The organism is Siculibacillus lacustris, assembly GCF_004328075.1.
GTDB lineage: Bacteria > Pseudomonadota > Alphaproteobacteria > Rhizobiales > Ancalomicrobiaceae > Siculibacillus > Siculibacillus lacustris.
This window is the reverse complement of sequence record NZ_SJFN01000002.1, coordinates 57,187-114,736: the sequence shown is the minus strand read 5'-3', so window position 1 is coordinate 114,736 and position 57,550 is coordinate 57,187. Positions and strand designations below refer to the sequence as shown.

Annotated in this window: 49 protein-coding genes and 1 riboswitch (2 of these 50 running past the window's edge); of the genes, 31 read left to right on the top strand and 18 right to left on the bottom strand. The window is 69.5% G+C overall.

The genetic code is table 11. The features are described 5' to 3' along the window. On the top strand, window positions 1-107 hold the final stretch of the coding sequence (locus EYW49_RS01905) for an Lrp/AsnC family transcriptional regulator (protein WP_206365363.1). 388 nt of this gene lie to the left of the window's left edge; the window shows 107 of its 495 coding nt (coding positions 389-495); its start codon lies off the left edge, out of view; the stop codon is at window positions 105-107. Window positions 108-193: 86 nt separating this feature from the next. Beyond that, window positions 194-1,459: an alpha/beta hydrolase gene (locus tag EYW49_RS01900; RefSeq protein WP_131305392.1), complete on the top strand. Its 1,266-nt coding sequence runs from the start codon at window positions 194-196 to the stop codon at window positions 1,457-1,459. Window positions 1,460-1,976: 517 nt separating this feature from the next. Here EYW49_RS01900 and EYW49_RS01895 read toward each other — a convergent pair. Next, a complete protein-coding gene (locus tag EYW49_RS01895; RefSeq protein ID WP_131305390.1) occupies window positions 1,977-2,567 on the bottom strand; it encodes a ParB-like protein in 591 nt (196 codons plus the stop codon). A 159-nt stretch (window positions 2,568-2,726) separates the two neighbouring features. Here EYW49_RS01895 and EYW49_RS01890 point away from each other — a divergent pair, with 159 nt between their 5' ends. The 5 genes from EYW49_RS01890 (at window position 2,727) to EYW49_RS01870 (ending at window position 7,556) form a co-directional block, all read left to right on the top strand. After that, a complete protein-coding gene (locus EYW49_RS01890) occupies window positions 2,727-3,515 on the top strand; it encodes a transporter substrate-binding domain-containing protein (RefSeq protein WP_131305388.1) in 789 nt (262 codons plus the stop codon). A 4-nt stretch (window positions 3,516-3,519) separates the two neighbouring features. Further along, window positions 3,520-4,419, top strand: a complete 900-nt coding sequence (locus EYW49_RS01885; protein WP_228259426.1) for an NAD(P)-dependent oxidoreductase — start codon at window positions 3,520-3,522, stop codon at window positions 4,417-4,419. Further along, window positions 4,416-5,159: a molybdenum cofactor guanylyltransferase MobA gene (gene mobA, locus EYW49_RS01880; RefSeq protein WP_228259386.1), complete on the top strand. Its 744-nt coding sequence runs from the start codon at window positions 4,416-4,418 to the stop codon at window positions 5,157-5,159. Before EYW49_RS01885 ends, mobA begins: the two co-directional genes overlap by 4 nt. A gap of 77 nt (window positions 5,160-5,236) precedes the next feature. After that, window positions 5,237-6,337 carry a TRAP transporter substrate-binding protein gene (locus EYW49_RS01875; RefSeq protein ID WP_131305384.1) on the top strand — a complete coding sequence of 367 codons (1,101 nt, stop codon included), beginning with the start codon at window positions 5,237-5,239 and terminating at the stop codon, window positions 6,335-6,337. Window positions 6,338-6,458: 121 nt separating this feature from the next. Next, window positions 6,459-7,556, top strand: a complete 1,098-nt coding sequence (locus EYW49_RS01870) for a TRAP transporter substrate-binding protein (RefSeq protein ID WP_131305382.1) — start codon at window positions 6,459-6,461, stop codon at window positions 7,554-7,556. A gap of 100 nt (window positions 7,557-7,656) precedes the next feature. Here EYW49_RS01870 and EYW49_RS01865 read toward each other — a convergent pair whose 3' ends face one another. Continuing rightward, entirely contained in the window at window positions 7,657-9,660 is a 2,004-nt protein-coding gene (locus EYW49_RS01865) for a TRAP transporter large permease (protein WP_131305380.1), read from the bottom strand. Between the two features lie 57 nt (window positions 9,661-9,717). Continuing rightward, entirely contained in the window at window positions 9,718-10,335 is a 618-nt protein-coding gene (locus EYW49_RS01860; RefSeq protein WP_131305378.1) for a TRAP transporter small permease subunit, read from the bottom strand. Window positions 10,336-10,664: 329 nt separating this feature from the next. On the opposite strand from EYW49_RS01860, the gene EYW49_RS01855 reads away from it, so the two are divergent. After that, complete coding sequence (locus tag EYW49_RS01855) at window positions 10,665-11,366, top strand: TerC family protein (protein ID WP_131305376.1); 702 nt, start codon at window positions 10,665-10,667, stop codon at window positions 11,364-11,366. 5 nt (window positions 11,367-11,371) lie between these two features. Here the strand turns inward: EYW49_RS01855 and EYW49_RS01850 are convergent, their stop codons facing one another. Beyond that, the gene (locus EYW49_RS01850) at window positions 11,372-12,271 is read right to left on the bottom strand and encodes a DMT family transporter (RefSeq protein WP_131305374.1); all 900 of its coding nucleotides are present in this window, start codon (window positions 12,269-12,271) and stop codon (window positions 11,372-11,374) included. A 124-nt stretch (window positions 12,272-12,395) separates the two neighbouring features. After that, entirely contained in the window at window positions 12,396-13,454 is a 1,059-nt protein-coding gene (gene moaA, locus EYW49_RS01845; RefSeq protein WP_131305372.1) for a GTP 3',8-cyclase MoaA, read from the bottom strand. Between the two features lie 207 nt (window positions 13,455-13,661). Between moaA and EYW49_RS01840 the strand changes: the two genes are divergently transcribed. Next, window positions 13,662-14,024 (top strand): gamma-butyrobetaine hydroxylase-like domain-containing protein, encoded by a 363-nt coding sequence (locus EYW49_RS01840; RefSeq protein WP_131305369.1) that lies wholly within the window; start codon window positions 13,662-13,664, stop codon window positions 14,022-14,024. Window positions 14,025-14,091: 67 nt separating this feature from the next. On the opposite strand, the gene EYW49_RS01835 is transcribed toward EYW49_RS01840, so the two are convergent. Further along, a complete protein-coding gene (locus EYW49_RS01835; RefSeq protein WP_131305367.1) occupies window positions 14,092-14,703 on the bottom strand; it encodes a L,D-transpeptidase in 612 nt (203 codons plus the stop codon). Window positions 14,704-15,020: 317 nt separating this feature from the next. Between EYW49_RS01835 and EYW49_RS01830 the strand changes: the two genes are divergently transcribed. Continuing rightward, entirely contained in the window at window positions 15,021-16,094 is a 1,074-nt protein-coding gene (locus tag EYW49_RS01830; RefSeq protein WP_165498100.1) for a DUF2336 domain-containing protein, read from the top strand. Window positions 16,095-16,205: 111 nt separating this feature from the next. Here the strand turns inward: EYW49_RS01830 and EYW49_RS01825 are convergent, their stop codons facing one another. The 3 genes from EYW49_RS01825 to EYW49_RS01815 all read right to left on the bottom strand — a co-directional run bounded on the left by EYW49_RS01825 (window position 16,206) and on the right by EYW49_RS01815 (window position 20,753). After that, a complete protein-coding gene (locus tag EYW49_RS01825) occupies window positions 16,206-17,837 on the bottom strand; it encodes a fumarate hydratase (protein ID WP_131305363.1) in 1,632 nt (543 codons plus the stop codon). Between the two features lie 152 nt (window positions 17,838-17,989). Next, entirely contained in the window at window positions 17,990-19,831 is a 1,842-nt protein-coding gene (locus tag EYW49_RS01820; protein ID WP_206365355.1) for a PHA/PHB synthase family protein, read from the bottom strand. A 265-nt stretch (window positions 19,832-20,096) separates the two neighbouring features. Next, window positions 20,097-20,753: an LbetaH domain-containing protein gene (locus EYW49_RS01815; protein WP_228259425.1), complete on the bottom strand. Its 657-nt coding sequence runs from the start codon at window positions 20,751-20,753 to the stop codon at window positions 20,097-20,099. A gap of 467 nt (window positions 20,754-21,220) precedes the next feature. Between EYW49_RS01815 and tkt the strand changes: the two genes are divergently transcribed. Further along, a complete protein-coding gene (gene tkt / locus EYW49_RS01810; protein ID WP_131305359.1) occupies window positions 21,221-23,230 on the top strand; it encodes a transketolase in 2,010 nt (669 codons plus the stop codon). Between the two features lie 195 nt (window positions 23,231-23,425). Further along, window positions 23,426-24,490 (top strand): class II fructose-bisphosphate aldolase, encoded by a 1,065-nt coding sequence (gene fba / locus EYW49_RS01805; RefSeq protein WP_131305357.1) that lies wholly within the window; start codon window positions 23,426-23,428, stop codon window positions 24,488-24,490. A 269-nt stretch (window positions 24,491-24,759) separates the two neighbouring features. Here fba and EYW49_RS01800 read toward each other — a convergent pair whose 3' ends face one another. After that, the gene (locus EYW49_RS01800; protein ID WP_131305354.1) at window positions 24,760-25,536 is read right to left on the bottom strand and encodes a MerR family transcriptional regulator; all 777 of its coding nucleotides are present in this window, start codon (window positions 25,534-25,536) and stop codon (window positions 24,760-24,762) included. A 1,163-nt stretch (window positions 25,537-26,699) separates the two neighbouring features. Then, window positions 26,700-26,892, top strand: a riboswitch (cobalamin riboswitch). A 163-nt stretch (window positions 26,893-27,055) separates the two neighbouring features. On the opposite strand from EYW49_RS01800, the gene EYW49_RS01795 reads away from it, so the two are divergent. Then, window positions 27,056-28,363: a purine-cytosine permease family protein gene (locus EYW49_RS01795; protein WP_206365354.1), complete on the top strand. Its 1,308-nt coding sequence runs from the start codon at window positions 27,056-27,058 to the stop codon at window positions 28,361-28,363. Window positions 28,364-28,536: 173 nt separating this feature from the next. Here the strand turns inward: EYW49_RS01795 and fghA are convergent, their stop codons facing one another. The 4 genes from fghA to EYW49_RS01775 form a co-directional block, all read right to left on the bottom strand. Continuing rightward, window positions 28,537-29,379: an S-formylglutathione hydrolase gene (gene fghA / locus EYW49_RS01790; protein WP_131305352.1), complete on the bottom strand. Its 843-nt coding sequence runs from the start codon at window positions 29,377-29,379 to the stop codon at window positions 28,537-28,539. Continuing rightward, window positions 29,379-30,506, bottom strand: a complete 1,128-nt coding sequence (locus tag EYW49_RS01785; RefSeq protein WP_131305349.1) for an S-(hydroxymethyl)glutathione dehydrogenase/class III alcohol dehydrogenase — start codon at window positions 30,504-30,506, stop codon at window positions 29,379-29,381. Before EYW49_RS01785 ends, fghA begins: the two co-directional genes overlap by 1 nt. Before the next feature lie 204 nt (window positions 30,507-30,710). Continuing rightward, window positions 30,711-31,499: a VOC family protein gene (locus EYW49_RS01780; RefSeq protein WP_131305347.1), complete on the bottom strand. Its 789-nt coding sequence runs from the start codon at window positions 31,497-31,499 to the stop codon at window positions 30,711-30,713. Next, window positions 31,480-32,142, bottom strand: coding sequence for a TetR/AcrR family transcriptional regulator (locus EYW49_RS01775; protein WP_131305345.1), 663 nt, complete (start codon window positions 32,140-32,142; stop codon window positions 31,480-31,482). Before EYW49_RS01775 ends, EYW49_RS01780 begins: the two co-directional genes overlap by 20 nt. 191 nt (window positions 32,143-32,333) lie before the next feature. Here EYW49_RS01775 and rpe point away from each other — a divergent pair, with 191 nt between their 5' ends. Further along, entirely contained in the window at window positions 32,334-33,020 is a 687-nt protein-coding gene (gene rpe / locus EYW49_RS01770) for a ribulose-phosphate 3-epimerase (protein ID WP_131305343.1), read from the top strand. 58 nt (window positions 33,021-33,078) lie between these two features. Here rpe and EYW49_RS01765 read toward each other — a convergent pair whose 3' ends face one another. Both EYW49_RS01765 and gph read right to left on the bottom strand, forming a co-directional pair. Next, window positions 33,079-33,246 (bottom strand): Flp family type IVb pilin, encoded by a 168-nt coding sequence (locus tag EYW49_RS01765; RefSeq protein ID WP_131305341.1) that lies wholly within the window; start codon window positions 33,244-33,246, stop codon window positions 33,079-33,081. Window positions 33,247-33,371: 125 nt separating this feature from the next. Further along, window positions 33,372-34,061, bottom strand: coding sequence for a phosphoglycolate phosphatase (gph, locus tag EYW49_RS01760; RefSeq protein ID WP_131305338.1), 690 nt, complete (start codon window positions 34,059-34,061; stop codon window positions 33,372-33,374). Between the two features lie 222 nt (window positions 34,062-34,283). On the opposite strand from gph, the gene rpiA reads away from it, so the two are divergent. From rpiA to EYW49_RS01740, 4 genes are all read left to right on the top strand, one after another. Next, complete coding sequence (rpiA, locus tag EYW49_RS01755; protein WP_131305336.1) at window positions 34,284-34,976, top strand: ribose-5-phosphate isomerase RpiA; 693 nt, start codon at window positions 34,284-34,286, stop codon at window positions 34,974-34,976. Between the two features lie 79 nt (window positions 34,977-35,055). Continuing rightward, on the top strand, window positions 35,056-35,556 hold the full coding sequence (locus EYW49_RS01750) for a DUF2059 domain-containing protein (RefSeq protein ID WP_131305334.1): 501 nt from the start codon (window positions 35,056-35,058) through the stop codon (window positions 35,554-35,556). Window positions 35,557-35,627: 71 nt separating this feature from the next. Continuing rightward, complete coding sequence (gene gorA, locus EYW49_RS01745) at window positions 35,628-37,040, top strand: glutathione-disulfide reductase (RefSeq protein WP_131305332.1); 1,413 nt, start codon at window positions 35,628-35,630, stop codon at window positions 37,038-37,040. Window positions 37,041-37,240: 200 nt separating this feature from the next. Next, a complete protein-coding gene (locus EYW49_RS01740; RefSeq protein WP_131305330.1) occupies window positions 37,241-39,229 on the top strand; it encodes a potassium transporter Kup in 1,989 nt (662 codons plus the stop codon). An 88-nt stretch (window positions 39,230-39,317) separates the two neighbouring features. Here EYW49_RS01740 and EYW49_RS01735 read toward each other — a convergent pair whose 3' ends face one another. Continuing rightward, window positions 39,318-40,025: a GntR family transcriptional regulator gene (locus EYW49_RS01735; RefSeq protein ID WP_165498099.1), complete on the bottom strand. Its 708-nt coding sequence runs from the start codon at window positions 40,023-40,025 to the stop codon at window positions 39,318-39,320. Between the two features lie 430 nt (window positions 40,026-40,455). Between EYW49_RS01735 and EYW49_RS01730 the strand changes: the two genes are divergently transcribed. From EYW49_RS01730 to EYW49_RS01710, 5 genes are all read left to right on the top strand, one after another. Further along, the gene (locus EYW49_RS01730) at window positions 40,456-41,856 is read left to right on the top strand and encodes a class II 3-deoxy-7-phosphoheptulonate synthase (protein WP_131305326.1); all 1,401 of its coding nucleotides are present in this window, start codon (window positions 40,456-40,458) and stop codon (window positions 41,854-41,856) included. A 222-nt stretch (window positions 41,857-42,078) separates the two neighbouring features. Then, window positions 42,079-42,888 (top strand): DODA-type extradiol aromatic ring-opening family dioxygenase, encoded by an 810-nt coding sequence (locus EYW49_RS01725; RefSeq protein WP_131305324.1) that lies wholly within the window; start codon window positions 42,079-42,081, stop codon window positions 42,886-42,888. A 186-nt stretch (window positions 42,889-43,074) separates the two neighbouring features. After that, window positions 43,075-44,289 (top strand): PAS domain-containing protein, encoded by a 1,215-nt coding sequence (locus tag EYW49_RS01720; protein ID WP_131305322.1) that lies wholly within the window; start codon window positions 43,075-43,077, stop codon window positions 44,287-44,289. A gap of 9 nt (window positions 44,290-44,298) precedes the next feature. After that, window positions 44,299-46,017 carry an NAD+ synthase gene (locus EYW49_RS01715; protein WP_131305320.1) on the top strand — a complete coding sequence of 573 codons (1,719 nt, stop codon included), beginning with the start codon at window positions 44,299-44,301 and terminating at the stop codon, window positions 46,015-46,017. 23 nt (window positions 46,018-46,040) lie between these two features. Continuing rightward, the gene (locus EYW49_RS01710; protein ID WP_131305318.1) at window positions 46,041-47,375 is read left to right on the top strand and encodes a glutamate--tRNA ligase; all 1,335 of its coding nucleotides are present in this window, start codon (window positions 46,041-46,043) and stop codon (window positions 47,373-47,375) included. Here the strand turns inward: EYW49_RS01710 and EYW49_RS01705 are convergent. Then, entirely contained in the window at window positions 47,338-48,522 is a 1,185-nt protein-coding gene (locus tag EYW49_RS01705) for a DUF2865 domain-containing protein (protein ID WP_165498098.1), read from the bottom strand. The two genes, EYW49_RS01710 and EYW49_RS01705, sit on opposite strands and share 38 nt — an antisense overlap. Before the next feature lie 226 nt (window positions 48,523-48,748). On the opposite strand from EYW49_RS01705, the gene EYW49_RS01700 reads away from it, so the two are divergent. The 8 genes from EYW49_RS01700 to cimA form a co-directional block, all read left to right on the top strand. Beyond that, window positions 48,749-49,273: a CreA family protein gene (locus tag EYW49_RS01700; RefSeq protein ID WP_131305314.1), complete on the top strand. Its 525-nt coding sequence runs from the start codon at window positions 48,749-48,751 to the stop codon at window positions 49,271-49,273. Between the two features lie 119 nt (window positions 49,274-49,392). Next, a complete protein-coding gene (locus EYW49_RS01695; protein ID WP_131305312.1) occupies window positions 49,393-49,965 on the top strand; it encodes a pyridoxamine 5'-phosphate oxidase family protein in 573 nt (190 codons plus the stop codon). Window positions 49,966-50,081: 116 nt separating this feature from the next. Next, entirely contained in the window at window positions 50,082-50,846 is a 765-nt protein-coding gene (locus EYW49_RS01690) for a sulfite exporter TauE/SafE family protein (protein WP_131305310.1), read from the top strand. A 132-nt stretch (window positions 50,847-50,978) separates the two neighbouring features. Then, window positions 50,979-53,744 (top strand): phosphoenolpyruvate carboxylase, encoded by a 2,766-nt coding sequence (ppc, locus tag EYW49_RS01685; RefSeq protein ID WP_131305308.1) that lies wholly within the window; start codon window positions 50,979-50,981, stop codon window positions 53,742-53,744. A gap of 23 nt (window positions 53,745-53,767) precedes the next feature. After that, on the top strand, window positions 53,768-54,607 hold the full coding sequence (locus EYW49_RS01680) for a class I SAM-dependent methyltransferase (RefSeq protein WP_131305306.1): 840 nt from the start codon (window positions 53,768-53,770) through the stop codon (window positions 54,605-54,607). A gap of 280 nt (window positions 54,608-54,887) precedes the next feature. Then, entirely contained in the window at window positions 54,888-56,282 is a 1,395-nt protein-coding gene (gene cysS / locus EYW49_RS01675; RefSeq protein WP_131305304.1) for a cysteine--tRNA ligase, read from the top strand. 170 nt (window positions 56,283-56,452) lie between these two features. Continuing rightward, window positions 56,453-56,932, top strand: a complete 480-nt coding sequence (locus EYW49_RS01670) for a GFA family protein (RefSeq protein ID WP_131305302.1) — start codon at window positions 56,453-56,455, stop codon at window positions 56,930-56,932. Then, on the top strand, window positions 56,929-57,550 hold the start of the coding sequence (cimA, locus tag EYW49_RS01665; RefSeq protein ID WP_131305300.1) for a citramalate synthase. The gene runs 977 nt beyond the window's last position; only the first 622 of its 1,599 coding nucleotides appear in the window; the start codon lies at window positions 56,929-56,931; the stop codon falls past the right edge of the window. The genes EYW49_RS01670 and cimA overlap by 4 nt, the downstream gene beginning before the upstream one ends.

Genomic DNA, 57,550 nt, shown 5'->3' with positions numbered 1-57,550 from the left:
CCGACGTCTCGACCTCCTTCGCCATGGAGCAGATCAAATACACCACGGCGCTGCCGCTGCAGTACGTGGTGGTCGAGAAGCCGGTGCCCGAGAAGTCGGCCGGCTGACCGCCGCGGTTGTGGCGTGCCGGTGCCTCGGATAGGGTCGGCCCGCCGCCACCGATCCTCGGTGACGCCCGAGAAGGCTTCGATCGATGCCTCCTGCCGCCGCCGTATCCGCCGAGCGATCCGCCGATACACCGCGCCGACGCGCCGTCCGCCTCGCGTCCCTCGTCGTGGCGCTCGGGCTCGCCGCCTGCGGCGGCCGCTCGGAGACCGCGCTGCTGCCGACCACGCTCACCGCCGAGGGCACGTCGCGCGTCGACATGCTGGTCGCCACCACCCGCGCCGCCACCGGCAAGCCCGAGGCGCCCTACACCGGCGAACGCGGCGCCGAGGTGTCGCTCGATCGCTTCGTCGTGTCGATCCCGCCCGAGGCGGCGCGCAAGGTCGGCGAGATCCAGTGGCCCGAGACCTCGCCGGCCGATCCGGCCAAGAGCTTCGCCGTGCTCGAGGACCGCCGCCTGACCAAGCCCGAGGCCGTCGCCTGGTTCCACCGCAGCGGCAGCCGGCGCATGCTGGTCTTCGTCCACGGCTTCAACACCCGCTACGACGAGGCGGTGTTCCGCTTCGCCCAACTGGTCCACGACAGCGGCACCGACTTCGTGCCGGTGCTGTTCAGCTGGCCGTCGCGCGGCTCGGTCTGGGCCTATGCCTACGACCGCGAGAGCACCATCGCCTCGCGCGACGCGCTGGAATCGGTGCTGCGCGGCGCCGCCGCCGACCCGGCGGTCAGCGACGTGACCGTGCTCGCCCATTCGATGGGCGGCTGGCTGGCGGTCGAGGCGCTGCGCCAGATGGCCATCCGCGAGGGCAAGGTGCCGTCGAAGATCGGCAACCTGATCCTCGCCTCGCCCGATCTCGACGTCGACGTGTTCCGCGGCCAGATCGCCCGCATCGGCCGGTCGCCGCGGGTCACGCTGTTCGTCTCGCGCGACGACCGGGCGCTCGAACTGTCCAAGCGCCTCGCCGGCGGCGTCGACCGCCTCGGCGCCATCGATCCCTCCACCGAACCGGCCCGCGGCACGCTCGAGAAGGCCGGTGTCACGGTGCTCGACCTGACCGCGCTGCGTACCGGCGACAACCTCAACCACGGCAAGTTCGCGCAGAGCCCGGAGATCGTCCGCCTGCTCGGCCAGCGCCTGATCGCCGGCCAGTCGGTGACCGATTCGCAGGTCGGCCTCGGCGACCGTCTCGGCGCCGTCGCCCTCGGGGCGGCCGGCACCGTCGGCTCGGCGGCGAGTTTCGTGGTCACCGCGCCGATCGCCGTGTTCGATCCCCAGACCCGCTCCGGCCTCGGCGAACGCGGCAGCCGGGTCGGCGAGGGCCTGTTCGGCACCTTCGATCCGCTGTTGAAGTAGTCGGGGCGCGGAAATCGCCGTCGGACGGTCCATCGCCGAACTCGGTTCGGCCGGCTCTGCCCGACTTCGACGGGCCTGTGGGTCGGCGTCCTCTCCCCCCTCGCGGGACCTTTGCACAATCTGTCCCAGGGTCTTCGATCCGCTCGAACGGATACCCGAGAGGGTGCACACCCACCGCCGTCATCCCCGGCGGCGCGGCACGCGCCGGGAAGGGGATCCATAATATTTTCAGTATCTTACCGAAGTTCTGGGCTCCCTTCCCTCGCTGCGCTCGCCGGGAGCGACGGTAGAGCTCGATCTCCAGCGAAAAGTTCGGGAAATTGCGCAAAGGTCCCCTCGAGGGGGAGAGACAGAGAGGGGGGGTACGGCCTCTCTCCTCGCGCCGCGTTGCGAGATCGTGGCTCCTCGCCCCCCCTCCCTGTCCCTCCCCCTCGAGGGGGGAGGGGACGATGGAGCCGCGGATCCAAACCACAGCAGAGATCGATGACATGCCGTCTTCGGCTCTCGACCCCCGCCTTCAGTCCTTGAACCCCGGCAGGTCCTGCGCCTCGTCGAGTCGGGCGAGTTTCAGGGCCAGATCGGCGGCGAGGTCGAGGTCGATCTCGAGCAGCCGCCGGCTCATGAACGAGCGGAAATAGTCGCCCCACATGAATTCCTGGAACGGCGTGTCGTCGTCGGTAAAGGCGCGGTCGCGCACCCGCCGGGCGAGCGAGCGCCAGGGATTGTCGGTGAGATCCTTGACGTGGGTCGGGATCGCCGCGAAGGGTCGCTGATTGCCTTCGGCATCGATCGGCCAGCAGCGCGCCGCCGCCTTCATCCGCCGCCAGAAGGTCGGAAAATCGTCGCCCGACCAGTCGTCGAGGCAATCGCCGAGCACCGCCCCCTCGAGATCGACCTTCCACAGCGCCCGCACCAGATGGTGGTGGTCGACCATGAAGATCCGCCCGCCCGGCCCGATCACGTGCGGGATCGCCTTGCGGGCGAGATAGTCGCGTCGGTCGCCGGCGTTCATCGCGACGAGCTTCTGGGCGCGTTCGGAGACCTCGGCGAGGCCGAGGGTCAGTTGGGTCGGTCGCAGATCGGCGACGGCGATGGTCTTCTGGGCCATGGCGGCTCCTCCCTCGCCACCATCTTAAGGTCGCTTCGGGCGCCGTGGCCAGATACGAAGCCGGCGACGACCGCGTTCTCCCCGTGCTATAGGACGCCGCGGTGGCCGATCTTCGCGATCGGCACCGCGCCGCTCCACGCTGTCGCTCGACGGGACTCCATGCGCCGCTTCTCCGCCCTCGTCGCAGCCCTGCTCGCCGTCCTGCTCGCCCTGCCGTGTGCGGCCGCGCCGGCCGGCCCCGCCGCACCGCGCCGCCTCAAGATCGGCCTCGACGGCGCCTATCCGCCGTTCAGTCGCCTCGCCGCCGACGGCACCATCGACGGCTTCGACGTCGAAGTCGCCCGTGCGGTCTGCGCCAAGTTGCCCGCCGACTGCGATCTGGTGACCCTCGGTTGGGACGATCTGGTGCCGGCGCTGCTCGCCCGCCGGGTCGACGTCACCGTCGCCTCGCAGCCGATCACCGACGAGGCGCGGCGGCGCATCGAATTCACCCGACCCTATTGGGGCGTGCCGCCGCGTTTCGTCGGCCGTCTCGTCGATCCGCCCACCGCCACGCCGCCCGCCGGGCTCGCCGGGCGCCGGGTCGGCGTCCGCGCCGGCACCGTCCATGCCGCGTGGCTCGCCACCGCCCACCCGGAAGCCCAGCGCGTGCCCTTCGCCGCCGAGGCCGACGCCCTCGAGGCGCTGGCCGACGGCCGCGTCGATCTGGTGTTCGGCGACACGCTGACGCTGTTCGACCGCCTCGAGCGGCTGCGCCCGCTCGGCCGAACCGGCTTCGTCGGCGGCGAGGTGGTCGACACCCGCGCCTTCGGGGCCGGAGCCGGCCTCGGCTTCCGCCGCGAGGACCGCGATCTCGGCGCCACCCTCGATCGGGCGCTCCTCGAACTCGACCGCGACGGCACCCTCGATCGTCTGGTCGGCCACTGGTTTCCCTTCGCGATCCGCTGATCGCATCCCCACCCGACGAACGCAGGAGACGAACATGGCGAAGGTCGCATTTCTCGGATTGGGCGTGATGGGCGCGCCGATGGCCCGCCATCTCGCCGTCAAGGGCGGCCACGACGTGGTCGTCTACAATCGCACCGCCGCCCGGGCCGACGCCTGGGTCGCCGCCAACGGCGGCCGCGCCGCCCGGACCCCGGCGGCCGCGGCGGAAGACCGCGACGTGGTCTTCGCCTGCGTCGGCAACGACGACGACCTGCGCGCCGTCACCCTCGGCTCGCACGGCGCCTTCGCGGCGATGGGCCGGGGATCGATCTTCGTCGACCACACCACGGCGTCGGCCGACGTCGCCCGCGAATTGGCCGGCGCGGCTCACGACCTCGGCATCGGCTTCCTCGACGCCCCGGTCTCCGGCGGCCAGGCCGGCGCCGAGAACGGCGTCCTCACCGTCATGGTCGGCGGCGATCCGGCGACCTTCGCCAAGGCCGAGCCGGTGATCGCCGCCTTCGCCCGGGCGGTGACCCTGATGGGTCCGGCCGGCTCCGGCCAGCTCGCCAAGATGGTCAATCAGATCTGCATCGCCGGCGTCGTCCAGGGCCTTTCCGAGGCGATCCACTTCGCCCATCGCGCCGGTCTCGACGTCGAGAAGGTGATCGCCACCCTGTCCAAGGGCGCCGCCCAGTCGTGGCAGATGGAAAACCGCTGGAAGACGATGGACGAAGGCCGCTTCGAGTTCGGCTTCGCCGTCGACTGGATGCGCAAGGATCTGGCGATCGTCCTCGACGAGGCCCGCCGCAACGGCGCCAGCCTGCCGCTCACCGGTCTGGTCGATCAGTTCTACGCCGACGTTCAGAAGATGGGCGGCGCCCGTTGGGACACCTCGTCACTGATCGCCCGCCTGGAAAAGTGACCACCTCCGGCGGCGGCTCGGCGCGGGAGATCGATCGCGGCGCGGTGGTCGGGGTGATCCTCGCCGGCGGCCTCGCCCGGCGCATGGGCGGCGGCGACAAGGCATTGCGGCCGCTCGCCGGGCGGCCGCTGCTCGCCCATGTCGCCGATCGGCTGGCGCCGCAGGTCCGCGCCCTGGCGCTGTCGGCCAACAGTGATCCCGCGCGTTTTGCCGCCTTCGGCCTGCCGGTCCTCGCCGATCCGGTCGCCGGGGCGCTCGGGCCGCTCGCCGGCCTCGCCGCCGGCTGGATCTGGGCCGCCGGGCTCGCTCCGCCCGCCGCCCTGGTCGCCACCGTCGCGGTCGACACGCCGTTTCTGCCCGAGGATCTCGTCGCCCGCCTCGCGCAGGCGCTCGCTGCCGCGCCGGAGGCCGAGGTGGCGGTCGCCGCGTCCGCCGGGCGCGTGCATCCGGTCGCCGCCCTCCACCGCATCGGCGACGTCGCGGCGCTGGTCGCAGGCCTGTCCGACGGCTCGCTGCGCCGCGTCATGAGCTGGATCGACGGCCGCCGCCCGGTGATCGTCGACTTCCCCGCACTCCCTTGCGATCCCTTCGAAAATCTCAACACCGAGGCCGATCTCGCCCGCGCCGAGGCGCGGATCCGGGCCGCCGCCGACGGTGGCCTTCCCTTGGGGCAGGGCAACGGAAGTCCAAGTGAGGCGCGTACATCGGGCACTTGTCAGAGCCCGGGGGATGGGCTCTAACCACGTCTCGGATCGGTGTTTCCCGTTACGCAGATTTGCGGCGCGGGCGGTCCGATGCCGTCGTGGGGATCGCTCGCATGAAGCGCCGCCAATTTCTTCGAGCCGCCTCGATCGGCGCCCTGGGGGGCGCCGCCGGGTTGCCGTTGGCCGCGCCGGCGATCGCCCAGAGTGCGCCGAAGATCGAGTGGCGGCTGACCTCGAGCTTTCCGAAGTCTCTCGACACCATCTATGGCGGCGCCGAACTCCTCGCCCGCACCGTCGCCGAGGCGACCGACGGCGCCTTCCGCATCCAGGTCTTCGCCGCCGGCGAGTTGGTCCCGGGGCTGCAGGCCGCCGACGCCGTCTCCGACGGCACCCTGGAGATGGCCCACACCTGTTCCTATTACTATGTCGGCAAGGATCCGGCCTTCTGCTGGGGCACCGCCGCGCCCTTCGGGCTCAACGGCCGCCAGCTCAATGCCTGGTTCTACCACGGTGGCGGCAACGAGCTGCTCGACCGCTTCTACGACCGCTGGGGCTTCGTGGCGCTGCCCGGCGGCAACACCGGCACCCAGATGGGCGGCTGGTTCCGCAAGGAGATCCGCACCCTCTCCGACCTCGCCGGCCTCAAGATGCGCATCGGCGGCATCGCCGGCCGGGTGCTGGCCAAGCTCGGGGCGGTGCCGCAGCAGATCGCCGGGGGCGACATCTATCCGGCGCTGGAGAAGGGCACCATCGACGGCGCCGAATGGGTCGGGCCTTACGACGACGAGAAGCTCGGCCTGCACAAGGTGGCGCCCCACTACTACTATCCCGGCTGGTGGGAAGGCGGCGCGGCGATCCACTTCTTCATCGACAAGGCCAAGTGGCTCGACCTGCCGCCGGCCTATCGGGCGATCCTGACCAGCGCCGCGGCCCAGGCCAACGTCGACATGCAGGCCAAGTACGACGCCCGCAATCCGGCAGCGATCAAGCGTCTGGTCCAGGCCGGCGCCCAGCTCCATCCCTTCCCGGTGGAGGTGATGGACGCGGCGCTGCGGGCCGCCAACGAGCTCTACGCCGAGATCGGCCGCGACAACCCGTGGTTCAAGACGCTGCACGAGTCGGTCATGGCCTTCCGCGCCGACGAGTATCTGTGGTGGCAGGTCGCCGAATTCGGCTACGATGCCTTCATGATCCGCGCGCGCACGCGCAGCTGATCGGACGGCTTCGCCGCCGCCCGCGACGACGGGACGAGGACTTGGGAGGGTCCTCGCCTCGGGAAGCAACAAGACCATCGGCCGCACGACGGCCGAAGAGATCTCTGGGAGGAGACCGCACATGGAACGTCGTGATTTTCTGAAGGCCGCATCCGTCGGGGTGATCGGATCGGCATCCGCCGCGACTCTCGCCGCTCCGGCGATCGCCCAGAGCGCGCCGAAGGTGAGCTGGCGCCTGACCTCGAGCTTCCCCAAGTCGCTCGACACCATCTTCGGCGGCGCGGAAGTGCTGGCCAAGGCCGTGTCGGACGCCACCGACGGCGCTTTCCAGATCCAGGTCTTCGCCGCCGGTGAACTGGTGCCGGGGTTGCAGGCCGCCGACGCCGTCACCAACGGCACGCTGGAGATGGCCCACACCTGTTCTTATTACTACGTCGGCAAGGACCCGGCCTTCTGCTGGGGCACCGCCGCGCCGTTCGGGCTCAACGGCCGCATGTTGAACGCCTGGTTCTACCACGGCGGCGGCAACGAGCTGCTCAACGAGTTCTACGCCAAGTACAACTTCATTGGTCTGCCCGGCGGCAACACCGGCACCCAGATGGGCGGCTGGTTCCGCAAGGAGATCAAGACCGTCGCCGATCTCAACGGTCTCAAGATGCGCATCGGCGGCATCGGCGGTCGGGTGCTGGCCAAGCTCGGCGCGGTGCCGCAGCAGATCGCCGGCGGCGACATCTATCCGGCGCTGGAAAAGGGCACCATCGACGGCGCCGAGTGGGTCGGACCCTACGACGACGAGAAGCTCGGATTCTACAAGGTCGCGCCCCACTACTACTATCCCGGCTGGTGGGAAGGCGGCGCGGCGCTGCACTTCTTCATCAACAAGGCCAAGTGGGCCGAACTGCCCAAGGCCTATCAGGCGATCCTGACCAGTGCCGCCGCCCACGCCAACGTCGACATGCAGGCCAAGTACGACGCCAAGAACCCGGCGGCGCTGAAGCGGCTGGTCCAGGCCGGCGCCCAGCTCCATCCCTTCCCCGGCGAGGTCATGGACGCCTCGCTGAAGGCGTCGATCGAGCTCTACGCCGAGATCTCCAAGGAGAACGAGCCGTTCAAGAAGCTCCATGACGCGGTCATGGCCTTCCGCAACGACGAATATCTGTGGTGGCAGGTCGCCGAACTCGGCTACGACGCCTTCATGATCCGCGCGCGCGGGCGCTGACCCCGATCGGGCCGGTCCGGCGACGGATCGGCCCCCCGCACGTGCCACGATGCCCGGGCTCGCCCGGGCATCGTCGTTTCAGGAGTCCGCCCACGCCGCTTCAGAACTTCGGCGGCTGGCCGAGGTCGAGCCCGGGAATGTCGAGACCCGGCAGGGTGTTGAGCTGGTCGAGCGCCTTCTGCTGATCGACCGCGTTGACCGCCTCCTTGGCGCCGATCACCATCCCCGGCACGGTCATCACCAGGGTCACCATGATCAACTGGATGACCACGAAGGGCACCGCCCCCCAATAGATCTCCGAGGTCTTGATCGGCGCCATGGTCCGCCCGGTGATCTTGTCGGTATAGGGGATGCGCGGCGCCACCGAGCGCAGATAGAACAGCGCGAAGCCGAACGGCGGATGCATGAACGAGGTCTGCATGTTGACCCCGAGCATCACCCCGAACCAGATGATCATCGTCTTGGCGATGTCCTCGGGGCTGTTCAGGTTGAACGAATGGGCGATGGCCAGCGCCGTCGGGTCCATCGTGAACACCTTCTCGGCGGCCGGCTTGATCAACGGGATGATGATGAAGGCCAGCTCGAAGAAATCGAGGAAGAAGGCCAGCAGGAACACCGCCAGATTGACCACGATCAGGAAGCCGTAGAGGCCGCCGGGCAGCGAGGCGAGGATCTCCTCGACCCAGACGTGGCCGTTGACGCCGTAGAAGGTCAGCGAGAACACCCGCGCCCCGACCAGGATGAACACCACGAAGGCCGACAGCTTGGCGGTCGATTCGGTCGCCTGACGGACGATCGCGGCATTGAAGCGCTTGGGATCGTGATCGATCCAGCGCTTCATCGCGGCCAGCAGCATCGCCCCGGCCGCCCCCATGGCGCCGCCCTCGGTCGGCGTGGCGACGCCGATGAAGATCGTGCCGAGCACCAGGAAGATCAGCGACAGCGGCGGCACCATCACGAAGGTCACCTGCTGCGCCAGCCGCGACAGGAACCGGAAGCCGAGGAAACGGTCGCAGACCCAGTTGAGGCAGGCGATCGCGAAGGAGAAGGCGACGCCGACCGACATCGACAGGATCACGAAGTCCGGCCCGCCCTTGAGGCCGCTGCGGCTCATCGTGCCGACCCCGACCGCCGCCGAGATGCCGACCAGCAGGGCCAGCGACAGGATGCCCCGGCTCTCGTCGGCCCCGGCCAACACCCGGGCCAGCCGCACCAGGAACAGCAGCGCCAGCACCACGATCGCCGCCAGGATCGCCGCCGACAGGCTGCCGCCGATGGTCCCCGACGAGAAGCCGTCGACGATCGCCGTGCGCAGGCCCGGTCCGAAACCGACCGCCGCGGCGGCGAGGCCGGTGGCGATCGCCGCGGCGTTGATCCGACCGAGCCGCAGGGCGATCTTGGGATCGGTCTCCTTGAAGCCGATGGCGTCGGGCGGCAGGCCGGGGGCGGCCTTGGGGAAGATCACCGTGACCAGGAACACGTAGAAGGCATAGAGCGCGGCGAGCACCAGCCCGGGCACGAAGGCGCCCTCGTACATCGCCCCGACGTCGGCGCCGAGCTGGTCGGCCATGACGATCAGCACCAGCGACGGCGGGATGATCTGCGCCAGCGTCCCCGAGGCGGCGATCACGCCCGAGGCGAGGCGGCGGTCGTAGCCGTAACGCAGCATGATCGGCAGCGAGATCAGGCCCATCGAGATCACCGAGGCCGCCACCACGCCGGTGGTCGCGGCGAGCAGCGCGCCGACGAAGATCACCGCATAGGCGAGGCCGCCGCGGATACCGCCGAACAGCTGGCCGATGGTGTCGAGCAGATCCTCGGCCATCCCCGAGCGTTCGAGCACCAGCCCCATGAAGGTGAAGAACGGAATCGCCAGCAGCACGTCGTTGTTCATCACGCCGTAGATGCGTTCCGGCAGCGTCTGCAGCAGCACCCAGTCGAGATGGATGTTGCCGTGGCTGAACGGCGCGAGTTCCACCCCGACGAAGAAGAAGAACAGACCGCAGCCGGCCAGCGAGAAGGCCACCGGATAGCCGAGCAGCAGGAACAGCACCAGCGACGCGAACATCAGCGGGGCGATGTTGTGGGCGACGAACGCGGCCATGAATCTCGTCCAATCGATTGAAATGCCAGAGGTCGGGCGAAGGTCGGAGGGCCGCGATCAGGCCTTGGGCGGGCCGTCGGCGGCGACGCGCTCGGCTTCGGCGATGGCCAGCAGGCGTTCGGCTTCGGCTTCCGCCGCGGCGTGATGGCCGCCGGCCGCATGGGCGTCTTCGATCAGCCCGCGCATCACCGCGATACGCTTGATCAGCTCGGACACGCCCTGCACCAGGAGCAGTGCGAAACCGATCACCACCAGCGACTTGGCCGGCCATTGCGGCAGGCCGCCGGCCGAGAAGGACTGCTCGTTGCCGAAGAACGAGCGGGTGAAGAACGGCACCGCCGTCCACAGGATCACCGCGACCATCGGCAGCAGGAACAGCACGTGACCGATCAGCTCGATGACGTTGCGGGTCCGCTTCGACAGGGTGGCGTTGACGATGTCGATGCGGATGTGTTCGTTGGCCTGCAGCGTCCACGACGCGCAGATCAGGAACACCGCCCCGAACAGCAGCCACTGCGCCTCCAGCCAGGCGTTCGACGAGGCGTCGAACACTTTGCGGATGATCGCGTTGAGGGTGGAGATGACGATCGCCGCGACCAGGAGCCACGATACGGCGCGGCCGAGCCGGACGGTGAAGGCGTCGACGGCCCGTGAAAATCCGATGAGTGCCTGCAAACGACGTTCCTCCCCCTCGCGTGACCCTCTTGTGCGGGCGATCGGCTCCCCCCGGATCGGCCGCCGAGATCGGCGCAGGTCGGCACCATAGCAAGCGACCGGATCGAGTCCTAGTCTTTCTACATAGGAGGATTGCGTGAGACGCCGGGCGGGAACGGTCGAGCTCGGGCCGCGTTGTACCGAAAGGCGACCCGTGTCCCGCGTCGGGGAAGGAGTGTCGTCGCCGACTTCGTGATAAGGATGCGCGGCACGGGCGGCCTTCGGGCCGCCTTCCTCTTCCTGCGGTTCGCGCGCCCGGCGCCGCCGCGCCTCTTGGGATTTCGTCGCTCGTGGAAGCCTTCGCCTACGATCGCCCGGCCTTCTGGCTCGCCGTGTTCAAGCTGATCTGGATCGATCTGCTGCTCTCCGGCGACAACGCCGTGGTGATCGCCATGGCCTGTCGCTCGCTGCCGCCGATCCATCGCCGCATCGGCACCATCGCCGGCGCCACCGCCGCGGTCGGTCTCAGGATCGTCTTCGCCTCGGTCGTGGCGATCCTGATGCATCTGCCCTATCTGCACGCCGTCGGGGCGGCGCTGCTGCTGTGGATCGCCGTCGATCTGGTCGGGCCGGAGCCCAAGCACGAGCAGGCCACCGCCGCGGCCCGCAATCTGTGGCACGCCATCCGCATCATCGTCGTCGCCGATGCGGTGATGAGTCTCGACAACGTCGTCGCCATCGCCGCCGCCGCCCATGGCTCGATCGTGCTGATCGCCCTCGGGCTGGCCCTGTCGATTCCGCTGGTGGTCGCCGGTTCGCAACTGGTGATGCGGCTGATCGAGTGGTCACCGCTGGTGATCTGGGCCGGCGCGGCGCTGCTCGGCTGGGTCTCCGGCGAATTGCTCGGCGACGAAGTGGTGCTGCAGACGTGGTTCGCGACCTGGCCGCTGTTCGCCGACTTCGGCCTGCCGGCGATCTGCGCTCTGGCGGTGGTGGTGGTCGGCCTCTTGCTGCGCCGCCGTCGGCGTCGCCCGCCCGCCTCCATCGCTTGATCCCGTCACGCCGCGGCGAGGCGGGCGCGCCGTTCGCTGTCGATCGAATAGAGCCCGGTCGCCACCACGACCGCCGCGCCGATCACCGTCGGCAGGTCGGGATAATCGCCGAACAGCGTGAGGCCGAACACGAAGGCCCACACCAGCAGCACGTAACGGAACGGCGCGATCGCCGAGGTCTCGGCCAGCCGCGTCGCGCGAATCAGGAAGACGTAGCCGATCAGCAGGCCGGAGGACGCCAGAAAGAGCGTCGCGATCTCGCCCGGGTTCGGCACGCGCCACAGCGGTTGCAGCGACACCGCGCTCTCGAACGGGATCAGCAGCGGTCCCATCGCCGTCACCGCCACGGCGGTGGCCAGCGTCACCAAGGGAGTCGGGATGGTCGCCGACAGCCGCGCCGTGGCGATGTCGCGCAGCACCACGCAGACGACCGAAGCCAGCACCAGGAGCGACATCGGATCGAATCCGTCGAGCCCCGGCCGCACGATCACCATCACGCCGCAGAAACCGACGGCGATCGCCGCCCACCGCCGCACGCCGATTCGTTCGCCGAGGAACAGCGCCGCCGCCACCGTCATGGTCAAGGGCGTCGCCTGGAACACCGCCGTGACGTTGGGCAGCGGCACGTGCACCAGGGCGATCAGGTAGCACAGCGTCGCCCCGAGCTCGCCGATCAGCCGCAGGACGATGCGCGGATCGACCAGCCGCCGCCACTCGCGCCACGACCCCTCGTGGATCACCGCCAGCCCGATCAGCGTCGCGGCGATCAGGCCGCGCAGGAAGATCGTCTCGCCGAGCGGCAGCGACCGGGTCGAGAGCTTGGTGAAGGCATCGCTGACGGTGAAGCCGAGCATGGCGACGTTCATCAGCAGGATGCCGCGCGTGTTGTCGCGGACGAGGGGCATGGGGATCTCGGGCGGGGCGCAACGGCGAGGGCGCGAAGGACCGTCGCCCGGCGAAGGGAAGAACCACCAGATCTAGCCGGGAGCTCGCGCCGCCGCCACCCGAAAACGCCGCGTCGGCCTTGCGTCAGCCGCCGGTGGTGTTCATGTGGCGCGCCACCGCCACGCTCGCGCCGGCCCCGGTGTCGGGTACGATCATGAAGTCGTGGCCCTTGGGCTTGCGCCCGATCGCCTCGACGATCGCCGCGCGCAGGGATGCGTCGCCGTCGCTTTCGCGCAGCGCCTGGCGCAGGTCGGCGTTGTCGTCCTGGCCGAGGCACATGTAGAGCCGGCCGGTGCAGGTGATCCGGACGCGGTTGCAGCTGTCGCAGAAATTGTGGGTCATCGGCGTGATGAAGCCGACCCGGCCGCCGGTCTCGCCGACCGTCACCCAGCGCGCCGGGCCGTCGGTGGCGGCGTCGTCGCGCGTCGCGTCGCTGATCGTCCAGCGGCGTTCGAGGTCGGCGCGCACCTCCGACAGCGGCAGATACTGATCGACCCGTTCGCCGCCGATGTCGCCGAGTGGCATCGTCTCGATCAGCGTCAGCTCCATGGCGCGGGCATGCGCGAATCGGATCAGATCGTCGATCTCACCGTCGTTGAAGCCCTTGACCGCCACCGCGTTGAGCTTGATCCGCAGCCCCGCGGCGAGCGCCGCGTCGATGCCGCCGAGCACGCGTGAAAGGTCGCCCCAACGGGTGATCTTGCGGAACTTGTCCGGGTCGAGCGTGTCGAGCGACACGTTGATGCGTCGGACCCCGGCCGCCGCCAGGTCGGCGGCATGGGTGGCGAGCTGCGAGCCGTTGGTGGTCAGCGTCAGTTCCTTCAGCGCCCCGGACTCCAGATGGCGCGACAGCGACCGCACCAGGGTCATCAGGCCCTTGCGCACCAGCGGTTCGCCGCCGGTCAGCCGGATCTTGCGGGTGCCCATCGCCACGAAGGTCGAGCACATCCGGTCGAGCTCTTCGAGGGTCAGCACGTCCTTCTTGGGCAGGAAGGTCATGTCCTCGGACATGCAGTAGTGACAGCGGAAGTCGCAGCGATCGGTGACCGACACCCGCAGATAGCGAATCGCCCGCCCGAAGGGGTCGACGAGCCCCTCGGGTGCGTGGCCCGACGGGGCGCTCTCCGTGGCGACGGTCTTCATGGCTGGTTCACTCCCGGATCGCCGACGCGTGCCCGCGACGGAGGTCGCGAGGTCGATGGCCGTCCGGAACATATGATTGGAAAAAACGCCGTCAACCACATAGATCAAGAGACGGACGAGAGACCGCTGCACGACGTCTCGACCTGTATACGGCGGGGAACAACGTCGGCTCGACCGACGCCCCGGATCCGAAGGACCAATGTTGCGATGACGAAGACGATCTGGCCGACCGAAATCCGCCTGTCCAAGGACCGCCGGACGCTGAACGTGACCTTCGACGACGGTCACGCCCACGCGTTTTCCGCAGAATATCTGCGCGTCGAGAGCCCTTCGGCGGAGGTCCAGGGGCACGCCCCGTCGGAACGCCGCACCGTCGGCGGCAAGCGCGACGTCCGCATCCTGGCGGTCGATCCGATCGGCAACTACGCCGTCCGCCTGAGCTTCGACGACGGCCATGCCACGGGCATCTACGGATGGGATTACTTCGAGGCGCTGGGCCGCGATCGCGACCGGCTGTGGGCGCGCTATCTCGACGAATTGGCCGCCAAGGGCCTGCGCCGCGAGCCGTGAGCGGGGCGCAAGACGACGAAGGCCGGCGAGGGATGTCGCCGGCCTTCGGAAACTCGCGTGCGGTCGCTCAGTTGATGACGACCACCCGGGCGCCGACCCGGATCCGCTCGTAGAGATCGGTGACGTCGTCGTTGGTCATGCGGAAGCACCCCGACGACACCGCCTGACCGATCGTCCAGGGCTCGTTGGAGCCGTGGATGCGGTAGTAGGTGGAGCCGATGTACATCGCCCGCGCGCCCAGCGGATTGTCCGGGCCGCCCGCCATATAGGCCGGCAGATGCGGCTGACGGCGGCGCATTTCCGGAGGCGGGGTCCAACCCGGCCATTCGGCCTTGCGCGTCACGGTGTGCTGGCCGGCCCAGGCGAAGCCCGGGCGACCGACGCCGATGCCGTACTTCAACGCCTTGCCGTCACCGAGCACCAGATAGAGGCGCCGCTCGGCGGTCTTCACGACGACCGTACCCTTGGCGTAGTTGCCTTCGAAGGAGACGGTCTCGCGCGGAATCGGCGTGAAGTTCTGTCCACCGGCGTAGGCGGGCGTGGCGCCCGGACCTTCGACGACGTTGCCGAGGGCATCGTAACGGTTCTGGACACCCGGATTGTATTCGGCGCCGGCCGGCATCGACAGGAACAGGGTTCCCGCAGCCAGGGCCGCCGCCATAAGCAAATGCCTGCTCATGCCGACTCCTCGTCGATTCAAGTTCTGAAATTCTTCGAAATCGCCACGACGAACCACACCCGCCGCATGCGTCGAACATATGATGGGACAATTCGCCACCCGGGGGCAACCCGTAGATCGCGATTGCGCGCCGTCGATCGGTGGCCGCGTACGTTTCCGCAGGCCATGTGATCCACTTGCAACGCGTTCAGCGAAGTGTCGGGCGCTTCGATTAGAATTCGAACGACCTTCTTAAGCGAAGCCTCATGAAGCGAGAGCAAGATCTGCTTCACGCCGATCCGCACTCTCGGATCGCGACGACACATGACGGGGCGGCCATGGCACTGGATCCGATGCATCTCGATCTTCTGGCGCGCGATGCGAGCCCGTCCGGACGCGGGCGATTGCTCAGCGATCTCTCCCGGCTGATGTTGGTCGACCGTCAGGCCGATCCGACGGAACTGGAGATCTTCTTCGACATCGTGCGGGCGATCCTCGCCGGCACCGCCGTCAACGACCGCCGCGTGTTTTCCGAGACCGCGGCCGATCACGCCGCCGTCCCACGCGATCTGGTGTTGATCCTCGCCGAGGACGAGATTCGAGTCGCCGAACCGGTGCTGACCCGCTCGGCGCTGCTGACCGACGACGATCTGATGGCGCTGACCGAACGCAAGAACGACGACCATCGTCTGGCCATCGCCGCCCGCACCCGCCTGTCGCAGGCGGTCTGCGCCGCCCTGGTCCGCCTCGGCTCGGTCGCGGTGTTGCACCGGGTCGGCGGCAACGACGGCGCCGACCTCGCCGACGAGACCATCCGCGAACTCCAGGCCCATGCCGAGCGCGATCCCGAACTCCAGCGCATCCTCGGCGAACGCCCCGATCTGCCCGAGCTGCTGGCCCGCTGCATGCGCAACACCCTGCGCCGCATCGCCTCCCGCCCGCAGCCCGAGACCGCGGAAGTCCCCGCGGCGAAGCCCGCCGCACCGCCCGCCGTCGAACGCTCCGCGACGGTGCGCCCGCTGCGCAGTCCCGCCGCCGACGAGCGTCCCGAAGTGGTCCGCCTGCTCGAGCGCGTGACCGCCGGCGAACTCACGGCGAGTGCCGTCGTCGCCGATCTAGCCGCCGCCGATCGCCACGCCGAGCTCGCCAGTTTCCTCGGCTCCTTCGCCGACCTCGACGAAACCCAGGTGATGCGCGTCCTGGTGCGCGCCGACAGCGTCGGCATCGCCACGGTCGCCCGCGGTCTCGACATCGACGAGACCGCCTATGCGGCGATCGTCGAGCTGCGCCAGCGCCGCCTGAAATTCTCCGCCGCCCAGAGCCGCTGGGAGCGCGAACACTTCGAGCGCCTCGACGCCGTCGAAGCCCGCGCCACCATCAACCAGCACGGATCCCGGCGCGCCCGCGCCTGATCGTCCGCCGGTACCGAGATCACGGCCGCCGCCTTCGGGTCGGCGGCCGTCGTCGTTTCGGATCCCTCCCGTGTCGACCGTCGCCGACGCGGGCCGAGAACTCCCGATCGATCAGCCGAGATTCAGTTCCTTGAAGAAGTCGTTGCCCTTGTCGTCGCAGACGATGAAGGCCGGGAAGTCGACCACGTCGATCCGCCAGATCGCCTCCATGCCGAGCTCCGGATACTCGATGCACTCGACCTTCTTGATGCAGTCCTGGGCGAGACGCGCCGCCGGGCCACCGATCGAGCCGAGGTAGAAGCCGCCGTGGGTCTTGCAGGCGTCGCGCACCGCCGCGGAGCGGTTGCCCTTGGCCAGCATCACCATCGAGCCGCCGAACGACTGGAACTGATCGACGTAGGAATCCATCCGCCCGGCGGTGGTCGGGCCGAACGACCCGGAGGCATAGCCGGCCGGGGTCTTGGCCGGACCGGCGTAATAGACCGGATGGTTCTTGAAGTAGTCGGGCATGCCTTCGCCCGCCTCCAGCCGCTCGCGGATCTTGGCATGCGCCAGATCGCGCGCCACGATCAGCGGCCCGGTCAGCGACAGCCGGGTCTTGATCGGATGCTTGGACAGTTCGGCGAGGATGTCGGCCATCGGCCGGTTCAGGTCGATCTCGACCACCCGGTCGTCGAGGTGATCGTCGGTGATGTCGGGCAGATACTGCGCCGGATCGTGCTCGAGCTGCTCGATGAACACGCCGTCCTTGGTGATCTTACCGAGCACCTGGCGGTCGGCCGAGCACGACACGCCGATGCCGATCGGCAGCGAGGCGCCGTGACGCGGCAGGCGCACCACCCGCACGTCGTGGCAGAAGTACTTGCCGCCGAACTGCGCGCCGACCCCGAGATCCTGGGTCAATTTCCAGATCTTGTCTTCCATCTCGAGATCGCGGAAGGCGTGGCCGCTCTCCGAGCCGTGGGTCGGCAGGCCGTCGAGATAATGGGTCGAGGCGAGCTTGACCGTCTTGAGATTGGCTTCGGCCGAGGTGCCGCCGATCACCACCGCGAGGTGGTAGGGCGGGCAGGCGGCGGTACCGAGCGTCAGGATCTTCTCCTTGAGGAAGGCGAGCATCCGGTCTTCGGTCAGCATCGACGGCGTCTGCTGGTAGAGATAGGTCTTGTTGGCCGATCCGCCGCCCTTGGCGATGAACAGGAACTTGTAGGCGTCCTCGCCCTCTTCGTAGATGTCGATCTGGGCCGGCAGGTTGTTGCGGGTGTTCTTTTCTTCGAACATCGAGATCGGCGCCAGCTGCGAATAGCGCAGGTTGCGCCGCTGGTAGGAATCGAAGATCCCTTCCGCGAGTGCGGCCTCGTCGCCGCCGCGGGTCCATACCCGACGGCCCTTCTTGGCGCTGACGATCGCCGTGCCGGTGTCCTGGCACATCGGCAGGATGCCGCCGGCCGAGATGCAAACGTTCTTCAGGAGATCGAGGGCGACGAAGCGGTCGTTCTCGGTCGCCTCGTTGTCGGTCAGGATCTTGGCGAGCTGGGCGAGATGGGCCGGGCGCAGATAGTGGTTGATCTCGCCCATCGCCGTCTCGGCGAGCATGGTCAGCGCCTTGGGATCGACCACCAGCATCGGCTCGCCGTGGAAGCTCTCGACGGTCACGAAGTCGCCGTCGAGACGGCGCCACGGCGTGTCGTCGTGGGCGAGGGGGAACATCTCGGAATACTGGAACGCCGGCGTCTCGGTGGTCATCGGACATCGTCTCCCGCTGGCGACCGACGGGTCGCACGAAGGCGCGGCCGAAGGCCGCCGCTCGCCGCGGTTCTAGAACGATCCGCGACGAGCGCCAAGGTGTCGTTGGTCGGGGGAGGTTCGCACCCGACGCCGGGCGCGGCCCGCTTCGTTCAGGGCGCCAGCACGTAGGCGCCGGGGGCGGCGGCGAGGACCGGCAGCCCGCGTTCGGGCGCGCCGAGCGTCGGCGGGACGACGCGCGCGCCGGAGCGCATCGCCAGCCATTCGAACCACGCCGTCCACCACGATCCGAGATGCGGCGTGGCGATCTCGCCCCAGTGCTCGGGGTCGACGTAAGCGGCACCCGGCGCCTTGACCGCCGAGCGGAACGACCGGCGCGGATGGCCGGGCTCGGACACGATGCCGGCGTTGTGACCGCCGGTGGTCAGCACGAAGGTGGTCTCGGCCTCGGCCAGCAGGGTGATCTTGTGCACCGACATCCACGGCGCGACATGGTCGGTCTCGGTGCCGACCGCGAAGATCGGCACGTGAATGTCCTCGATCGCCACCGCGCGGCCGTCGACCTCGAAGCGCCCTTCGGCCAGCCGGTTCTGCAGGAACAGCTGCTCGAGGTATTCGGCGTGCATCCGGTAGGGCATCCGGGTGGCGTCGGCGTTCCAGGCCATCAGATCGTTCATCTCGACCCGCTTGCCGAGCAGGTAGTCGTCGACCATCCGGCCCCACAACAGATCGCGCGCCTTGAGCATCTGGAAGGCGCCGGCCATCTGCTTGGTGTCGAGATAGCCGCGCTCCCACATCATGTCTTCGAGCACCGTCAACTGGCTCTCGTCGATGAACAGCGACAGCTCGCCGGCACGGGTGAAGTCGGTCTGCGCCGCGAGCAGGGTCATCGAGCCGAAGCGCGGCGCCGCGTCGCGGGCCTGGCGCGCCGCCTCGATCGCCAGCAGCGTGCCGCCCAGGCAATAGCCGACGCCGTGGACCTTGGCCGGACCGGCGATCGTCGCGATCGCCTCCAGCGCCGCCACCGGGCCGAGGCGGCGGTAGTCGTCGAGCCCGAGGTCGCGGTCGCCACCGTCGGGGTTCTTCCACGAGATCACGAACACGGTGAAGCCGGCCTCGACCAGATGGCGAACCATCGAATTGGCCGGGCTGAGATCGAGGATGTAATATTTCATGATCCAGGCCGGGACGATCAGGATCGGCTCGGGATGCACCGTCGCGGTGGTCGGGGTGTACTGGATCAGTTCGATCAGCCGGTTGCGGTAGACCACCGCACCGGGCGTCGCCGCCACCGCCTCGCCGGGCCGGAAGTTCTCGACGCCGGCCGGCGGCTGTGCCGAAGCCTTCCGCCGCGCGTCGTCGAGCGCATGTTCGAAGCCGCGCAGCAGATTGGCGCCGCCTTCCGCGCGGGTCGCCTCGACCACGTCCGGATTGGTCGCCGGGAAGTTCGACGGCGACACCGCGTCGAGCATCTGCCGCGCCGCGAATTCGACCAGCCGCAGGTGATGCGGCTGCGCCCCGCGCACGTCGGTGGTCGCCTCCTGCCACCACGCCGTGCCCATCTGGAAGGCGTCGGACAACAGGCGCCACGGTGCGGCGTTCCAGGCGGCCGAGCGGAAGCGCGGATCGCGACCGGCGAGCGGCGCCGGGTCCGCCCCGCCGAGGCTCGCGGCGAGTGCCGTCCGGCCGAGGTCGAGCCACTTGTGCATCGCCGAGTCGGCGAGCGCTCCGAGCTTGCCCGGCGAGGCCGCCAGATGCACCGCCCAGTCGTAGTTCGCGATCGCCAGCGCGCTCGGCGACAGGCCCTTGGTGGCGCGCGCCAGCGTCGCATGGGCCGCCCGATCGATCGCCTCCGCCGTGGCCAGCCGCTCCGCCGACGCGCCCGGCATCGGCCGCGCCGGCGGTCCCTTGCGCGCCCGCCCGGTGGCCGCGGCCACCTCCGTCGGCGTTTCGATCGGAATGGCGGCGGTCGTCGCCCGGCTGACGGTGTTCATGGCGGTTGCCTCTGCTGGCGGCGGGAGGATCCCGCAGCGTTCGGCCCCCGGCGGTACGATTCGCGGCGACGGCTCGAATATCAGTCGGCACCGTTGCGCCCGCATCAGGGACGACGCCATGATCCGCGTCAAACGTTGCTGAGCGGTATACCGCAACGCACCGCGACGGTTCTACGCAGCTTTTTCGGAACATCCCGCATCCGCTTGCCGCACTTGCGAAATCGGTGCGAGACCGGCGGCGATGCCATCGGACCAAAGTATTATTTCAGATCGGGTCGAGATCGGTCCGCGGCCGGGGATCCGCCGCCTCCCAGCGGTCGAGGAAGGTCTCGACCGGCAGGCTGCGGAAATCGGGCAGCGCGCGGCGCAGCGTCGCGTGGCTCCAGTTCCACCAGGCCAGCCGCATCAGCCGGTCGGCGATTGGCTCGGAGAACCGCCGGCGGATCACCCGGGCGGGATTGCCGGCGACGATCGTGTAGGGCGCGACGTCGCGGCTGACCACCGCGCCGGCCCCGACCACCGCGCCGGCGCCGACCGAGCGGCCGGGCAGGACGATCGCCGCCCGGCCGATCCAGGCGTCGGGGCCGATCGTCACCCGCTGCGCCCGGCGCCGGTCGAACTCAGCGACCTCGTCGGCCTGATCCTCGAAATATTGCCAGGAGCGATAGGTGAAATGCGCCTGCGCGGCGCGCTCCAGCGGATGATTGGCCGGGTTGATCCCGACCAGCGCGCCGATCGACACGAATTTGCCGATGTCGGCATAGACGATCTCGCAGTCGTTGACCGCATAGGAGTAGTCGCCGAAGTCGCATTCGATCACCGTGGTGCGGGCGCCGATCTTGACGAACTTGCCGAACCGGCTGTCGCGGGTGACCGCGCTCTCGTGCACCAGCGGTTTCGCTCCGAGCCGGCGCTTGCGCACATGGGCGGGCAGGGCGGCCTCGCCGTGGGCCGCCTCGGTGGTCGCCGGGGTCTCTCGGGTCATGGGGGGCCTCCTCGCCGCGTCGGTCGCCGCGGGCGTGCGCCGACGTCGAATCCGCGCCGATCATCGGCCGCCGATGCCGGCCTGTCGACCGGGCCGACCGCCGGTCGGGGACGCGGTCGCGACCCCGAGGTGGCGGGAAAAGCGTCGCAGGGGGCCCCGCGCAGTCGAGAACTGCGATCTTGCCCATTGACATCCCCCCTCGCGGTCTGGCGATTGACCCGATGCGGGATCACGTCCGCCGGCACGTTCGGTTCACCCCGACGGGGCGGTTCGGGCGCGGTCGGACGGGGGCGTCACCGCGGTCTGCCGGATCGAACCGGTCGGACACGGACCATCCTACAGCCATTCCGGCACGGCTCTCCGACCGAGGGAGGGCGACGGCGCCGGTCGTCAAGGAGAATGAGATGAACCAGTCCGAGACCGAAGCGTTGACCTGGAAGGTATCGGCGGCGATCCGCGCCCTCGCCATGGACGCGGTGGAAGCCGCCAAGTCGGGACACCCCGGCGCGCCGATGGGCATGGCCGAGATCGCGTCCGTGTTGTGGCGCGACCATCTGCGCTTCGATCCCAAGAAGCCCGCCTGGCCGAACCGCGACCGCTTCGTGCTGTCCAACGGCCACGGCTCGATGCTGCTCTACGCGCTCCTCCATCTGACCGGCTTCGATCTGCCGATCGAGGAGTTGAAGCGCTTCCGCCAGCTCGGCTCCAAGACCCCGGGCCATCCCGAGAACTTCGTCACCCGCGGCGTCGAGACCACCACCGGGCCGCTCGGCCAGGGGCTGGCCAACGCCGTCGGCTTCGCCATCGCCGAGCGGACGCTGGCCGCCCAGTTCAATCGGCCGGGCCACGACATCGTCGACCACAACACCTGGGCGTTCTGCGGCGACGGCTGCCTGATGGAAGGCATCAGCCACGAGGTCTGCTCGCTGGCCGGCACCCTCGCTCTCGGCAAGCTCAAGGTGATCTGGGATTCCAACGGCATCTCGATCGACGGCAAGATCCACGAATGGTTCGCCGAAGACACCTGCGCCCGCTTCGAAGCCTATGGTTGGCACGTCATCCGCGCCGTCGACGGCCATGACCGCCACGCCCTCGAGGCGGCGATCGCCGAAGCCGAGCGCGTCACGGACAAGCCGGTGTTCATCCAGGCCAAGACGGTGATCGGCCTCGGGGCGCCCAAGAAGCAGGGCACCGAAGCCAGCCACGGCGCGCCGCTGGGCGCCGAGGAGATCGCCGCGGTCCGCATCGCCATGAACTGGCCCTATCCGCCGTTCCAGATCCCCGCCGACGTCTATGCCGAATGGGACCAGTCAGCCAAGGGCGCCGCCCGGTCGAGCGAGTGGGAAGGTCGCTTCGCGGCCTATGCCGCCGCCCATCCCGAACTCGCCGCCGAGTTCGAGCGCCGCGTCGCCGGCCATCTGCCGGCCGACTTCGACACCTTCGCCCAGGCCACCCTCGAGGCGGTCCAGGCCCAGGCCGAGACCATCGCCAGCCGCAAGGCCAGCCAGAACGCCCTCAACAACCTCGCTCCGAAGCTGCCCGAGTTCCTCGGCGGCTCGGCCGACCTGACCCACTCCAACCTGACCAACTACAAGGGCACGCTGCCGATCACCCGCGATCCGGCCGGCAACACGATCCTCTACGGGGTGCGCGAATTCGGCATGACGGCGATCGCCAACGGCATCGCCCTGCACGGCGGCTTCCTGCCCTTCGTCGCCACCTTCCTGGTGTTCTCCGACTACGCCCGCAACGCGGTGCGCATGTCGGCGCTGATGCACCAGCGGGTGGTCCACGTCTACACCCACGACTCCATCGGTCTCGGCGAGGACGGCCCGACCCATCAGCCGATCGAGCACGCCGAGAGCCTGCGGATCATCCCCAACCTCGACGTCTGGCGGCCGTGTGATTCCGCCGAGACCCAGGGCGCCTGGAACGCCGCGGTGTCGCGGTCCCAGGGCCCGAGCGCCCTGCTCCTGTCGCGCCAGAACCTCGCCGCCCAGCCCCGCACCCCGGCGCAACTCGCCGAGATCGCTAAGGGCGGCTACGTGCTGGTCGAACCGACCGAGGCGCCGCGCGCGGTGATCGTCGGGACGGGCTCGGAGCTGCAGTTCGCCACCGCCGCCCAGAAGGTGCTGGCCGAGGCCGGCATTCCGGTGCGGGTGGTGTCGATGCCCTGCGTCGAGGCCTTCGAGCGCCGTCCGGCCGAAGAGCAGGCGGCGGTGCTGCCGGCCGATCTGCCGACGGTGGTGATCGAAGCCGGCGTGACCCGCGGCTGGTGGAAGATCGCCGGCCGCACCGGCGCGGTGATCGGCATCGACCGCTTCGGCGAGAGCGCCCCGGAAAAGGTGCTCTATCCGCTGTTCGGCTTCACCACCGACAACGTCGTGGCGACCGTCAAGCGCGTCCTCGGCTGATCCTCGGCCGAGCGGAAATGCAATCTCTGCCGATGCGAGCGCGTCTTGCATCGGCAGAATCCCGATCGGGGGATCTTCGTCCGTGCCAACCCCATGGACCAACGACTCTCTTGAACCGATCGGCGTGGCGGCTTAACCCCGGACCGTCGAAGCGTGCTAGTGTCGGCGCCTTCGAAACCGATCGGGGAGAATGCGATGCCGCTCGTTTCCATGCGCCAGTTGCTCGACCACGCCGCCGAGAACGGCTACGGCCTTCCGGCCTTCAACGTGAACAATCTCGAACAGGTGCGCGCCGTGATGGAGGCCGCTCGCGAGACCCGCAGCCCGGTCATCCTGCAGGGCTCGGCCGGCGCCCGCAAATATGCCGGCGAGCAGTTCCTCCGCCACCTGATCCAGGCCGCGGTCGAAGCCTATCCCGAGATTCCGATCGTCATGCACCAGGATCACGGCGCCTCGCCGGCGATCTGTCAGGCGGCGATCCGCTCGGGCTTCACCTCGGTGATGATGGACGGCTCGCTCCAGGCCGACGGCAAGACCGTCGCCTCCTACGAATACAACGTCGAGACCACCGCCACCGTCGTCGCCTTCGCCCATTCGATCGGCGTCTCGGTCGAAGGCGAGCTCGGCGTGCTCGGGTCGCTCGAGACCATGAAGGGCGACAAGGAAGACGGGCACGGCGCCGAAGGCACCATGACCCGCGAACAGCTCCTGACCGATCCCGATCAGGCCGCCGACTTCGTCAAGCGCACCCAGGTCGACGCGCTGGCGATCGCCATCGGCACCTCGCACGGCGCCTACAAGTTCTCCAAGAAGCCGACCGGCGAGACCCTCGCCATCAGCCGTATCAAGGAGATCCACGCCCGCATCCCCAACACCCATTTGGTGATGCACGGCTCGTCGTCGGTTCCCCAGGAGCTGCTCGAGGAGATCCGCAAGTACGGCGGCGACATGAAGGAGACCTACGGCGTTCCGGTCGAGGAGATCGTCGAGGGCATCAAGCACGGCGTGCGCAAGGTCAACATCGACACCGACCTGCGTCTGGCCATGACCGCCGCGATCCGTCGCGTCTTCGCCACCAAGCCCGGCGAATTCGATCCGCGCAAGTACAACGCCGAAGCCCAGAAGGCCGCGTCGGCGGTCTGCAAGGCCCGCTACGAGGCCTTCGGCGCCGCCGGCCAGGCCGACAAGATCAAGGTCGCCCCGCTCGAAGAGATCGCCGCCGGTTACGCCTCCGGCAAACTGGCGCAGATCGTCAAGTGAACGACGTCGGGTCCGCTCGCGCGGATCCGACCGAAACAGTGGGAGGAGAGCGCCGGTGGACGGCGCCGCCCGAGACGGACGCCGCCCGGAGAGATCCGCGGCGGCGTCTTCGTTTGCGGGGGGAGGTGCCCGTTGGGTGCATGGAGCGCAGCGACTTGCCCCGGCCGAGGTCGTGGGGACGCCCGGAGCGAGCCTCGCCGGCCCACGGTGCAACTCGCTGGCGCTCGATGTACCCTACGGCCATGCACCCTACGTCCCCCGTCCTCGGCTCACCTCTCGGCGGCCTCCAACCGCGCGGTGGCGGTCTTGATGAACGCCAGTTCTTCGCGCCACGGCAGGGTCCGGGCGACCTCGGGATCGGCCAGCGCGTCGTCGAACACCGCCCGCAGCTTGGCGAGCCGGACCGGGTCGCCGCCGGCGAACGCCAGGGCGCGGTCGCGCCAGCGCCGGGCGAGATCGAGGGCCGCCGGCGCGCCCGGGTCGGTGCCCGCCAGCGCCCGGGCCTCGGCCAACAGCGCCGCGCGCTCGGCCGCCGCCGCGCCGTCGTCGGGCGGGCGCRCCGGCGGCATCATCGCCCGGCGCTCGGCTTCGGTGAAGTGCTCGGCGAACAGCGGTGTCAGCGCCTCGCGCCAATCGGGTCTTTCCTGGGTCATGACGATCTCCTTCGTCAGTTTCACGAGATCGTCCACCGACAGGCTCTCGCCGGCCGCGAGCCGCGCCCGCGCCGCGGCGACGGTCGCCGCCGCCGTCTGCAGCCGGGCGATGCGCTGGCGCAGGTCGCGGTCCTGGAGGTCCAGGATCGGCCCGAGTTCGTCGCCGAGCCCGGCGATACAGGCGCCGATCTGGGCGAGCGACAGGCCGAGCGACCTGAGCGCCAGGACCTGGTGCAGGCGACGCATCTGGACGGGACCGTAGACGCGGTATCCCGCGGCCGTGCGATCCGGCGCGACCAGGCCGTGGCGCTCATAGACCCGCAGCGCCTTGATCGAGACGCCGAGCACGGCGGCGGTCTCCCCAGCGGTCCGGTAGTTCGAGATCCGGCTCAATCGCGCCTCCCGTCGATGGACGCCCGTGGTTCTGCGGCCGGCCCCTGGGGCCGAGTCAAGGGGTCAGTGGGGGCACACCGGGCCCGGTAGGGTGCAACTCGTAGGGTGCCCGCCGTAGGGTGCATGGAGCGAAGCGACTTGCACCGGCGGAGGTCGTGGGGGACGCCGGAGAGAGCCATGCCCGCCTCTGGTGCAACTCGCTCACGCTCGATGCACTCTACGAATACGCTCGGCAGTTCGCGGGCACCGTCGGGGCGTGCCTGTTCTACCCTAGGACGCATAGATAAAACGCATCAATTATTTCTATGTCTTAGCTTCTTTATGAGTAAATCTCGAAAATCACATGCGGATATCAAAGATAGATAAATCAATAAAATTACAGATATTGGTAATAAAATGAAAATATTAAATAAAACGCCTCTATAAATGTTACCACTCTCGGTTTTTGAGACTAGGCAATGAGAAGGAATATCAGGATAATAATCTATATGAATTTCGCTTTCTGTGAAATAGGCGTGTGATGCGACTAAGACTTTTGCCTCGACCATTCTTCCCCGTGAAACAGTGAATTGTATTTCCAGTTCCTAGATGCCTTTACCAGTTCTGAAGGACTCGCTCTTTGATGTAACCTTCGCATAGGCGGGCGCGGAATCAATTAGAAGTAGCCTGTATACATTTAGTTCAGGTCCAAGGAGAAAAATAATCGGAAGAATAGCCGGCAATGCGAGCGCTGGTGTGTAGTTGCGCGCCGTCATGGTCGTTACTCGCGGAGTGTGTCGGAATGCTCCGAAGTTAATTCAATAACATAGAAATTCTGATATCGAAATTGTCGAGAATCCGTACGACCCACTTCTCGCACGCGCCTCTTTTTGCGCTCGCACTACCAACGACAGCAGAATCCCGGTGGCGAGGTCGCCGGGATCGAGTGGGGAATGGTCCATTGGTCCGTAGGGTGCATGGAGCGCAGCGACTTGCACCGGCCGAGGTCGTGGGGAACGCCGGAGCGCACCACTCCCGCCCATGGTGCAACTCGCTCGCGCTCGATGCACCCTACGACCTTGCACCCTACGACCGTGCACCCTACCGCGATGCCCCTCGGAGCCCCCTCCGATCGAGGCACCGTGTCACAGGCCGCCCGTCCTTGTCCCTCGCCCGCCGCCATGCCACGATGCCGGCGGTTCGGTGCCCTGTCGGGAGAATCGGGAACACGGTGCAAATCCGTGACGTGCCCAACGCCGTGAAGGGGGACCGCTGCGAGGCTCGGCTCGTCCGAGCAGCGACCACTGGCATCTGCCGGGAAGGTCTCGCCGCGGGTTGATCCTCAGTCGGAAGACCGGCCGAGCCCTCGTGGGTCTGTTCCGCATGGACGGCGGAACCGATCGCAGATGGCTCGTGGGGACCACCGATGCCGATCTCCTTCTCCGCTGCCCCTGGGGCGGCCCCGTCTACCCGTACGCTCGAGTCCACCGACCTCGCGACCGCCGATGTTTCGGCCGGCCGCGGGATCTCCGCCTTCCGCATGGAGCGGACCCACCCCTCGCTCGTCACCGACGGCGTCGCCGCGCACGAGCAGACCCTCGCCGTCGGCAACCCGTTCTGGGTGTTCTTCGTCCTCAATACCGGCATCGCCACCTGGCTGATCGGCGTGCTGGTCGCGGTGATGGGGCTCGATTTCACTCAGGCGATGGGCGTCATTCTGATCGGCAGCGCCGTCGGCGGCGCCCTGCCGGCGGCGATGGCGGTGCTCGGACCGCGCACCCGCCTGCCGCAGCTCGAGGTCGGCCGCTTCGCCCTCGGCGCGACCGGCAAGCGCCTGCCCGCCCTCCTCAACTGGATCGGGGCGATCGGCTGGGACGTGGTGTTCAATTCGCTCGCCGCCGCGGCGCTGATCGCGCTGGCCGCCGGCTCCGGGCTCGGCCTGCCGTCGTGGCTGGCCTTCGGGATCCTGGTGGCGCTGCAGCTGCTGGTCGGCCTGTGGGGCCATCACCTGATCCAGGCCACCGCCCGCTGGCTCGGCCTGCTGCTCGGGCTGGCCTTCGCGATCCTCGGCGTCGTCGCCGTGGCCCGCACCGGCGTCGCGGTGACCGGGGTCGCCGCGCCGATCGGCGCGGTGTTCGCGGCGTTGCTGCTGGTGGTGTCCTACTCGATCACCCTGGCGCCCTACGCCGCCGACTACACCCGCTATCTGCCGGCGGCGACGCCGGGCCGCAGGGTGTTCGTCCCGGTGTTCGCCGGCCTGTTCACGGCCTCCGTCGCCTTCTGCTTCTTCGGCTGGGCGACCGCCTCGCTGGTCACGGAGCCCTCGCCCGTCGCGGTGATGGACGCGCTGAAGACGCTGGCCGGGCCCTTCGCCCCGGTCGTGCTGTTCCTGGTGGCGCTCAATTCGGTGCCGTGCAATGCGGTCAACGACAATTCCGCGGCCTACAGCCTGATTTCTGCCGGCGTCCGGATCTCGCGTCCGCTCACCGCGGTGATCGGCGCGGTCCTCGGCTACGTCGTCTGCCTGCTCGCCTCCGACGACTTCGTCGCCTTCTTCGAGAACTTCCTGTTCCTGTTCGCCCATGGCATCGCGCCCTGGGCCGCGGTCCTGCTGACCCATTGGCTGATGGTCGGCGATCGGCAGGGGACGCCCGCCGGGATCACCGTCGGCTGCGGGATCTTCGTCGCGGTGACCATCGCCTCGATAGGCCTGTTCTCGGCGAACTCGCTCTACACCGGGCTGCTGTCGGAGCGGATCGGCGGCGCCGACGTCGGCCCCTATCTCGGCTTCGCCGCCGCGGCGCTGCTCGAGGCGTCCTGGCTGCGCTTCGGGCGGAAAGGGCCGTAGGGTGCACCCCGTAGGGTGCATGGAGCGCCAGCGAGTTGCACCGGCGGCGGTCATGAGGGACGCCGGGGCGGGCTCGGGCGCCGACGGTGCAACTCGCTGGCGCTCGATGCACCCTACGTTGCGGGATGCACCCTACGACCACGCATCCTACTTCCGCGATGCACCCGGCGGCCTCACCCCAATCGTTCGGCGTGCCAACGCAGATGGTCGGCGATGAAGCCTGCGATGAAGAAATACGAGTGGTCGTAGCCGTCCTGACGTCGCAGCGTCAGCGGCATCCGCGCCGCCTCGCAGGCCGCCTCGAGCAGCTCCGGCTTCAGCTGCGCCGCCAGGAATCCGTCGGCGGTGCCCTGGTCGACCAGCAGGCCGGGCAGCCGCGCGCCGTCCTCGATCAGCGCGCAGGCGTCGTAGGTGCGCCACATCGTGCGGTTCGGCCCGAGATAGCGGGTGAACGCCTTCTCGCCCCACGAACAGTTCATCGGCGAGGCGATCGGCGCGAAGGCCGAGACCGAAGCGAAACGCGACGGCTCGCGCAACGCCAGGGTCAGCGCCCCGTGGCCGCCCATCGAATGGCCCATGATCCCCTGACGCATCATGTCGACCGGCAACTCGCGCCCGACGAGGCCCGGCAATTCGTGTTCCAGCCAGGAGCGCATGCGGTAGTTGGTCGACCACGGTGCCTGCGTCGCATCGACGTAGAATCCGGCACCGAAGCCGAAGTCGTAGGACCCCGCCGGATCGCCCGGCACGCCCTCGCCGCGCGGGCTGGTGTCCGGGGCGATTAGCATCAGCCCGCGCTCGGCAGCGACCCGCTGCGCCCCGGCCTTCACCGTGAAGTTCTCTTCCGTGCAGGTCAGCCCGGACAGGAACCACACCACCGGCACCGCTTCGCGCTCGGCATGTGGCGGCGCGAACACCGAAAAGCGCATGTCGCACCGGGTCTCGGCCGAAGCGTGCCGATAGGTCGTCTGGGTGCCGCCGAAGCACTTGGATCGGGAGACGATGTCGAGGGCCATCAGAACACCACTACGGAACGGATCGACTTGCCCTCGTGCATCAGATCGAAGGCGGTGTTGATCTCGTCGAGCGGCATCGTATGGGTGATCAGGCTGTCGATGTCGATCTTGCCGTCCATGTACCAGTCGACGATCTTCGGCACGTCGGTGCGGCCACGCGCCCCGCCGAAGGCCGAGCCTTTCCAGACGCGGCCGGTGACCAGCTGGAACGGACGGGTGGCGATCTCGGCGCCCGACGGCGCCACGCCGATGATGATGCTCTCGCCCCAGCCGCGATGGCAGCATTCGAGCGCCTGGCGCATGGTGTGGACGTTGCCGATACATTCGAACGAATAGTCGGCGCCGCCGTCGGTCAGATCCTGGATCGCCTGGACCACCTTGTCGCGCCCGACCTCGTCGGGGTTGACGAAATGGGTCATGCCGAACTTCTTGGCCATCTCGACCTTGGACGGGTTGAGATCGACGCCGATGATCTTGTCGGCCCCGACCATGCGGGCGCCCTGGATGACGTTGAGGCCGATGCCGCCGAGCCCGAACACCACGACGTTGGACCCGGGCCGCACCTTGGCGGTCCAGATCACCGCGCCGATGCCGGTGGTCACGCCGCAGCCGATGTAGCAGATCTTGTCGAAGGGGGCGTCCGGCCGCACCTTCGCCACCGCGATCTCCGGCAGCACGGTGAAGTTCGAGAAGGTCGAACAACCCATGTAGTGGAAGATCTCCGACCCGCGCGCCCCGACCGCCTCGCAGGAGAAGCGCGAGGTGTGGTCGGGCATCAGGCCCTGGCCCTGGGTGGCGCGGATCGAGGTGCACAGGTTGGAGCGCTGCGACAGGCAGGTCTTACATTGCCGGCATTCCGGCGTGTAGAGCGGGATGACGTGATCGCCGACCTTCACCGAGGTCACCCCGGCGCCGATCTCGCGGACGATGCCGGCGCCCTCGTGGCCGAGGATCGCCGGGAACTTGCCCTCCGAATCGAGCCCCGACAGCGTATAGGCGTCGGTGTGGCAGACCCCGGTGGCCATGATCTCGACCAGCACCTCGCCGGCCTTCGGCCCGGCAATGTCGATGGTCTCGATGGTGAGCGGCTGATTGGCGGCCCAGGCCACCGCGGCGCGCGACTTCATGGGGGACGTCTCCTCGGATGGCCGGGATCTGCGGAGCGAGTCCCGTGCGCGTGGTGATCGGCCGCTTGAATCGGCAGATCCACTTAAGGAGAGATCCTAACGAGTCCCGCACGCGACCGATAGTCGCGCGCGACGAAGTCGGCGGCGCGCTCTTACGCGCCGCCCGCCCCGATCGAATCGACCGAAGCCCGGTCGCCCGCCGCGTCAGGCGCGTCGGCCGACCAACGCGAAGGCCCCGCCCTGTGGATCGACGGCGTTGACGATCCAGTCGCCGCCCGGCACTTCGACCGGGCCGTGGAAGACCTGCCCGCCGTTGGCGCCGATGTGGGCCGCCGCCGCGTCGATGTCGGGCACGCGGAAATAGAAGGTCCAGCCCGGTGCCGGCCGATGCTCCGGCTTCGGCATGATCGCGCCGATCACGCTGCCGTGGCGCAGGAAGGCGTAGGTGCCGAGCGGCCCCATGTCCATGCCGCCGTCCTGGATCCAGCCGAACACCGTGCCGTAGAAGGCGAGGGCCCGCCGTTGGTCGATCGCCGACAGCTCGTTCCAGGCGCAGTGCCCGGGATGCGGTCCGTCGGCGGCGAAGGCGCGGCTGGCATGCCCCTCGACCGACCCGCGCATCACGTAGAACGGCACGCCCTCGGGGTCGGCGACCAGGGCGAAGCGGCCGACGCCGGGCAGGTCCTTGGCCGGCATCACCACGCCGCCGCCTGCCGTCGTCAGGGTCGTCACCGCGGCATCGACGTCGTCGACCGCGACGTATCCGATCCACCCGGTGCGGGCGCCGCCCGCCACCATCTCCGGCGTGAGCGCCAGAATGCCGCCGGCATGATCGCCGTCGGGCGCGGTGATCTGGCGATAGTCGGCGCCACCCCCGACGTCCATGGCCGGCCCGACGCTCCAGCCGAGCAGCGGACCGTAGAAGGTCGTCGCCGCTGCGGCATCGGTCGTCATCAATTCGTACCAGATCCAGTCACCGTGCTTGTTGGACATCGCTTCCTCCTCCCTCGTGAACCGTCGTCTCCCGTTCGAACAACAGCGCCACGTAGCGCCGCAGATGCGCCACCGCCTCGCGCGCCGCCTCCGCGTCGCCCGCCGCCTTGGCCAGCACGAATCCACCCTGGATCACCGCCTGGGTGTGCAGCGCCAGACTGCGGGCGGTCGGGGCGACGAGGCCGCGGGCGGCCAGCGCCGCGGCGAAATCCGCCTCGAGCGTCGAGGCGTGGCCGAAGATGCTGCGGCCGCAGGCGTCGCGGATCGTCGGGCTCTCCAGATGGATCTCCTGCGCCAGGGTCCCGACGACGCAGGTGAAGGCGTCGATCGGTCCGTCGATCAGCGCGGCGCGCAAGTCGAGATAGGCGAAGATCCGCTCCAAGGGATCGTCTCCCCGGTGATAGGGCGCCGCGGCGAACAGCCGCCCGGTGGTCTCGCTCCAATGGTCGGCGAGCGCGACGCCGTAGGCGTCCTTGGACGCGAAATGGTGGAAGAACCCGCCCTTGGTGACGCCGGCGGCGCGGCAGAGCTCGTCGATGGTCGTCGCCGCATAGCCGCGGCGGCGAACGATCGTCACGCCGGCATCGAGCAGGCGGGTCCGAACGGGGCGAAGGTCGGCGGTGGCTTCAGGGGAACTACGCATACAAAGAAACATACCGACCGGTCGGTTTCTGTCAAGATCGTGTCCCGCGGTCGCCGTGAGCGGGCGGAGGGGCATGGGGCCGCGCCGTCGCTGTCTGCGGTCGTGATCGCCTGCGGCGGCCCGACCGGTTGACTCGTGTGCCCGGATCGCCCTTGCTGCGCGACCGTGTCGTCTGATCCGCGAGGTTCGCCATGCTCCCCCCCGTCATCGCCGCTTCGATCCTCGCCGCCGACTTCGCCCGTCTCGGCGAGGAAGTGGCCGACGTGCTCGCCGCCGGGGCCGACTGGATCCATTTCGACGTGATGGACAACCATTACGTCCCCAATCTCACCCTCGGTCCGATGGTGCTGGCGGCGCTGCGCAAGCGCACCCCGGCGCCGATCGACGTCCATCTGATGGTCGAACCGGTCGATCGGATGATCGAGATGTTCTGCGAGGCCGGCGCCGACAGCGTCACCTTCCATCCGGAAGCCAGCGACCACGTCGACCGTTCGCTGGAACTGATCGCCAAGCACGGGGTCAAGGCCGGCCTGGTCCTCAACCCGGCGACGCCGCTGTCGGTGCTCGACTGGACGTTGCCGCGCCTCGACATGATCCTGCTGATGTCGGTCAACCCCGGCTTCGGCGGCCAGTCGCTGATCCCCCACGTGCTCGACAAGGCGCGGGCCGTGCGCGAGCGCATCGCCGCCTCCGGCCGCGACATCCGCCTGGAGATCGACGGCGGCATCAAGCTCGACAACGTCGCTCGCGCCGCCGCCGCCGGGGTCGACACCTTCGTCGCCGGCTCGGCGATCTTCGGCGCGCCCGACTACCGTGGCACCATCGCCGGCCTGCGCGCGGCGATCGCCGAAGGCCGCGGCGAGATCATCGGCGTCTGAGCGTCGACCGGGCCGAAAACCGAGGCCCGGCGACGCTCGACGATGCATCCCGGCTGAGTTACTTCATCTTCGCCGCAAGATTGGTGAAGGTATTGTTCATGTTGGTCCCGAGTTTTCCGGCGCCGGTAATGACCGCGCTCGCCACGAGCGAGGCGATCAGGCCGTATTCGATCGCGGTGGCACCGCTCTCGTCGGCGGAAAATTTTCGGAAAAGCGCCAGAAACATCGCAGGATCCTCTCGTCACGGTACGAGGATCTTGGCATCGAGATGTTGAGCCGGCGTAAAGCGACGTAGTTGAGGAATGTCACTCGCGATCATCGACCGCTCCGGGCGGTCGCATCAATCTCCCGTCAACCTTCCGCCGCGCTCGCGGCGGCGCCCAGCGCCGCCACCGCGTCCCACAGATCGGCGAAGTCGTCGATCACCGCGTCCGGCTGGTAGCTGGCGACCGGCGCGTCGGTGTAGCCCCAACTCACCCCGATCACCGGAATGCCGGCGGCCCGCGCCGCCGCGACGTCGTTGAGGCTGTCGCCGATCATGATCGCCCGCGCCGCGTCGCCGCCCGCCCGGGCGATGGTGCCGAGCACGTGGGCGCCGTCGGGCTTGCGCACCGCGAAGGTGTCGCCGCCGCAGATCGCCGCGAAGTGGGCGGAAAGTCCGAGGGCCTCGATCATCCGCACCGACAGCGCCTCGGGCTTGTTGGTGCAGATCGCGAAGCGCCAGCCGGCCGCGGCGAAGCGTGCGAGCATCGCGGTCACCCCGGGATAGGGCCGGCTCTCGGTCACCAGATCGGCGGCATAGAGGGCGAGGAACACCGGGAACAGCCGATCGAGATCGGCCGCATCGGGCTCGCGGCCGTTCATCCGGAAGCCGCGGGTCAGCATCGCCCGCGCCCCCGCGCCGATCAGCGCGCCGGCGTTCTCGATCTTCACCGCCCCCAGGCCTTCGCCGGTCAGCACCCGGTTGAGCGCCCCGATCAGATCGGCGGCGGTGTCGACGAGGGTGCCGTCGAGATCGAACACGAGAAGAGGGGCTGACATGGTGCGGCGGCTCCGGTGAGGGGACGGCGGACACTAACCGGGGCGAGCGGCTCGCGAAACCCGGCGCGACGCACGTCTGTCCGGCACGCCGCCCGCCGCGGGGACTGGCGAGCCCGTCCCGCCTGCGCTATGGAGACCCGGGTCCGTACGTATGCCGCCCGCCCGGACCGCCGCGTCGGCGCAAAGGGCCGGCGGTCACCGGTCGGCAGAATGGGAACGACGATGAGCGTCGCATTGAAGCGGCGGGCCGCCGAGGCGGCTTTCGCCTTCATCGAACCGGGAATGCGGTTGGGGCTGGGCACCGGCTCGACCGCCGCCGAATTCGTCGATCTGCTCGGCGCCCGCGTCGCCGCCGGCCTCGACGTGGTCGGCGTGCCGACCTCGGCGCGCACCTTCGCCCAGGCGACCGCCCTCGGCATCCGTCTCACGACGCTGGAAGAGACCCCGGACCTCGACCTCACCGTCGACGGCGCCGACGAGATCGGCCCGAATCTCGCCCTGATCAAGGGCGGCGGCGGCGCGCTGTTGCGCGAGAAGATCGTCGCGGCCTCCTCCGCCGGCATGGTGGTGATCGCCGACGCCTCCAAGACGGTCGCCGAACTCGGCGCCTTTCCGCTGCCGATCGAGGTCGTGCCCTTCGGCTTCGCCTCGACCTTGCGCCGCCTCGAACGCCTCGTCGCCGAGCTCGGGCTCACCGCCGATCTGCGGCTGCGGCCGGGCCCGGCGTCCGATCCCTACCTCACCGACGGCGGGCATTGGATCGTCGATGCATCGTTTCGCCGGATTCCCGATCCATCGAGGCTCGCGACCGCCCTCGACGCGACGGTCGGCGTCGTCGAACACGGGCTGTTCCTGGGCTTCGCCACCGCCGCCGTCGTGGCGCGCGACGACGGGGTCGAGGTGCTGCGCCCTTGAAGCCGGGCGGCCCGCTGCGCCGCCGCCCGGACGTCCCTTTCGCTCTTTTTCCCTTCGGAAGACTCAACGGAGTTCATCGATGCTCACCCCGTTCGCCACTCGCCTCGCCGCCGCCGCCGTGATCTCCTTCGGCCTCTCCACCGCGGCCCTCGCCGAGGACTATGCCAAGGACCACATCGCCGCCGCCCGCGCGGCGATCGAAGCCTCCCACGTCAGCGACGGCTTCGACAACATCCTGATCGGCCTCACCCAGCAGACCAAGGCGATGCTGGTGCGCACCAATCCGGCGATCTCGGCGCAGATCGACGAGGTCACCAACGCCGCCGCGATCGAGCTCGCCGCCAAGCGTCCGGAGCTCGACCGCCAGATCCAGGAGATCTGGGCGGCGCGCTTCACCAAGCCCGAGCTCGAAGAGATCACCAAGTTCTACGCCTCGCCGGTCGGTCAGAAGCTGACCAAGGAGACCAACGGCCTCGTCCAGATGACCGGCGTCGCCGCCCAGGTCTGGCAGCAGAAGATCAGCCAGGAACTGCTGGCCAAGGTCCGCGAAGAGATGCGCAAGCGCGGCTTCAACCTCTGAGCCGCCGCATCCGTCGCCGCTCCGGCGGCGATCTCCCTTTGCCCGCGCCGTTTCCGTCCGAGAGGTCCGCGATGAGCTTCGACTACGATCTCTTCGTCATCGGCGGCGGCTCGGGCGGCGTACGCGCCGCGCGGATCGCCGCCGGCCACGGCGCCCGGGTGGCGGTCGCCGAGGAATATCGGGTCGGCGGCACCTGCGTGATCCGCGGTTGCGTGCCCAAGAAGCTGATGGTCTATGCCGCCCGCTTCGCCGACGACTTCGCCGACGCGGCCGGCTTCGGCTGGACGGTCGGCCCGGCCGCCTTCGACTGGCCGACCTTCCTCGCCGCCAAGGATCGCGAGATCGATCGCCTGGAGGCCGCCTACGGCACCAACCTCGACCGCTCCGGCGTCGAAGTGCTGCGCACCCGCGCCGAGATCGTCGGCGAACATCAGATCCGCCTCCTCGCCGACGGCCGCACCGTCACCGCCGCCCATGTGCTGGTCGCCACCGGCGCGACCCCGGTCCGCGACGCCGGTTTCGAAGGCGAGGCGCTCGCCGTCACCTCCGAGGAGGTGATGAATTGGCCGGAGCGGCCCCAGCGCCTCCTGGTGCTCGGCGGCGGCTACATCGCGGTGGAATTCGCCAGCCTGTTCAACGGGCTCGGGACGCAGACCACGCTGCTCTACCGCGGCGAGGAGATCCTGCGCGGCTTCGATCTCGAAGTCCGCCGGCATCTGCACGGCGAACTGTCCGCCCGCGGTCTCGAGGTGATCACCGGCGACGTCGTCGCCCGCCTCGAGCGCACCCCCGAGGGCCTCCGCGCCACCACCCGCGGCGGCCGGGTCTCGACCCATGACGCGGTGGTTCTGGCGATCGGCCGACGTCCCAGCACCGCCGGTCTCGGGCTCGACCGGGTCGGTCTGGCGCTCGCCCCGAACGGCGCCGTGCCGGTCACCGGCACCGCCGCCACCGCGCTGCCCTGGCTCCATGCCGTCGGCGACGTCACCGACCGGGTCGCCCTGACCCCGGTGGCGATCCGTGAGGGCCATGCCTTCGCCGATACCCTGTTCGGCGGCCGCACCGTCGAGGTCTCCCACGACCTGATCCCGACCGCGGTGTTCTCGACCCCGGAAGTCGGCACCGTCGGCGCCGGCGAGGAGGACCTCCAGGCGATCGGCCGCGGCTACGACGTCTATCGCGCCACCTTCCGGCCGATGCGCGCCGTGCTCGCCGGTCGTGAAGGCCGCACCCTGATGAAGATCCTGGTCGATGCCGCCGACGATCGCGTCCTCGGCGTCCACATCGTCGGGCCCGACGCCGCCGAGATGATCCAGGTCGTGGCGATCGCCGTGCGGATGGGGGCGCGCAAGGCCGATTTCGACGCCACCATGGCCCTGCACCCCAGTGCCGCCGAGGAACTGGTGACCATGCGGAGCCCCACCGGCCATTGGCGTCCGGCCACCGACCCGATCGCGACCGGGTCGGGAACTGCGCCGATTTGACCCGCTCCCCGGGCAGGGCTATTTTCCGCCGCGTCCGGACGGGTCGGGGGTGGCACGCCGCGGATCGTGGGCGGAGCGTCGTCGATCCGCCGTCGGTGGTGACCCGAGCGGGGGCGGGGCGCCGGCCGCTTTTCGACTCGACTCCCGCTTTGCAATGATCAACGACGGCGGTGCGCTGCGCACCGTGCGAGGAGAGGGCCATGGCCCCGAACGACGAAGACCGCTCCGAACACGACGCCGCCGTGGCGAAATCCGCGGATGGTGAGGCGGTCCTGGCCCAGACGGCGCCCGACCTCGATCACATGCCGTCGGTCGGCCTCAAGCCGCACGCCCACGCCGCCGGCCATGCCGGGGTGCTCGCGGCGCTCGGCATCGTCTTCGGCGACATCGGCACCTCGCCGATCTACACCCTCGACACCGCCTTCAAGTCCGGCGTCATCCACCCGGTTCCCGACGACGTCCTCGGCTTCCTGTCGCTGATCGTGTGGTCGCTCTTCGTCGTGGTCGGCATCTGGTACGCGGTGTTCATCATGCGCGCCGACAACCGCGGCGAGGGCGGCATCTTCGCCCTGATGGCGTTGGCCGCCAAGTCGGTGCCGCGCTTCGCCGGCTTCATCGCGGTGGCCGGCATCATCGGTGCCTCGCTGTTCTACGGCGACGCGGTGATCACCCCGGCGATCTCGGTGCTGTCGGCGGTCGAAGGCCTCGAGGTCATCGCCCCGGCGTTGGAAGAGGTGGTGCTGCCGATGGCCATCGTCATCCTGACCACGCTCTTCGCGGTCCAGCGCGGCGGCGCCTCCAAGGTCGGCGGCTGGTTCGGACCGATCATCCTGGTGTGGTTCGCGGTCCTCGCCGTGGTCGGCATCAAGGAGATCGCGTTCTATCCGCAGGTCCTCTACGCCCTCGATCCGCGCGCCGGCATCGAGTTCCTGATCGGCACCGGCCCGGCCGGATTCGCGGTCATGGCGGTGGTGGTGCTCGCGGTCACCGGCGGCGAGGCGCTCTATGCCGACATGGGTCACGTCGGCCGCGACGCCACCCGCAAGGCCTTCGCCTTCGTCGTCGCCCCGGCCCTGGTGCTCAACTATCTCGGCCAGGGCGCCTGGGCGCTCGGTCGCGCCGCCGGCGGCTTCGACGTCGAAAACCCGTTCTTCCATCTGGTCTCGGCGCATTTCGCGGTGCCCCTGGTGCTGCTCGCCACGGTCGCCACCGTGATCGCCAGTCAGGCGGTGATCTCCGGCGCCTTCACCCTGACCCATCAGGCCGCCCATCTCGGCTTCTGGCCGCGCACCGACACCCGCCACACCTCGGCGGAGGAACGCGGTCAGGTCTACGTCCATTCGATCAACCTGCTGCTGTTCGTCGGCGTCATCGCCATCGTGCTGATCTTCCAGAAGTCCGAGAAGCTCGCCGAGGCCTACGGCTTCGCCGTGACCGGCACCATGGTGGTCACCACCATCCTCGCCTACATCGTGGCGCGCGGCGTGTGGGGCTGGAGCCGCCTCCAGGCGATCCCGCTGGTCGGTTGCTTCATGGTGATCGTCCTCGCCTTCTTCGTGTCCTGCGCCACCAAGATCCTGCACGGCGCCTGGCTGCCGCTGGTGATCGGCGCGCTGCTGATCTTCGTCATGTCGGCCTGGCGGATGGGGCGTCTGCGGCTCGCCGCCCGCCGGCGCCACGAGGGCGTGCCGATCAAGATCGCCCTCTCGGCGCTGCGCAGCCCGCGCATCGAACACGTCCGCGGCACCGCCATCTACCTGATGGAAGATCCGTCGCTGGCGCCGCGGTCGTTCCTGCACAACCTCAAGCACAACAAGTGCGCCCACCAGCAGATCGTCTTCCTCTACATCCAGACCACCGACGAGCCCTGGGTCGACAACGCCACCCGCGCCTCGGTCGATCAGCTCGGCGACGGTCTGGCGATGGTCAAGGTGCGCTTCGGCTTCATGGAGACGCCGGACGTGCCCAGTGCCGTCAAGGCGACCGAGGCGATGGGCGTCTATGTCGACAAGAAGGACCTGAGCTTCTTCGTGTCGCGCGCCCATCTGGTCGAAGGCGACGAGGGCGGCATCTGGACCTGGCTGCGCGGATTGTTCATCTTCCTCTACCGCAACCAGGCCGATCCGGCCGAATACTACCAGATCCCGCCCGGCCGGGTGATCGACCTCGGCGCCCAGATCACCATCTGACGGGGCAATCGCCCCGTCCCGTCATGCGAAAGCCCCCCGCAGCGGACCGTTGCGAGGGGCTTCGTCGTTTCGGGGACGACGCCGGCGGTCAGCCGACGAACAGTTCCGGCCGGGCGTCGGCGAGGCCGCGCAGCATCGCGGCATAGTCGGCCACGTGGTCGAGCATCTCGCGCGCCGCCACTTCCGACTGGCGGGCGAGCAGTGCGTCGAGGATGCGGCGATGGGCCGAGAAGGCGCCGCGCAGCGACGACGCGTCGGGGCGGAACAACTCGCGGCAGCGCTTGACCGTCGCCAGACCGATGTCGACCTGATGGGCGACGTGCGGATAGGGCACCGCCCGGGCGATCGCCGAATGGAATTCCATGTCGAGCGAGAAGAATCGCGCCGGCGCGTCGGCCAGGATCGCCTGATCCTGGGCCTCGAGGTTGCGGGTGAGGCTGCGCAGCAGCAGTTCGTTGCCGTCCTCGGCGATCCGACGGACCGCCGCCGCTTCGAGGGCGCCACGGATGAACAGGCTCTCGCTCATCGCCACCAGCCGCAGCCGCGCCACATAGGAGCCGCGCTGCGGATAGATCTCGACGAGTCCCTCCTGCTCCAGCCGCGACAGCGCCGCGGTCACCGGTTGCTTGGAGACGTCGAGCTTGGCGCAGATCTCGACTTTGTCGATGAACACTCCCGGCTGCATTCGAAACGACAAGATCTCGTCTCGCAACCATTGATAGGCGCGCTCCGACTTGCGGACGATCAGCCCGTCGTCGTCGTCCAGTTTCTCGGTTTCACGAGCGCCACGCAACATGGCCTTCCTCCCCTCCGCCCGATGCCGCCTCTGCGGGCTGCGATCGGAAAATTTTCGACGATTCGGCATGGTCGATTGCGATCGCCGTTCCCTAGACGGTGTCATGTTAGTCCGATTGCGGTTTTTCACAATCGGACCTTATACAGATAATCTAAAGTCGAATATTTGCATGTAAATGTAAGGGGCTGCCGAGGCGTAAGAAGAATCCAACTGAGCCTCGCCCACCGTCTCGCCGACGCGAAGCACATGCAACGGCACTGCGAAGTTCGCCGGGGGCATGCCGTGCGCCGGCGCGCCGGTGGTCAAGGTCGGGACGAGTGTGTATAAACGCGCTCCTCCGTCGCCCCGGCGCTCGCCCGGGCGCGGGGGTACGCCGGTCGCCGGCGTGGCGAAGGCGCCGCGACGGGGCGGAGCGACAGGAGCGGGATCGATGACGAAGTCCTTGAACGCGGCCGGTTGGTCGCCGACGAGCTGGAGAGCCAAGCCGATCGTCCAGGTGCCCGACTACGCCGATCGGGCGTTGCTCGCGGCGGTCGAGGACGACCTCGCGACCTGGCCGCCGTTGGCCATCGCCGACGAGATCCGGCGCCTGCGCCGCCAGCTCGGCCGCATTGCCGATCGCAAGGCCTTCCTGCTCCAGGGCGGCGACTGCGCCGAGAGCTTCGCCGAGCATTCGGCCAATCAGATCCGCGACTTCTTCCGCATCTTCCTGTCGATGGCGGTGGTGCTCACCCATTCCGCCGGCCTGCCGGTGGTCAAGGTCGGCCGTATCGCCGGCCAGTTCGCCAAGCCGCGCTCCTCCTCGGTCGAGCGGCGCGACGGCCTTGAGCTGCCGTCCTATCGTGGCGACATCATCAACGGCTTCGACTTCACCGCCGAGTCGCGCGAGCCCAATCCCGAGCGCATGCGCATGGTCTATCGCCAGTCGGCGGCGACCCTCAACCTGCTGCGCGGCTTCGCCCACGGCGGCTATGCCAAGCTCGAGCGCGTCCAGGGCTGGATGGTCGAATTCCTCGCCGACAGCCCGGTCGCCGAGCGTTTCGCCGAGGTCGCCGATCGCATCTCCGAGGCGCTCGACTTCATGGCCGCCTGCGGCCTCACCGCCGAGACCGTGCCGCAACTCCAGTCGGTCGACTTCTACACCTCCCACGAGGCGCTGCTGCTGCCCTACGAGGAAGCGCTGACCCGCGAGGATTCGGTCGAGGGCGGCTGGTACGACACCTCCGCCCACATGGTGTGGATCGGCGACCGCACCCGCCAGCTCGACCATGCCCACATCGAATATGTCCGCGGCATCGCCAATCCGATCGGCCTCAAGTGCGGCCCGTCGCTCGACGCCGACGGCCTGTTGCGCCTGATCGATACCCTCGATCCCCGGAACGAAGCCGGCCGCCTGACCCTGATCGCCCGCTTCGGCGCCGACAAGGTCGGTCGCCACCTGCCCGATCTGGTGCGCGCCGTGGCCCGCGAAGGCCGCAATGTCGTGTGGTCCTGCGACCCGATGCACGGCAACGGCATCACCTCGACGTCTGGCCACAAGACCCGGCCCTTCGACAAGATCCTGTCGGAGGTCCAGAGCTTCTTCGAGATCCACCGCGCCGAAGGCTCGTGGGCCGGCGGCGTCCACCTCGAGATGACCGGCAAGAACGTCACCGAGTGCATCGGCGGTGCCGTGGCGATCCAGGAGGCCGACCTCGGCCAGCAGTACGACACCGCCTGCGATCCGCGGCTCAACGCCGCCCAGGCGCTCGAACTGGCCTTCCTGGTCGCTGCCGAACTGAAGAAGGATCGCGCCGGCCGGCCGCCGGCGACCCTCGTCGCCGCCGAGTGAGGCGCGCGGCGCACCCGTAACCCGGCCCGCGGACGGAGCCTTCCGCCCGCGCCGCCGACCGGTTGGACCATCGTTCGATAAAGCCGAACGATCCGTCCTTGGCCGGTGCCATCGCCGTCGATTGACGAACGATCGCGGAAGCACGATCTCAGTAGGACCGGTAGCGCTCGCCTACCGGGCGCCCCAGCGTCGACGCCCCGACGCCGTCCGAGAGATCCGCCGATGACCGCTCCCGCTCCCGCCTCCGCCCTGCCGGCGTTGTTCGTCTCGCACGGCGCCCCCAACATGATCCTGCACCCCAGTGCGGCCCGCACCTTCCTCGCCGGCCTCGCCGCCGACCTGCCGCGTCCGACCGCGATCCTGTCGGTCTCGGCGCATTTCGCCGCCGCCCGCCCGACCGTCGTCGCCGATCCCCATCCGGCGATGATCTACGATTTCGGCGGCTTCGAACCCGAGCTCTATCGGATGGTCTATCCCGCCCCCGGCGATCCGGAACTGGCGGGGCGGGTCGCCGAGGCGCTGGCCGCCGCCGGCCTGGAGCCGGCGATCGCCGCCCGCCGCGGCTACGATCACGGCACCTGGGTGCCGCTCAAGCTGATGTATCCGGATGCCGACATCCCGGTCGTCCAGCTCTCGGTCGAGCCGCGTCGCGATCCCCGCCATCATTGGAACCTCGGCCGGGCGATCGCCGGCCTGCGTGCCGAAGGTGTCCTGGTGCTCGCCTCGGGTTCGCTGACCCACAATCTGCACGAGGCCTTCACCCCGACCGGCCTGCGCCCGCTCGATGCGCCGAGCCCCGCCTGGGTGTCCGAATTCGCCGATTGGGTCGCTGCCAAGGTCGCCGCCCACGACGTCGAGGCGCTGCTCGACTATCGCCGCGCCGCGCCGCACGCGGTGCGCAACCACCCGACCGACGAGCACCTGCTGCCGTTGTTCGTGGCGCTCGGTGCCGGTGGCGAGGAGGGCCTGCGCATCCACGACAGCCGCAACTTCGCGGTTCTCGCCATGGACGCCTATCGCTTCGCCTCGTGAGGCGAACGGCCGCCCACCGGCGCGCGAACTGGAATTCTATCGGAGTCGAACGAGAATGCCGCGAATTCCAGCGAATTTTCGGCATTCCGTTCAACCATTGCTTAGCCATCGTCGGTGACAGTGTGGCCGGGGCGATCTTCCGATCGTTCGCCACCCCTGCGGGTGCACTGCATCGGAGAATCCCGCATGCGCAGTCTCGTCGACGTCGTCAAGAAGGTCGGCTATGCCGTCGACATCGGCTATTGGCTGGTCGACGTCGACAAGCGTCAGGTCTACCTGCCCAAGGGCCTCGGTCGTCCCCATGGCCCCGACGATCCGCCGGTCGAGACCGGCTATCAGGTGCTGAGCCTCGAGCGCACCGTCGCCTGTGTCGAGGAGCCCGACCGCGACCGGTTCCGCGCCTATCTCGCCGAGATCCTGCAATCCCCCGACTGCGACCGCGTCGTCGAGGTCGCCTGGCACGCGTCGTGGGGCGGCCGTATCCATCTGCGCCTCGCCGCCCGCCGCGTCGGCACCGGCCCCGGCAGCCGCATCGTCGGCCTGGTCGAAGTGCTGAACCGCTGGAAGGAGGCCGAGCACGTCGCGCGCAGCCTGTCCTTCATCATCGAGGCGCTGTTCATTTCCTCCGACGACGGCATCATCATCTTCGACGCCCACCTCAAGGTCCGCCGCCTCAACCGCAATGCCCTGGAACTGTTCGGCATCACCGAGGCCGAGGAGGACGCCGGCGACTGGGCCGGCGTGATCGAGGCCAAGCTGCCGCGTTCGACCCGCGAGCGCCTGATCGAAGCGGTCGGCAGTTCCTCGGCGGTGTCCGGCATCCTCGCCCTGTCGGGCCTCGGTGGACCGCGTCTGGCCTGGCGCGCCAACCCCTGGGGCAACGGCGCCGAGGAGATGTCCGGCATCGTCATGGTGGTCACCGCCAAACGCGCCGCGCGCGAGGCCGATCTCGTCGAACTCGGCCTCGCCCCGACGCGCCCCGCCGCCGCCCCGGCGCAGGTCCTTCCCGAACCGCCGCCGGCTCCCGTCGTGGTCCCGCCGCCGCGCGAGTCGCGCCCGCCGTCGAACCACCGGGCGCTCGAATGGGTCAAGCACCCGATCCTGCTGGTGTCGATCGAGACGGCGGAGGTGATCTACGCCAACCGCGCCGCCCGCGAAGCCTTCCACGTGCCCGCCGATCGGCGCAGCTTCGTCGAGAACGTCTGCGATCTCTCGGGCTTCCCCTCGGACCCCGATCCGCTGACCATCACCACCGCCGGTCACCTTCTCCTGCACCTCAAGATGGGCGCCCGGGTCGGCCGGATGTTCGACTACGACGACGACCTGCTGTTCGTCGAGTATCACGACGAACCCCGACCCTTGCGCATTCCGGCGGTTGTCGCGGCGCACGCGGCGCGGTAGATCTCGGGTATGACCGATCGCCTTCTCGTCGCTCTCGCCCAAATCGCCCCGGTCGTCGGCGACGTCGCCGGCAACCTCGCCAAGGCCCGCGCCGCCCGTGCCGCCGCCGCCGAACGCGGCGCCGATCTGGTGCTGTTCTGCGAACTGTTCCTCGCCGGCTACCCACCCGAGGATCTGGTGCTGAAGCCGGCCTTTCATGCCGCCTGCATGACGGCGCTGACCGACCTCGCCGCGGATACCGCCGACGGTGGCCCGGCGGTGCTGATCGGCCTGCCCTGGCGCGACGCCGACGGCCTGCACAACACCCACGCCCTGCTCGATGCGGGCAAGATCGCGGCGCTGCGCCACAAGGTCGACCTGCCCAACTACGGCCCCTTCGACGAGAAGCGGGTGTTCGTGCCCGGCCCGCTGCCGGGTCCCTTCGAATTCCGCGGCGTGCGCATCGGCGTGCCGATCTGCGAGGACATCTGGGGTCCCGCGCCGGTCGCCTGCATCGCCGAGACCGGCGGCGAGATCCTGCTGGTGCCCAACGCCTCGCCCTACCGCGCCGGCGTGCTCGGCGAGCGCTTCGCGGTGGCCACCGCCCGGGTCGCGGCGGTCGGCCTGCCGCTGCTCTACCTCAACCAGCTCGGCGGCCAGGACGAACTGGTGTTCGAAGGCGCCTCCTTCGCGCTGGACGCCGACGGCTCGCTCGCCGTGCAGCTGCCGGCCTTCCGCGAGGCGCTCGAGGTCGTCGAACTGACCCGCCGCGACGGTCGCTGGCGCGTCACCCCCGGCACCCGCGCCGAGGTCGAGACCGGCGTCGCTTCCGACTATGCGGCCTGCGTCCTGGGCCTGCGCGACTACGTCGACAAGAACCGCTTCCCCGGCGTCGTCCTCGGCCTGTCGGGCGGCATCGATTCGGCCCTGGTCGCGGCGATGGCCGTCGATGCGCTGGGTGCGCCCCGTGTCCATGCGGTGATGCTGCCCTATCGCTGGACCTCGTCGGACAGCCTCGAGGACGCCGCGGCCTGCGCCGATGCGCTGGGCATCCGCTACGACGTGGTGCCGATCGGCGTCGCCGTCGACGGCTTCGAAGCCCTGCTCGCCCCGGTCTTCGCCGGCCGCGCCGCCGACATCACCGAAGAGAACCTCCAGTCGCGGACCCGCGGCACCATCCTGATGGCGATCTCCAACAAGTTCGGCCCGATGGTCCTGACCACCGGCAACAAGTCGGAGATGTCGGTCGGCTACGCCACCCTCTACGGCGACATGAACGGCGGCTTCAATCCGATCAAGGACCTGTACAAGACCGAGGTCTATGCCGCGGCCGCCTGGCGTAATGCGAACCGTCCGGTCGGCAGCCTCGGCCCGGCCGGCGTGGTGATCCCCGAGCGGATCATCACCAAGGCGCCCTCGGCGGAACTGCGCGAGAACCAGACCGATCAGGACAGCCTGCCGCCCTACGACATCCTCGACGGCGTGCTCGAACGGCTGGTCGAGAAGGAGATGGCGGTGGTCGACATCGTCGCCGAGGGCTACGACGAGGCCCTGGTGCGGCGCATCGAGCGCCTGCTCTACGTCGCCGAATACAAGCGCCGTCAGGCCGCGCCGGGGGTCAAGATCACCGCCCGCAACTTCGGCCGCGACCGCCGCTATCCGATCACCAACGGCTTCCGCGATCCCGGCCGCCCGGTCGACCTGCCGGAGGTGCCGGTGTCCCGACCGTCGAGCCCCGTCGTCGTCTGACCGTTCCGCCCGAGGTCGTTCCCGTGTCCGCACCCGTCGTCCGCTTCGCCCCGTCGCCGACGGGCCGCATCCACATCGGCAACGCCCGCACGGCGCTGCTGAACTATCTCTTCGCCAAGTCGCGCGGCGGGACCTTCATCCTGCGCTACGACGACACCGACACCGAACGCTCGCGCCCCGAGTTCTCCGCGGCGATCGCCGAGGATCTCGCCTGGCTCGGTCTGGTGCCCGACCGCGTCGAGCACCAGTCGGCGCGGCTGCCGCGCTACGAGGCCGCGGCCGACGCTTTGCGCGCCGCCGGCCGCCTCTACCCGGCCTTCGAGACCGCCGACGAACTGGAACGCCGCCGCCGCCGCCAGATGGCCCGCGGCCTGCCGCCGGTCTACGACCGCGCCGCCCTGGCGCTCGGCCCCGACGAGATCGCCGCCTTCGAGGTCGAGGGCCGCCGACCCCATTGGCGCTTTCGTCTCGACGGCCGCCGCGTCGAATGGCTCGACGGGGTGCGCGGCGCCCAGACCATCGACACCGCCTCGCTGTCCGATCCGGTGCTGGTGCGCGAGGACGGGACTTTCCTCTACACCCTGACGTCGGTGGTCGACGACGTCGAGATGGGCGTCACCGACATCGTCCGCGGCGAGGACCACGTCACCAACACCGCGGTGCAGATCGAGATCTTCGAGGCGCTGGGCGGCGCCGTGCCGCGCTTCGCTCACCACAACCTGATCGCCTCGACCACCGGCGAGGCGCTGTCGAAGCGCCTCGGCTCGCTGTCGATCGGCTCGCTGCGCGAGGCCGGTTACGAGCCGATGACCGTCGCGGCGATCGCCGTGCTGACCGGCTCGTCGGAGGAGATCCGCGCCTATCCGGACCTCGCCGCCCTCGCGCCCCACGCCGATCTCGCCGCGGTGTCGCGCTCGACCGCCCGCTTCGATCCCCACGAACTCGACGCGATCAACGCCCACCTGCTGCACGGCCTGTCCCATTCCGACGCCGCCCCGCGGCTCGCTGCCCTCGACGCCGATCTCGGCCCGGCCTTCTGGGAGGCGGTGCGCGACAACCTCGGCCGCCTCGGCGACGCCGTCGCCTGGGCCGCGGTGGTGCGCGGGCCGATCGAGGCGGCGAACGACCCGGAAGATCGGCCGTTCCTCGCCGCCGCGGCGGCGCTGCTGCCGCCCGAACCCTGGGAAGACACCACCTGGGGCAGCTGGACCGCGGCGATCAAGGCGGCGACCGGGCGCAAGGGCCGCGCCCTGTTCCATCCCTTGCGGCTGGCCCTGACCGGCCGCGACGAGGGGCCGGAGATGAAGCGGCTGCTGCCGCTCATCGGTCGCCGAAATACTTCGGACCGACTGTCCTGACCTTGGGCGGCGGGGCCGGTTCGGCCGTCGCCTGGGCGCCGTCGCCACCCTCCGTCGCCACCACCACCGGGATCGGCGCGCCCGGCTCGAAGCCGGCGACGATCTCGGCCTGGGTCTCCGGGTCGGCGTCGGGCCCCGGCCGCGGATGCGGCGAGGGCACGTCGTCGAGCGCGAAGCCGCGGGTCGGCAGTCCGCGCCCGCCGAGCAGTCCCCCCGCCGCGGCCGGCAGCAGGCTCGGATCGGGCCGGCCACAGCGGCAGTCGGGAACGACCTGGGTGCGATAGCGGAAGGCGTTGGGCAGCCGGGTCAGCGGCTCCATCGTGTCGGCCGACAGTGCCTGCTCGGCCTCCTCGCCGGGATTGTGATGGAAATAGAGCCGCGTCTCGGTGCCCGGACATAGCGCCTTGCAGACATTGGCGTCGGTGCCGAGCCGACCGCGCGGCGCGTTGAACGAGATCGGGAAGAAATAGCCGTCGCAGGTGCGCACGCACAGCGTGCGGAAACTGCCCGACATCGCCTGGGCCAGCGCCGGGTCGAGCTCGTCGGGCGGCGTCTCCGATTCCGGTTCGACCGTCGCGGTGCTGCCGAACAGCGCCGCGAACAGGCCGGTCGGACGGCTCGGCGGCGGCGTGCGGATCGTCGCGCCGCCGACGCCCGGCGGCATCTCGTCGCCGGCGCGGGTGGTGAAGGGCACCCCGCCGATGGTCACCTGACTGCGCGATCCCGGATTGGCGCTGGTCCCCGGCGGCACCACGGCGCCGGCCGGTGGACGTTCGTTGCAGTGCAACTGCGCCATCAGCGCCTGCAGCCGGGCGCGCTCCGGCGAAGCGGCGGCGCGGTCGCCGCCCATCCCGGCATATTGGCGCTCGAGCGCCGCGAGATTGGTGGTCATCTGCTGGCCGCGCGCCACCACCGCCGCGCAGCGCGTGTCGATCGCCCCGGCGCAGCGCGCCGCCATCGCCCGGTTCTGTTCCAACGCCGCCCGCTGCTCGGCGATCGCCCCGGCCCAGCGGTCGGCGTTGCTCGCCGGGACCTTGGCCAGCGCCGCCAGCCGCGCCGTCAGATCGTTGCAGACATAGGCGTTGGTCTGGGCGAGCGCCGGCGCTGCGGCGATCAGCCCGAGCGCGACCACGACCGCCCGGCCCACGCGGCCGAACGACGGTCGCGCGGAGGCTCTACGGACAAAACTGTCGGTCGTCTCGATCCTCGGCACGTGCGAATCTCCCGTCGCCGGGTATACATCGCCGGAGCCCTGCGAGGGTATCACGCCGATCGTCCGATCGCGCGGCGCTTCGCGGGCCGGGGAGGGCGCATCCCCCCTCCCGCTCCGGCGAAACGAGACCCATATGAGGGGCTCACAGAGGAGATACGCCATGCCGTCGCCGCTCACTCGCTCCGGTCTCGCCGCGCTCGCCCTGGGGGCGGCGCTCGTCGCCGTCGCCGCACCCGCCGGCGCCGAGGAGCCGGATCTGATCTTCCGCAAGTCGACGGTGTGGAAGCTGCTCACCCCCGACGACAAGCTCGCCGTCTACGGCATCGACGATCCCGACGTCGAGGGCGTCGCCTGCCACTTCACGGTGCCCGAACGCGGCGGCCTGAAGGGCATGGTCGGCCTCGCCGAACAGACCTCGGACGTGTCGCTGGCCTGTCGCCAGGTCGGGCCGATCAAATTCAAGCGCAAGGTCGACCAGGGCGACGAGATGTTCCGCGAGCGCCGCTCGCTGTTCTTCAAGAAGATGCAGATCGTCCGCGGCTGCGATGCCAAGCGCAACACACTGGTCTATATGGTCTACACCGACAAGATCATCGACGGCAGCCCGAAGAATTCGACCTCCTCGGTGCCGCTGATGCCCTGGGGCACCGAGCCGCCGCCGCGTTGCGCCGATTTCGTGAAGTGACGACGCGCCGATCGGCATGATACGCGGTCTCTCCCCGGCCGGGTGTGCGGCCGGGTGGCGATCGGATCGTCGGTCGGCGCCTGCCGGGCCCGTCCGATCGGCAAGCGAGGGGGAGACCCATGTCCAAGCAGTTTCCGAGCCTCGGCTCGATCCATCGCACCTTCATCGCGCGTCAGAAGATCTTTTTCGCGGCTTCCGCCGCGCCCGGCGCCCGGGTCAACCTCAGCCCGCGCGGCACCGACGCCCTGCGGGTGCTCGCCGCCGACTGCGTCGTGTGGCTCGACCTCACCGGCTCGAGCAACGAGACCGCCGCCCACCTCGCCGCCGACGGACGCCTGACCCTGATGTTCTGCGCCTTCGAGGGGCCGCCGATGATTCTGCGCCTCTACGGGCAGGGGCGGGTGATCCGGCGCGGCACTCCCGACTATGCCGAACTGCTGGCCACCCACTACGACGGTGACGAGCCGCGCGGCGCCCGCCAGATGATCCGACTCGACGTCGATCTGGTGCAGACCTCCTGCGGCTACGGCGTGCCGCGGTTCGAGTCCGTCGGTCCGCGCGATCAGCTCGACCATTGGGTGGCCTCGCGCACCGACGCCGAACTCGAGGACTATCGCCGCCGCAAGAACGCCGTCAGCATCGACGGCCTGCCCACCGGCCTGTTCGACGACGTCGCCCCGCCGAGGGCCTGACGGTCCGCACGCAGATCCGCCCCGCCGCGGGCGGATCTTGACTTTTGCCCGCGTCCGCCGCCTCGTCGCGCGCTTGCGCCGCCGGCCTCCGCCGCCGGCGGTTCGGAGGACCGGACGTGCTTCCCGATCAATGGCCGCTTCTGGCGCTCGCCGCCTTCTTTGCCGGGACCGTCGATGCGGTGGTGGGCGGCGGCGGCCTGATCCAGGTGCCGGCCCTGCTGACCATCTTCCCCGGCGCGGCAATTCCCGTGCTGTTCGGCACCAACAAGGTCGCCAGCATCGTCGGCACCGGCGCGGCGGCGCTGCACTTCGTCCGCCGGGTGAAGCTGCCCTGGGCGATCGTCGTGCCGGCGACCATTGCCGCCCTGGTCGGCGCCTTTGTCGGCGCGGCTTGCGCCTCGGCCCTGCCGCGCCGCTGGATGGTGCCGCTGGTCATCGCCCTCCTGGTCACCACCGCCGTCCACACCTTCCTGCGCAAGGAGTTCGGCCGCCTCGAGACCCGCGGCCCGGTCCCCGCCGACCGGCCGCGCGGCGCCGTGCTCGGCGGCCTGCTCGGCTTCTACGACGGCATCTTCGGCCCCGGCACCGGATCTTTCCTGATCTTCGGCTTCGTGCGCTTCTTCGGCTTCGACCTGGTGCGCGCCAACGCCGCCACCAAGATCGTCAACACCGCCACCAATTTCGCCGCCCTGGCGTTCTTCATCGCCCATGGCGCGGTGATGTGGCCGGTCGCCCTGATGATGGCCGCCTGCAACCTGCTCGGCGCCCAGCTCGGCGCCCGCATCGCCATCCGCTGGGGCTCGGTGTTCCTGCGCCGCGCCTTCCTGGTGGTGGTGGTCTCGTTGATCGCCAAGCTGATGTGGGACTTCGTCACCGGTTGATCGCGCGATCGGGGCCCCGAGACGACTGGTCGTCGCGGATCATCGTGCTAAAGTCGTAAGGGAACCACCCGAGGGTGCCGACCCTTACGCAGGCCTCGGCCGCCCCTGCCGCCGACGAGAGGACCGAAATTGATGGACGCCACCCTGGATCCCGCCGTCGACGATGCCGACAAGGACCGCCCGCTGTTCGACGACATTCGGCTGCTCGGCCAGATCCTCGGCGACATCGTCCGCGAGCAGGACGGCGAGGCCGCCTTCGAGGTGGTCGAGGCGATTCGCCGCCTGTCGGTGGCCTTCCAGCGCAACGCCGACGCCGAAGCCGGCCGCGGTCTCGACGCGCTCCTCAAGCGCCTCAGCCCGTCGGAGACGGTGTCGGTGATCCGCGCCTTCACCTATTTCTCCCACCTCGCCAATCTCGCCGAGGACTGCCACCACCTGCGCCGCCGCGCCGTCCATCACGACCGCGACGAACACCGCAACGGCGGCCTCGACCGCGCCTTCGACCGCTTCGCCGAAGCCGGCGTCGACGGCGCCGCGGTCGCCCGCGCCCTCCAGCGCGCCTGGGTGTCGCCGGTGCTGACCGCCCATCCGACCGAGGTCCAGCGCAAGAGCATCCTCGACGCCGAGCGCGCCATCGCCGAACTGCTCGCTTCCCGCGACCGCCTGTGCAATCCCCGCGACCGCGCCGCCAACGAGGTCCAGATCAAGGCCCGCGTCGCCCAGCTGTGGCAGACCCGGATCCTGCGCTTCGTCAAGCTGACCGTCGAAGACGAGATCGAGAACGCCCTCGGCTACTACCGCTCGACCTTCCTCAAGGAGATCCCGCGCCTCTACGCCGAGCTCGAGAGCCACGTCGGTCGGCCGGTCGCACCGTTCTTCCGGATGGGCAACTGGATCGGCGGCGATCGCGACGGCAATCCCAACGTCACCGCCGCGACGCTCGTCACCGCCATGACCCGCCATGCCGAGACGGTGCTCGAGCACTATCTGGCGGAAGTCCACGAGCTCGGCGGCGAACTGTCGGTGTCGCGCATCCTGGTGGTCCATTCCGCCGAACTCCGGGCGCTCGCCGACGCCTCGCCCGACACCAGCGCCCAGCGCCAGGACGAGCCCTATCGCCGCGCCCTGGTCGGGGTCTATGCCCGCCTCGCCGCCACGCTGCGCAACCTCACCGGCAAGGACGTGCTGCGCCACGAGGTCGCGCCCGCCGCGGCCTACGACAGCGCCGCGGCGTTCCTCGCCGATCTGAAGATCATCGAGGACTCGCTGCGCCGCAATCACGGCGCGCCGCTGATCCCGATTCGGCTGGCGCCGCTGATCCGCGCCGTCGAGGTCTTCGGCTTCCACCTCGCCACCACCGACCTGCGCCAGAGCTCCGACCAGCACGAGTTGGTGGTCGCCGAGCTCCTCGCCCATGCCCGCGTCGAGGCCGACTATCTCGCCCTCGACGAGGCGGCGCGTCAGGCCCTGCTGCTGAAGCTGCTCGCCGATCCGCGCCCGCTCCGGGTGCCCAACGTCGCCTATTCGGAGCTCGCGACCAGCGAGCTGACGATCTTCGAGACCGCTCGTCGCCTGCGCCGCGACTACGGCGCCGACGCCATCCGCCACTACATCATCAGCCACACCGAGACCGTTTCCGACCTGCTCGAAGTGCTGCTGCTGCAGAAGGAGTGCGGGTTGATGACCGGCACGCTGGCCTCGCACGAGGCGGCGTCGGCCAAGGTCGACTTGATCGTCGTGCCGCTGTTCGAGACCATCGAGGACCTGCGCGCCGCCGAGCCGATCATGCGCGCCTTCTACGACCTGCCCGGGGTCGAGGCGCTGATCCGCTCGTCCGGCGGCGAGCAGGACATCATGCTCGGCTACTCCGACAGCAACAAGGACGGCGGCTACTTCACCTCCAACTGGGAGCTCTACCGCTCCTCGACCGCGCTCGCCCGGCTGTTCGACACCAAGCCCGGCATCGCCATGCGTCTGTTCCACGGGCGCGGCGGCGCCGTCGGGCGCGGCGGCGGCCCGTCCTACGAGGCGATCGTCGCCCAGCCCCCCGGCACCGTGAAGGGCCAGATCCGCCTCACCGAACAGGGCGAAGTGATCAATGCGAAGTACGCCAATCCGGAGATCGGTCGGCGCAATCTCGAGACGCTGATGGCCGCCGCCCTCGAGGCGAGCCTGCTGCAGCGCAGCGAGAAGGCCACGCCGGCCTTCCTCGAACTGGCCGCCAAGATCTCGGAATCGAGCCGGCTCGCCTATCGCGCGCTGGTCTACGACACCCCCGGCTTCACCGACTATTTCTTCGCCGCCACGCCGATCGCCGAGATCGCCCAGCTCAACATCGGTTCGCGCCCCGCCTCGCGGAAGGCCACCCGCCGCATCGAGGACCTGCGCGCCATCCCCTGGGGCTTCTCCTGGGGCCAGAGCCGGGTGACGCTGCCCGGCTGGTACGGCTTCGGCTCGGCGATCGCCGAAGCGGTCGCCGCCGACCCCGACACCACCTGGGCCCTGCTCGCGCAGATGAACACCGACTGGCCGTTCTTCCGCACCCTGATATCCAACATGGACATGGTGCTGGCCAAGGCCGACCTCGGCATGGCCCGTCGCTATGCCGATCTGGTGCCCGACAAGGCGCTGGCCGAGCGGGTGTTCCAGGCGATCGAGAGCGAGTGGCAGCGCACCGTCGACGCCCTCGCCCGGATCACCGGCGCCACCGGCCGTCTCGCCGACAATCCGACGCTGGCCCGCTCGATCGCCCACCGTTTCGCCTATATCGCGCCGCTCAATCACCTCCAGGTCGAGATGCTGCGACGCTGGCGCGACGGGTTGCGCGAGGAGAAGACCCAGCGCGGCATCCTGATCTCGATCAACGGCATCGCCGCCGGCCTGCGCAACACCGGCTGAGGCGATCCTTCGGGGGAGCACAGATGATCGACGGTCGAGCCAGTCGCACGGCCCTCGGGGCGGCGGTGCACCGCATTCTCCATCGCCGTCTCGACCGTCCGCCGATCTTCGACGACCCCTTCGCGGAGGCGCTCCTCGACGACGAGGGCCGCGCCCTGCTCGCCGCCCGCGCCGCCGAACCGGAGCGCTCGGTGCGGCTGCGCACCACCATCGCCCTGCGCTCCCGCCTCGCCGAGGACGGGCTCGCCGCGGCGATCGACCGCGGCTGCCGCCAATACGTGCTGCTCGGCGCCGGCCTCGACACCCTCGCCCTGCGCCGCCCGGTCGCCGACCTGCGGGTGTTCGAGGTCGACCATCCCGCGACCCAGGCCTGGAAGCGCCAGCGCCTCGCCGCCGCCGGTCTCGGCGGGCCGGACGGCCCGATCTTCGTGCCGGTCGATTTCGAGCGCGACCGCCTCGACCAGCGCCTCGCCGAGGCTGGATTCGATGCCGACGCGCCGGCGGTGTTCGCACTGCTCGGCGTCGTGCCCTATGTCGAACGCGCCGCGCTGCTCGACACCCTGCGCTACGTCGCGGCGCGCCCGGCCGGCTGCGCCGAAGTGACCTTCGACTGTTCCGAGCCCTGGGAGAGCGCGGCGCCGCCGATCCGCGCCGCCTACCGCGCGCTCGCCGATCTGGCGGCCGCCGAGGGCGAGCCCTGGGTGACGAGTTTCACCCCCGAGGACCTCGCCCGCGACCTCGCCGCGGTCGGCTTCGCCTCGGTCGAGGATCGTGGCCCGGCGGTGCTGGCGCGGGTTCTCGCCGGCCTCGGCTCGCCGCTGCGTCCGAGCCCGCTCGGCCACGTGGTCACCGCCCGCACCTGACCGGCGTGGCGCGGCCGACCTTGGTCGAGGCCGCCGTCGCGGGCCTTGACGGCGCCGCGCAAATCCGCCACACCCAGGACCCATGACGAACGGAACCCCGGCTCACGCGGCGATCGCGATCCCGAGCATTTGCGGCTAGCAGCTTCGCTGGCCCGGTTCCGTCTGCCTTCGCCTCGAGTAGGACCAGATGTGACCCCGGCCGGTGGGCGCCGGGGCATGTCCGTCGATGTCGCGCGGCCGCGGACGGCCGGCGGCTGCGCGCAAGAACAGGAGGTCGTCGGTGGCTCTGAAACTCTACAACACGCTGACCCGGGACAAGGTCGACTTCACCCCGATCGATCCGCAGAACGTGCGGCTCTACGTGTGCGGCCCGACGGTCTACGACCTCGCCCACATCGGCAACGCCCGCCCGGTGATCGTCTTCGATCTGCTGTTCCGCCTGCTGCGCCACCTCTACGGGGCGAGCCGCGTGACCTATGTGCGCAACATCACCGACGTCGACGACAAGATCAACGCCCGCGCCGCCCGTGACTTCCCCGGCTTGGCCCTCAACGAGGCGATCCGCAAGGTCACCTCCGACACCGAGGCGCAGTTCCAGGCCGACGCCGACGCGCTGATGACCCTCCGCCCGACGCTGCAGCCGCGCGCCACCGAGCACATCGCCGAGATGGTCGAGATCATCGAGAAGCTTATCGCTTCGGGCCACGCCTATGTCGCCGAAGGTCACGTGCTGTTCGATGTGCCGTCGATGCCCGACTACGGCGCGCTGTCGCGCCGGCCGCTCGACGACATGATCGCCGGCGCCCGCGTCGACGTCGCCCCCTACAAGCGCGGCGACATGGACTTCGTGCTGTGGAAGCCGTCGAGCGACGAGGAGCCCGGCTGGCCGAGCCCCTGGGGCCGCGGCCGTCCCGGCTGGCATCTCGAATGCTCGGCGATGTCGTGGAAGCACCTCGGCGAGACCTTCGACATCCACGGCGGCGGCATCGATCTGGTGTTCCCGCACCACGAGAACGAGGTCGCTCAGACCAGGTGCGCCTTCGGCCACGACGTCATGGCCAACATCTGGATGCACAACGGCTTTCTCCAGGTCGAAGGCGAGAAGATGTCGAAGTCCCTCGGCAACTTCCTGACCATCCGCGATCTGCTCGCCGACTGGCCGGGCGAGGTGCTGCGCTTCACCATGATGAAGACGCACTACCGCCAGCCGATCGACTGGACGGTGAAGAGCCTCGAGGAGAGCTGGAAGACCCTCGACGACTGGTACTGGCTGGCCGGCGACGTCGCCGGTTCGCGGCCCGCCGAGGCGGTGATCGAGGCGCTGAGCGACGACCTCAACACGCCCAAGACCATCGCCGAGCTGCATGCCCTGCGCAACGCCGCCCAGCGCGCCGACGGCGCCGTCCATCTCGACCTGTTCGCCGGCTCCCTGCGCTTCCTCGGCCTCCTCCAGGAGACCCCGAGCGCCTGGGCCGCGCGCCGCAAGGCCTCCGCGGCGGTCGACGTCGCCCGGGTGGAGGCTCTGATCGCCGCGCGGCTGGCCGCTCGCAACGCCCGCGACTGGGCCGAATCCGACCGCATCCGCGACGAATTGACCGCCCTCGGTCTGGTCCTCAAGGACGCCAAGGACCCGGTCACCGGCGAATTGAAGACCACCTGGGAGCCGGCGCGATGACGCATCGGCGGATCGGCCGCGCGACGCATCGCCGCGTCGCCGGCTCGATCCGGTGGCGGTGGTGGTCATCGCCATCGTCGTGAAGCTGGCGTTGCTCGCCGGCCTGACCTGGGTGGTCCTGCGTTGGAAGGGGCTCGTCTGAAGCCCCGTGGACAGGGGAGGGGGAGACCATGACCACGATCACCGGCGGCTGCCAGTGCGGCGCCGTGCGTTTTGCCTGCGAGCGCCTCGGGCGCGCCTCGATCTGCCATTGCCGGATGTGCCAGAAGGCCTTCGGCGGCCATTACGGACCGCTGGTCACGGCGCACGGCCTGACCTGGACCCGCGGCGAGCCCAAGCGCTTCCGCTCGTCGAACAAGGTCCGTCGCGGCTTCTGCGCCGACTGCGGCACGCCGCTGACCTACGAACTCGACGGCCACGCCGACCTCGAGGTCGCGCTCGGCGCCTTCGATCGGCCGGCCGAGATCGTCCCGGCGATCCAGGTCGGCGTCGAGAGCCGCATGCCGTGGTTCGACCGGCTCGCGACCCTGCCGGGCCGGCCGCCGGAGCGGCAGGCCGCGATGGAGGTCTTCTTCGCCGAAGTCGTCTCCTGCCAGCATCCCGATCACGACACCGCCGTTTGGCCCGCCGACCCCCGAGAGCCCCGATGACCGAGCGTATCCATCTGTTCGACACCACGCTGCGCGACGGCGCCCAGACCTCCGGCGTCGACTTCACGCTCGACGACAAGATCCGCATCGCCCGGATGCTCGACGATTTCGGCATCGACTACGTCGAGGGCGGCTATCCCGGCGCCAATCCCACCGATACCGCCTTCTTCGAGGAGAAGCGGACACGCAGGGCCCGCTTCACCGCCTTCGGCATGACCAAGCGCGCCGGCGTCTCGGTGTCCAACGATCCCGGCCTCGCCGCGGTGCTCGATGCCGCGGTCGACGCCTGCTGCTTCGTCGCCAAGGCCTGGGACTATCATGTCCATGTGGCGCTCGGCTGCACCCTCGAGGAGAACCTGGAGAGCGTGCGCCTGACCGTCGAGGCGGCGCGCGCCCGCGGCCACGAGGTGCTGATCGACTGCGAGCATTTCTTCGACGGCTTCAAGGGCAATCCCGAACACGCGCTGGCCGTCGCCCGTACCGCGCACGCCGCCGGCGCCCGCTGGATCGTGCTGTGCGACACCAACGGCGGCACGCTGCCCCACGAGATCGAGGCGATCGTCGCGGCGGTCGCCCGCGACGTGCCCGGCGATCGGCTCGGCATCCATGCCCATGACG

Bases quoted from the DNA above. Each gene is read 5' to 3' on its own strand.
- EYW49_RS01900 (WP_131305392.1), top strand. From the start codon at position 194: ATGCCTCCTGCCGCCGCCGTATCCGCCGAGCGATCCGCCGATACACCG.
- EYW49_RS01895 (WP_131305390.1), bottom strand. From the start codon at position 2,567: ATGGCCCAGAAGACCATCGCCGTCGCCGATCTGCGACCGACCCAACTG.
- EYW49_RS01890 (WP_131305388.1), top strand. From the start codon at position 2,727: ATGCGCCGCTTCTCCGCCCTCGTCGCAGCCCTGCTCGCCGTCCTGCTC.
- EYW49_RS01875 (WP_131305384.1), top strand. From the start codon at position 5,237: ATGAAGCGCCGCCAATTTCTTCGAGCCGCCTCGATCGGCGCCCTGGGG.
- EYW49_RS01870 (WP_131305382.1), top strand. From the start codon at position 6,459: ATGGAACGTCGTGATTTTCTGAAGGCCGCATCCGTCGGGGTGATCGGA.
- EYW49_RS01865 (WP_131305380.1), bottom strand. From the start codon at position 9,660: ATGGCCGCGTTCGTCGCCCACAACATCGCCCCGCTGATGTTCGCGTCG.
- EYW49_RS01850 (WP_131305374.1), bottom strand. From the start codon at position 12,271: ATGCCCCTCGTCCGCGACAACACGCGCGGCATCCTGCTGATGAACGTC.
- moaA (WP_131305372.1), bottom strand. From the start codon at position 13,454: ATGAAGACCGTCGCCACGGAGAGCGCCCCGTCGGGCCACGCACCCGAG.
- EYW49_RS01840 (WP_131305369.1), top strand. From the start codon at position 13,662: ATGACGAAGACGATCTGGCCGACCGAAATCCGCCTGTCCAAGGACCGC.
- EYW49_RS01835 (WP_131305367.1), bottom strand. From the start codon at position 14,703: ATGAGCAGGCATTTGCTTATGGCGGCGGCCCTGGCTGCGGGAACCCTG.
- EYW49_RS01830 (WP_165498100.1), top strand. From the start codon at position 15,021: ATGGCACTGGATCCGATGCATCTCGATCTTCTGGCGCGCGATGCGAGC.
- EYW49_RS01825 (WP_131305363.1), bottom strand. From the start codon at position 17,837: ATGACCACCGAGACGCCGGCGTTCCAGTATTCCGAGATGTTCCCCCTC.
- EYW49_RS01820 (WP_206365355.1), bottom strand. From the start codon at position 19,831: ATGAACACCGTCAGCCGGGCGACGACCGCCGCCATTCCGATCGAAACG.
- tkt (WP_131305359.1), top strand. From the start codon at position 21,221: ATGAACCAGTCCGAGACCGAAGCGTTGACCTGGAAGGTATCGGCGGCG.
- fba (WP_131305357.1), top strand. From the start codon at position 23,426: ATGCCGCTCGTTTCCATGCGCCAGTTGCTCGACCACGCCGCCGAGAAC.
- EYW49_RS01795 (WP_206365354.1), top strand. From the start codon at position 27,056: ATGGAGCGGACCCACCCCTCGCTCGTCACCGACGGCGTCGCCGCGCAC.
- fghA (WP_131305352.1), bottom strand. From the start codon at position 29,379: ATGGCCCTCGACATCGTCTCCCGATCCAAGTGCTTCGGCGGCACCCAG.
- EYW49_RS01785 (WP_131305349.1), bottom strand. From the start codon at position 30,506: ATGAAGTCGCGCGCCGCGGTGGCCTGGGCCGCCAATCAGCCGCTCACC.
- EYW49_RS01780 (WP_131305347.1), bottom strand. From the start codon at position 31,499: ATGTCCAACAAGCACGGTGACTGGATCTGGTACGAATTGATGACGACC.
- EYW49_RS01775 (WP_131305345.1), bottom strand. From the start codon at position 32,142: ATGCGTAGTTCCCCTGAAGCCACCGCCGACCTTCGCCCCGTTCGGACC.
- rpe (WP_131305343.1), top strand. From the start codon at position 32,334: ATGCTCCCCCCCGTCATCGCCGCTTCGATCCTCGCCGCCGACTTCGCC.
- EYW49_RS01765 (WP_131305341.1), bottom strand. From the start codon at position 33,246: ATGTTTCTGGCGCTTTTCCGAAAATTTTCCGCCGACGAGAGCGGTGCC.
- gph (WP_131305338.1), bottom strand. From the start codon at position 34,061: ATGTCAGCCCCTCTTCTCGTGTTCGATCTCGACGGCACCCTCGTCGAC.
- rpiA (WP_131305336.1), top strand. From the start codon at position 34,284: ATGAGCGTCGCATTGAAGCGGCGGGCCGCCGAGGCGGCTTTCGCCTTC.
- EYW49_RS01750 (WP_131305334.1), top strand. From the start codon at position 35,056: ATGCTCACCCCGTTCGCCACTCGCCTCGCCGCCGCCGCCGTGATCTCC.
- gorA (WP_131305332.1), top strand. From the start codon at position 35,628: ATGAGCTTCGACTACGATCTCTTCGTCATCGGCGGCGGCTCGGGCGGC.
- EYW49_RS01740 (WP_131305330.1), top strand. From the start codon at position 37,241: ATGGCCCCGAACGACGAAGACCGCTCCGAACACGACGCCGCCGTGGCG.
- EYW49_RS01735 (WP_165498099.1), bottom strand. From the start codon at position 40,025: ATGTTGCGTGGCGCTCGTGAAACCGAGAAACTGGACGACGACGACGGG.
- EYW49_RS01730 (WP_131305326.1), top strand. From the start codon at position 40,456: ATGACGAAGTCCTTGAACGCGGCCGGTTGGTCGCCGACGAGCTGGAGA.
- EYW49_RS01725 (WP_131305324.1), top strand. From the start codon at position 42,079: ATGACCGCTCCCGCTCCCGCCTCCGCCCTGCCGGCGTTGTTCGTCTCG.
- EYW49_RS01720 (WP_131305322.1), top strand. From the start codon at position 43,075: ATGCGCAGTCTCGTCGACGTCGTCAAGAAGGTCGGCTATGCCGTCGAC.
- EYW49_RS01715 (WP_131305320.1), top strand. From the start codon at position 44,299: ATGACCGATCGCCTTCTCGTCGCTCTCGCCCAAATCGCCCCGGTCGTC.
- EYW49_RS01700 (WP_131305314.1), top strand. From the start codon at position 48,749: ATGCCGTCGCCGCTCACTCGCTCCGGTCTCGCCGCGCTCGCCCTGGGG.
- EYW49_RS01695 (WP_131305312.1), top strand. From the start codon at position 49,393: ATGTCCAAGCAGTTTCCGAGCCTCGGCTCGATCCATCGCACCTTCATC.
- ppc (WP_131305308.1), top strand. From the start codon at position 50,979: ATGGACGCCACCCTGGATCCCGCCGTCGACGATGCCGACAAGGACCGC.
- EYW49_RS01680 (WP_131305306.1), top strand. From the start codon at position 53,768: ATGATCGACGGTCGAGCCAGTCGCACGGCCCTCGGGGCGGCGGTGCAC.
- EYW49_RS01670 (WP_131305302.1), top strand. From the start codon at position 56,453: ATGACCACGATCACCGGCGGCTGCCAGTGCGGCGCCGTGCGTTTTGCC.